Genomic DNA, 57,671 nt, shown 5'->3' on the forward strand with positions numbered 1-57,671 from the left:
TTACCACAAATGGATGCTCTTTTTTTATTCACTTGATAGATGAAGAGAAAAATTTGATAAAAATATAGTAACTATGCGACTTTCAGTCGCTAACACGACGAAGTCGTGAATAATTCAGGTATAACACTAAAAAAATGGGTTGGTCCATGGATTGAAGCTTCTTTAAAATTTTAAATCGTTTTCTGTCAGTAGATTGTTTCTGCTGGCAGTTTTTTTATGAAAAAATACTTTTGAAAGATGGGATTAGATACAAAAGAAAAATCCATGTATGCATGGATACATGGCCGTTTCGGGTTGGTTGGTTTCTGGTTCTAGGTTATACTATATAACATAGAGACTGTTAAATTTGGACATGAAAAAGAGAGGTGTTTTTATGGCTTTTGTTACAAATGAGAATCAACAGATGAACTTGACGGATCATGTTTTTTCCCTTACTGAAAGGGAAAAGAAATACTTGGAACGGTCGTGGGCGAAGATATTTTCAGAAAAGGTTTTTCCTGCAATTCCGGAAGATCGTTTTTCAGTACTTTATAGTAGTAATAAAGCTTCAAGACCTAATACGCCAGTGAATATTATGATTGGAGCCTTGATTTTAAGAGAAGTGATGGAACTTAATGACAGTGAGATTATGCAGAATCTTATGTTTGATATTCGGTATCAATATGCACTTCATACGACCAGTTTTGAGGAACAGCCATTAAGTGAGAAAACCTTAAGCCGTTTTCGGTCAAGATGCCTTTCTTATGAAACGGAGACAGGAGAAAATCTTATTTATGATTGTATTTCAGATCTTTCAGAAGAAATTTCGGAGTTTATAGAAGAAGCTTTTGGAATGCCTAAAATGGATAGCAGAATGATGGCACAAAATATTCGGAATCTTTCTTTCATGGAGTTGTTTTATTTTGCGGTGGTAAATCTTGTGAAGGAGATGGTACAGCGTGGTGTAGATTTTCCAGAAGATTTGCAACATTATGTGGAAAAAGAGGATCATCATAGGTTTATGAATGTACATGATGAAGACATTACGGAGAGATTGAACAGGGTTAAGGAAGATGCAGAAATTTTGATGGAATCGTGCGATGGGGCTTTTGATGATACAAGTGAATATCAGTTAATGATTCGTTTATTAAAAGAGTCCTATTCTTTTTAGAAATCTTACATAAATTGATATAATTTTTGCCATTTTAAAAAATAATATATTGGAATGATCAATGTTCGAAAGAAATGAAGGAGGTTCTCTTATGGGAAATACAGTAAAAAGCAAGGCGTTGATAAGAATAGAGTCTTTGCTGGATGCTAGCAGTTTTGTGGAAATTGGTGCTGCCGTGACTGCAAGAAATACTGATTTTCATCTTTCACAGATAGATACGCCTTCGGATGGAGTTATTACAGGATATGGTTTAATGGATGGATATCTTGTATATGTATACAGTCAGGATGTGTCGGTGTTAGGTGGCAGTATTGGTGAGATGCATGCAAAGAAAATAGTGAATCTGTATGATATGGCAATAAAGATGGGGGCCCCAGTGATTGGACTTTTGGATTGTGCTGGAATTCGTCTTCAGGAGGCAACGGATGCATTGCATGCATTTGGGAAAATCTATCAGAGGCAGGCTAAGGCTTCTGGGGTTGTTCCGCAAATTACAGCAATTTTTGGTACTTGTGGTGGAGGACTTGCTGTAGTACCAGCATTAACAGATTTTGCTTTTATGGAAAAACAAGCAAAACTTTTTGTGAATGCTCCAAATGCCCTTTGTGGCAATAGAAAAGAGCAGTGTGATACTGCGGATGTGCAATTTCAGAGTGAAGAAACAGGAATGATAGACATGATTGGGGAAGAAGGAGAAATTTTTTCTGGAATTCGACAGCTTCTTTCTATGCTTCCATCAAATTATGAAGATGAAGGAAAAGAAATTCCATGTAAAGATGATTTAAATCGTATCTGTCAAGTTTCTGGAAATATGAGCCAGCTTTTAACACAGATTGCAGATAGGAATTTTTTTATGGAATTGAAGGCCATGTATGGGACTGATATGATCATCGGATTTTTAAGGCTTAATGGAAATACAGTGGGATGTATAGCGAATGGTCAACAAAGAATCTCTTCTCATGGTGCTGAGAAAACAGCGCGGTTTATAAGATTTTGTGATGCATTTGAGATACCAATTTTGACATTGACGGATACAGAAGGATTTGTGGCAGAAAAAGAAGAGGAAAAAGAAATTGCGAAAGCAGCTGCATCTATGACGCGTGCTTTTGCAGAGGCAACCGTTGCAAAGGTAAGTGTGATTACAGGAAAGGCATTTGGAAGTGCTTATGTGGCAATGAATAGCAAGTCTCTTGGAGCCGATATGGTTTATGCATGGCCACAGGCAGAGATTGGAATGATGCAGGCAGATATGGCTGCCAAGATTATGTATCCAGGAGAAAGTGCAGAGGTTTTAAAAGAAAAGGCACAGGAATATGAAGAACTTCAGTCTAGTGTGGATAGTGCAGCCCGTAGAGGATATGTTGATACGATCATCCAGCCAGAAGATACGAGGAAATATGTTATTGGTGCTTTTGAAATGCTCTATACAAAGAAAGAAAATGGACCGGCCAAAAAACATAGTGCATTTTAGGAAGAGGTGGACATATGAAAAATAGAAGAAAATACATTATGTTTCTTATGTTGACGGGGATATTGAGTTTATTGACGGGATGTGAATCAAACAGTAATCTTGGAAAAGAAATATCAGCAGCTGTTGGGAATACGGCAATGGGAGTTGCCATCGTATTTTTTATATTGATTTTTTTAAGCTTTTTCATTTCGCTGTTTCGCTTTATTCCTATGATACAAGAAAAACTTCAGAGAAAACAAAAAGAAACACAAGGGGAAAAAGAGGGAGTTATAGAGAAAACATCTGTTTTTGAAGAAGAGAATATGGTGGATGACTTAGAACTGGTTGCCGTGATTACAGCAGCCATCGCAGCGGCAGAAGGAACTAGACCGGATCAATATATTGTGCGTTCAATTCGAAAAGTACGTCGAAGAAAATAAAAAAATCAGGAGGATTCTTAAGATGAAAAGTTATACGATTACAGTGAATGGAAATGTATATCATGTTACGGTAGAAGAAACAACAGCAGATGCAGGATCAGCACAGCAAGTTTCTGCACCTGTACCACAGCCAACAATAGCACAGACGTCACCAGAAGCAATTCCCCAACCATCAGGGAGTGCAGGAAAGATTGAAGTGAAAGCTTCTGTTCCTGGAAAAGTCATTGGAGTTGAGGTAACGGTAGGACAATCTGTAAAAGCCGGAGATAACGTGTTGATCCTCGAATCTATGAAAATGGAAATTCCGGTTGTGGCGCCAGAAGATGGAACAATTGTAAGTATTCTTGCTTCAGAAGGAGACAATGTAGAAAATGGAGTTGTTCTGGCAACGATGAATTAGAAGAGGAGGAGATTTGATGTCGAATGTATTTCATACTTTATCTAATCTGATCCATTCAACCGCATTTTTCAGTCTGACATGGGGAAATTATATTATGATCGTGGTTGCTTTAATCTTTTTATATTTGGCAATTCGTCATGGATTTGAACCACTTTTGTTAGTACCAATTGCTTTTGGTATGCTTCTTGTTAATATTTATCCTGATATTATGGCGGACCCAGGAAGTACATCGAATGGAGTCGGAGGATTATTGCATTATTTTTATATTCTTGATGAGTGGAGTATCTTGCCATCTTTGATTTTTATGGGAGTTGGGGCGATGACGGATTTTGGTCCATTAATCGCAAATCCAAAAAGCTTTCTTCTTGGAGCTGCAGCGCAGCTTGGTATTTACAGTGCCTATTTTTTGGCGATTCTTATGGGATTTAACGGGGCGGCAGCAGCAGCTATTTCAATTATTGGCGGAGCCGATGGACCAACCTCCATTTTTTTAGCAGGAAAACTTGGGCAGACCAACCTGATGGGACCGATTGCGGTAGCAGCATATTCTTATATGTCACTTGTGCCGATCATTCAACCGCCGATTATGAAACTTCTAACGACAGAAGAAGAGAGAAAAATTAAGATGGAACAGCTTCGTCCAGTTTCCAAATTAGAAAAAATTTTATTTCCAATTGTTATTACAATCGTTGTCTGTATGATTCTTCCAACAACAGCGCCCCTTGTTGGAATGTTGATGCTTGGAAATTTATTTCGCGAATCAGGTGTGGTAGGAAAGCTAACAGAAACGGCATCCAATGCCTTAATGTATATTGTGGTTATTTTGCTTGGAACATCCGTTGGAGCATCTACAAGCGCAGAAAACTTTTTAAATATTGCAACATTGAAAATTGTTCTTCTTGGTTTGATTGCATTTGCGGTTGGAACAGCTGGAGGAATTCTGTTTGGGAAATTCATGTGTAAGTTATCAGGCGGAAAGATTAATCCATTGATTGGCTCTGCCGGTGTGTCTGCCGTTCCGATGGCGGCCAGAGTATCTCAGAAAGTTGGAGCCCAAGCGGATCCTACGAATTTTTTGTTAATGCATGCAATGGGACCGAATGTGGCAGGTGTCATCGGAACGGCAATAGCCGCAGGTACTTTTATGGCAATCTTCGGAGTATAAGGGGGAAAATCAAATGAAAAGACCAATAAAAATTACAGAAACGATTTTAAGAGATGCACATCAGTCCCTGATTGCAACAAGAATGACGACGGAACAGATGCTGCCAATTATTGATAAAATGGATAAAGTAGGATATTATTCTGTAGAATGTTGGGGAGGAGCCACCTTTGATGCATCTCTTCGTTTTTTGAAAGAAGATCCATGGGAGAGACTTCGTAAATTTAGGGATGGTTTTAAACGTACAAAACTTCAAATGTTATTCCGTGGTCAAAATATTCTTGGATATCGTCCATATGCGGATGATGTTGTAGAATACTTTGTACAAAAATCGATTGCAAATGGAATTGATATTATTCGTATTTTTGATTGTATGAACGATCTTCGCAATTTACAAACTGCAGTTGATGCGGCGAATAAAGAAAGAGGACATGCTCAGGTAGCCATGGCTTATACACTTGGAGATGCTTATACATTAGAGTATTGGACTGATCTAGCAAAACGAATTGAAGATATGGGAGCTAATTCGATTTGTATTAAAGATATGGCAGGCTTATTATTGCCATATAAAGCAGAAGAGCTTGTAAAAACATTAAAAGAAAATGTAAAAATTCCAATTCAACTGCATACACATTATACTTCAGGAGTTGCTTCTATGACCTATCTGAAAGCGGTGGAAGCAGGAGTGGACGTGATAGACACGGCGATTTCTCCATTTGCGATGGGGACATCTCAGCCAGCAACGGAAGTTATGGTGGAAACATTCAAAGGAACACCATATGATACAGGATTTGATCAAAAACTTTTAGCAGAAATTGCAGATTATTTCCGTCCAATCAGAGACGAGGCTCTTGACTCTGGATTGCTGAATCCAAAAAATCTTGGAGTTAATATTAAAACATTGCTTTATCAAGTACCAGGAGGAATGTTATCGAACTTGACATCACAGTTAGAAGGACAACATGCTGCAGATCGCTATTATGATGTTTTGGAAGAAGTACCAAGAGTAAGAAAAGATCTCGGGGAATGCCCTCTTGTAACGCCATCGTCACAGATTGTTGGAACACAGGCTGTATTTAATGTATTGACGGGAGAACGTTATAAGATGGTAACAAAGGAGACAAGAGAAATTCTGGAAGGAAAATATGGAAAAACAGCAAAACCATTTAATCCGGAAGTACAGAAAAAATGTATTGGAGATGCAAAACCTATTACTTGTCGTTATGCAGATTTAATTGAAGATGAGATGCCAAAGTTTGAAAAGGAAGTGGCACCTTATAAACAGCAGGATGAAGATGTATTATCTTATGCATTATTTCCACAGGTAGCAGAACAATATTTTAAATATAGAGATGCGCAGCAGACAAAAATAGATGCAGAAGAAGGAGACAGCAAAAATGGAGCATATCCGGTTTAAGGGATAGAGTGGTAATCCTCTTGAAAAATTCTAGATTTTACAGTAATATTATTCTTAGTATAACTGTGGGTATCTGCAGTTTATGGAAGATAGAAAAGGAGAAGTTTTTGCAATGGCAAAAGAAAAAAAATTAGTTGAAGCGATCACTGCAATGGAAGATGATTTTGCGCAGTGGTATACCGATGTTGTAAAAAAAGCAGAATTAGCTGATTATTCCAGCGTTAGAGGATGTATGATCCTTCGTCCAAATGGATATGCAATCTGGGAAAATATTCAGAAGGTTCTGGATGCGAAATTTAAGGAAACAGGTGTGGAAAATGTAGCAATGCCTATGTTTATTCCAGAAAGCCTTTTAAAGAAAGAAGAAGATCATGTAGAAGGGTTTGCACCAGAAGTTGCATGGGTAACACATGGTGGAGATAAAGAATTACAAGAACGTCTTTGCGTAAGACCAACTTCTGAGACTTTATTCTGTGATTTTTATTCAAGAATCATTCAGTCACACAGAGATTTACCAAAATTATATAATCAGTGGGTTTCTGTTGTAAGATGGGAAAAGACAACACGTCCATTTTTAAGAACATCTGAGTTTTTCTGGCAGGAAGGTCATACAGCACATGCAACAGCAGAGGAAGCAGAGGCACGTACAGTACAGATGTTAAATATGTACGCAGATTTTTGTGAACAGTATTTAGCAATTCCTGTCGTAAAAGGACAGAAGACAGAGAAAGAAAAATTTGCAGGTGCTCATTCTACTTATACAATTGAAGCACTGATGCATGATGGAAAAGCTCTTCAGTCTGGTACTAGCCATAACTTTGGCGATGGATTTGCAAAAGCTTTTGATATTCAATATACAGATAAAGATAATAAACTTCAATATGTACATCAGACATCTTGGGGAATGTCTACAAGAATTATTGGGGCAATCATCATGGTTCACGGAGATGATTCTGGTTTGGTACTTCCTCCAAAAATCGCACCAATTCAGACAATGATCGTGCCAATCATGCAAAAGAAAGCCGGAGTGCTTGAAAAGGCAGAAGAAATTAGAAGCAAACTTGCAGGTTCTTATAAAGTTAAAGTAGATGACTCCGATAAGAGTCCTGGATGGAAATTTAGTGAACAAGAAGTTCGTGGAATTCCTACAAGAATTGAAATTGGACCAAAAGATATTGAAAAGAACCAGGCAGTGATTGTTCGTCGTGATACAAGAGAAAAGATCATTGTTTCTCTTGATGAGATTGAAACAAAACTTGGTGAAGTATTAGAACAGATGCAGAGTGATATGTTTGAGAGAGCAAAGAAACATCTGGAAGAACATACAGTAGAAGCAAGAACATGGGATGAATTCAAAGAACATATTGAAAAACAGGATGGATTCGTGAAAGCAATGTGGTGCGGCGAAACAGAATGTGAAGAGGCAATTAAAGAAGAAACAACGGCTACAACAAGATGTATGCCATTTGAACAAGAACATTTAAGTGATGTATGTGTTCATTGTGGGAAACCAGCCAAAAAACTGGTTTATTTTGGAAAAGCATACTAAACATATGGAAATCCGGCACTTTCATTTATTTGGGAGTGCCGGATTTCAATGAGCAAAGAGGGAAATAGAATGGTACAAATCAAAATGCCTGATGAGGCAAGGGAAATTATTCAAACATTGGAGCAGTCCGGTTATGAAGCTTATATTGTTGGAGGCTGTGTCCGAGATTCAATTCTCGGAAGAGAGCCAATGGACTGGGATATTACGACGTCCGCATCTCCGGAGCAGATCAAGGAACTTTTTTCCTATACCATTGATACCGGGATTGAACATGGAACGGTTACTGTCATGAAAAATCATTGTCCATTTGAAGTTACAACATATCGGGTGGACGGAAAATACGAAGATCATCGGAGACCAAATGAGGTGCATTTTACCAAATCGTTAAAAGAAGATCTTTTGCGTAGAGATTTTACAATCAATGCTATGGCTTATAATGACAGAGAAGGGATCGTAGATATTTACAATGGAATGGACGACTTAAAAAAGAAACGAATCCGATGTGTGGGTGTTGCTTCTCAGCGTTTTGATGAAGATGCTTTGCGTATTTTACGTGCTTTAAGATTTCAAGCACAACTTGGTTTTGAAATTGAGGAGGAAACCAAAAAAGCCATTCAGAAACAGGCAAAGTTTTTACGTGACATTAGTGCGGAACGAATTCAGGTAGAACTGGATAAACTTTTGCGTTCTGCCCATCCAGAAGTGATGGAAAATGCTTATAAATTAGGTGTGACAAAGATCATCCTTCCAGAGTTTGACCGAATGATGGAGACACCACAGAACAATCCTCATCATAAATATAGCGTTGGTATGCATACAATTATGGCATTAAAAAATATAGAGCCAGATCATATTTTACGTTGGACTATGCTTTTACATGATGTTGGAAAACCAGATGCAAAAACATCAGAAAATGGTAGGGATCATTTTAAGAAACATCCTGTCATCGGTGAGAAAATTGCAAGGAAAATAATTCGGAGATTGAAATTTGATAACCAGACATTGAAACAGGTGACAAAACTTATTTTATGGCATGATAGACGATTTGCATCTCCGGAGGAAGTAAATAAAAAAACAACTCGTCATTGGGTTAGTGAGCTTGGGCCAGAATTATTTGAAAAACTGATGAAGGTTCAGAAGGCGGATATTTCTGCGCAAAGTGATTATCAGCTAGAAAGAAAAAAAGAAGTTTTATCGAAGACGAATGCATATTTTCAAGAGATTCTTCGAGAAAAAGATTGTCTTTGTGTAAAGGATCTTTGTGTTGGCGGAAAAGATTTGATGGAAATTGGTGTTCCGCAGGGAAAAGAACTTGGAGAATTACTGTCCTGGCTTCTTGAAAAAGTACTAGATGATCCTTCTTTAAATGAAAAAGACATTTTATTAAGACTTGTAAGGGAAAAGAGGGAACAGGAAGAATGTTTATAATTCTTTTCATTGGTATTATTTTGTATATTCGAATGATGAATCCTGGGGAGAATAGGAAACATCCGATTCTTGATGTTCGCTATTTTGCGCATCGTGGATTTCATACGAATAAAATTCCGGAAAATTCTATGTCGGCGTTTCGCAAGGCAAAAGAGCTTGGCTATGGAATTGAACTGGATGTTCAGATGACAAAAGATCATGTCGTTGTCGTACATCATGATTATGATTTAAAAAGAACATGTGGGGTTTCAAAAAATATCAGAGACCTAACCTATAAAGAGTTGTTGAAGTATCGACTAAAAGGAACAAATGAGCACATTCCACGTTTGATTGAGGTTTTAAGAGAAATCGATGGAAAAGTACCTTTGCTCATTGAGTTAAAAATGGAAACATTTCATACAAGACTTTGTAAAAAGACAGCATGGATGTTGGATAAGTATAAGGGACCTTATTGTATCGAAAGTTTTCATCCTTATGCACTTTACTGGTTTAAAAAACATCGTCCGGAAGTAATCCGAGGACAGCTAAGTGAAAAGTTTTTTAAAGAAAATGAATGGAAATATCTTGTACCGTATTTTATTGTGCAAAATTTATTAACTAATTTTATAACAAAACCAGACTTCATAGCTTATAATTATAAATATAAAAATTGTTTGCCATTGAAGATTTGCCGTAAACTTTATCATATTCCAATTTATGGTTGGACTTTTCGCGAAAAAGAGAAGTATGAGGCAGAGAAAGCGTGGTTTCATGGATTTATTTTTGAAAAATTTATGTTATAATGAAGTCTATAGTCTGCAGAGTTTTTTGCAGATATTGTTTTAACCGAAAGAAAATGTATCCATTAAGGAGATAGTAATGAAGAAAAATGTAGTTGTTATTTTTGGAGGAGATTCCTCTGAACATGATATTTCATGTCTTTCTGTACAAACTGTAGTGAAAAACATGGATAAAGAAAAATATAATGTAACCCTTGTCGGAATTACAAAAGATGGAAAATGGCTGTTGGTTGACAGTGTAAAAGATATAGAAGATGGTAGCTGGAGAGAAGGAGAGGTCAGTGCTTTTATTTCTCCAGATACAACCATGCGTGCCCTTGTATTGCTTGCAGAGGGTACATATAAACTTCAGAAAGTTGATGTAATCTTCCCAGTTCTTCATGGAATGAACGGAGAAGATGGAACAATTCAAGGATTATTTGAAATGTCTAAGATTCCATATGTAGGATGCGGAGTGCTTGCATCTGCAGTGTCAATGGATAAGGTTTATACCAAGATTATTGTAGATCATCTTGGTGTGGATCAGGCAAAATTTGTTCATGTTAAAGAATCTGATTTTGAAGATGATGATTTGACAGAAGCTATGGATCGTGTGGAGAAAGCACTTCCATATCCAGTGTTTGTAAAGCCATCTTGTGCGGGATCTTCCAAAGGTGTTTCAAAAGCTGAAAATAGAAAAGAATTGGAAGCAGCTCTTTATGAAGCAATCAAACATGACAGAAATATTCTTGTAGAAGAAATGATCGTTGGACGTGAAGTAGAGTGCGCAGTTTTAGGAGATCGTAAGGAAGTAAAAGCAACATGTGTTGGGGAAATTCTTGCAGCAGCAGATTTCTATGATTTTGATGCAAAATATAATAATGCAGAATCAAGAACTGTGATTGATCCTGATATGCCGGAAGAATCTAAGGAAAAGATTAGAAAAGATGCAGTTGAAATCTTTAAGGCTGTCGATGGTTTTGGATGTTCACGTGTAGATTTCTTCTTAGAAGAATCAGGAAGAGTTGTGTTTAATGAAATTAATACACTTCCTGGATTTACAGCAATTAGTATGTATCCAATGCTTTGGAAAGCATGCGGAGTGGAAACACCACAGCTGATTGATACATTGATTGATCAGGCAATGACAAGATACCGTTAAGGAGGAGCGTTCAATGAATGCACCAGTTGGAGTTTTTGATTCCGGTGTTGGCGGATTGACTGTTGCAAGAGAGATCATGCGTCAGCTTCCGGAAGAGAGTATGATATATTTTGGAGATACAGCGCGAGTTCCTTACGGTACAAAATCGAAGGAAACTATTTTGCGTTACTCCAGACAGATTGTAAATTTTCTTTTGAGTAAGGGAGTGAAAGCAATCGTTATTGCATGCAATACGGCCAGTGCGCTGGCATTGGCAGAACTTCAGAAGGATTATATTATACCAATCATCGGTATGGTACAGCCTGGGGCTGTTGCTGCTATGCATGCGACAAAAAATAAAAATATTGGAATTATTGGAACAAATGCAACAATTAAAAGTGGTCAGTATGGAATGTATTTAAGAAAACTGGATCCTTCTGTGACAGTGGTTACAAAGGCGTGCCCTTTGTTTGTACCGTTAGTAGAAGAAGGATTGATTGAGGATCGTATCACAGAAGATATGGTTTCAAGATATCTTGGAGAATTTCGTCAGTATGATATCGATTCCCTTATTCTTGGATGTACGCATTATCCATTATTGATTAATCCGATTCAGCGTTTTATGGGGGATCAGGTGACATTAGTGAATCCTGCGTTTGAAGTAGCAAAATCATTAAAACAGTTGTTAAAGGAACAGGAAATTTCAGCTGATCAAGATCATATTGCGAAATATGAGTATTATGTAAGTGATATGGCCGATCAGTTTCTTACATTTGCAGACCGTGTACTCCCATGTAAAGTAGACCGTGTGCAGCTGGTCGATATTGAACAGTATTAGGGGTAAAAAATATGACGAAAGATGTATTAATAAATATTTCTGGCCTTCAGATGGATATTAATAAAGATGAGCCTGTAGAACTTATGACAACAGGGGCTTATTATCTGAAAAATGGGAAACATTATATTTTATATGATGAGATGGCAGATGATCATGAAATCACAAAAAATATTTTAAAAATCGGCCCTAAAACAGTAGAAGTTACAAAAAAGGGCGGAAATGGATCACATATGGTATTTGAAAAGGGAAAAGAAAATCTTACATACTATGATACTCCTTTTGGAAGTATGCTTTTAGGAGTAAATACCAGTGATATTCAGTGGAAAGAGCAGGAAGATCAGATGAATCTTCAAGTGGATTACGATCTGAGTATTAATGCAGATCATGTATCAAAATGTAAGATTGATATCAGTATTCGATCCAATGGATAAAGATAAAAAACCAGGCTTTTTTCAAGTCTGGTTTTATTTTGCGGGAGGATATTATGAAAACACATGGGAAACAATGGGGAAATGATTTATTTATTTCAATCGCATTATTGCTTCTTGCAACAATTATTGCTCATATTTTTTTCTATCAGTCAGAGCATAGCAGTGGGAATGTACCAATTATTTATGTTCTGGCAACATTTCTGATTTCCAGATATACAAAAGGTTACTGGTGGGGAGTTGTTTCTTCTTTTCTTAGTGTATTATTAATTAACTGGAGGTTTACTTATCCATATTTCCGGGTCAATTTTTTAATTGATGGATATCCAATGACTTTTATTGGGATCCTTGTGATAGCCATTATCACTAATATGACAACGAGTAGTTTAAATGCTGAAAAAGAAGAGGCTGTAAAGAGAGAAAAAGAGTTGGAAAAGCTGAACGAGTATAACCAACAGATTAATGAATTAACGATTGAAAAAGAAAAGGAAAAAATGAGATCGAATCTTTTGCGTGCGATTTCACATGATTTAAGGACCCCATTAACTGGCATGATTGGGGCTAGTGCGACTTACTTGGAGGCAAAAGATTATCTAGATGAAAAAGCAAAAGACCAGCTTATCCTTGGGATTCAAGAAGATGCTCATTGGTTGTTGAATATGGTTGAGAATCTTTTAAGTGTCACGAGAATTCAAAATGATGGAAGTGGGGAAGAAGCACATGTAAAGAAAACACCGGAACCATTAGAGGAAGTAGTGGCAGAGGCTATGCAGAGGTTTCATAAACGATATCCAGAAAGTGTAGTGAATGTTAAAATACCAGATGAATTTGTGATGGTTCCAATGGATCCTACTTTAATTGAGCAGGTGATTATGAATCTTTTAGAAAATGCCTGGGTTCATTCCGGAGAAAAAGCACCGGTTGATTTTTATATTCGACAAGAAGAGAAAAATGTAGTATTTTATGTAAGGGACTATGGAAAGGGCATCGAATCGGAACGGATGGATCATTTGTTTGATGGATGTGCCGGTTCCAAGGATCATGAAAGTCGTAAAGGGATGGGAATCGGATTAAGTATTTGCAAAACAATCGTGCTTGCTCATAAAGGTGAGATTCATGCAAAAAATCATGAGGATGGAGCAGAATTTTCTTTTAGTCTGCCAATAGAAAACGATTTGGAGGAGAAAAAGGTATGTCAGAATTAAAGCTAACAGCTCTGATTATAGAAGATGAAGAAAATATCGGAAATTTTATGTCTGCTATTTTAAAAGCAAATGGGTATAAAGTTATTTTATGTGCGACAGGTGAACAGGGAATTCAGTGTGCAGAATCCTATTGTCCGGACATTATCCTATTGGATCTTGGTCTTCCGGATATTGATGGGATGGAAGTGCTAAAAGAAATACGAAGATGGGCAGTTACACCAATTATTATTATTTCAGCAAGAAATCTTGAGGCAGAAAAAGTAAGTGCACTGGATGCAGGAGCAGATGATTATATTACAAAACCATTCGGAAATGAAGAACTTTTGGCGAGAATTAGGACAGCGTTAAGACATCGCAGGCAGCCATTGCAGGCAGATACCGGAACACCAGTTTATTGTGCAAAAGGATTAAAAATAGATTTTGATAAGCGACGTGTTTTTATCGGTGAGAAAGAAATTCGACTGACACAGATTGAATATAAACTGGTTTCTCTTTTAGCGGAAAATGCGGGAAGAGTTATTACTTATGAGGCAATCATTCGGGATATATGGGGGCCTCATGCAGATACGAATAATCAGATTTTGCGTGTAAATATGGCGAATATCAGAAGAAAAATAGAAAAAAACCCAGCAACACCACAGTATATTTTTACAGAAGTAGGGGTTGGGTATCGGATGCTTGAAAATGAATTTTCAAATTAAATATATATATTAGTTAATAGTATGCCTGTTAAGAATGTGCTAAAAAAAGTACATAAGTCGTTAAAAAAATGTAAAAAAAGATATTGACAAAAGGAAATAAAACAAATATAATCCCCAATATAACAAAGGCGTTATAGAAAGAAATTTCTGTAACGTCTTTTTTTTATTTCATCGAGAATTTTCCGCGCGGTTTCCCAATGAAGAAAAGAAAAACTGATAAGGGAGGAAATGACTATGACGAAAGAAATTTTACAGGCAGTTAATGGACAGATATTCGGAGTCTGGTTTTTAATAGGAGCCGCTTTGGTATTCTGGATGCAGGCAGGTTTTGCAATGGTGGAGGCAGGTTTCACAAGAGCAAAAAATGCTGGAAATATTATTATGAAAAACTTAATGGATTTTTGTATTGGTACTTGTGTATTTATCCTGATCGGTTTTAGTCTTCTTCTAGGAGAAGATATGATCGGTCTCATCGGAAAACCAGGGTTTGATATTTTTACATCCTATGCCAATTTTGACTGGTCCAATTTTGTATTTAATCTTGTATTCTGTGCGACAACAGCGACAATCGTGTCAGGAGCAATGGCAGAAAGAACAAAATTTTTATCATATTGTATTTATTCAGCAGTAATTTCAGCTTTGATTTATCCAATTGAAGCTCACTGGATCTGGGGTGGCGGTTGGCTGTCACAGATGGGATTTCATGATTTTGCAGGATCTTGTGCGATCCATATGGTTGGAGGTCTTTCTGCACTAATTGGAGCAAAATTCCTTGGACCACGTATTGGAAAGTTTACAAAAGATAAAGATGGAAACATTATAAGGGTCAATGCTTTCCCTGGACATAATATTCCATTAGGAGCACTTGGAGTATTTATTCTCTGGCTTGGTTGGTATGGATTCAACGGTGCAGCAGCAACATCCGTAGAACAGTTAGGATCCATCTTTGTAACAACAACAATTTCACCAGCAATTGCAACGGTTGGATGTATGGTATTTACATGGATCAAATATGGAAAACCAGATGTATCCATGTCACTAAATGCATCGCTTGCAGGACTTGTTGCAATTACAGCACCTTGTGATGTGACAGATGCAGCAGGAGCAATTGTGATTGGAGCAGTTTCCGGTCTTCTTGTATGTTTTGGCGTATGGCTTTTGGATTATAAATTAAGAATTGATGATCCAGTTGGTGCTGTAGCTGTTCATTTTATGAATGGTGTATGGGGAACACTTGCAACAGGATTATTCGCAACGACAAGTGCACCAGGAAGTGAATTAAAAGGTCTCTTTTATGGTGGCGGATTTAAATTACTTGGAACTCAGATCATTGGTATCGTTTCTGTATGTGCATGGACAGCTGTTACAATCAGCATTGCATTTTTACTAATTAAGGCAACCATTGGTCTTCGTGTAACAGAAGAAGAAGAAATCGTAGGTCTGGATGGACCAGAACATGGTTTAACTTCTGCTTATGCAGGATTTAGTATGATGGATATTTCTAATACCATGATTATGGAAGAAAATGAAAATAGTGACCTTGGACAGGAAGATTATGAAGCAGCTTCCGATGTTCAGAAAAAAGCAGCTGTTCAAGTTCATAAAGCACCAGATCTTGCAACAGGAATGCACAAGGTTGTTATCATTGCAAGATTGACACGATATGATAAGTTAAAAAGAGCAATGAATGAAGTTGGTATTAGTGGAATGACAGTGACACAGGTTATGGGATGTGGTATTCAGAAAGGTGCTGGAGAACGTTATCGTGGAGCTGAGATCGATGCAACATTACTTCCAAAGATGAAGGTTGAAGTGATTGTTGGAAATATCCCGGTTGATACAATTATTGAAGCAGCGAAAAAAGCACTTTACACTGGACATATTGGAGATGGAAAGATTTTCGTTTACAATGTAGATAAGGTTGTTAAGATCCGTACCGGAGAAGAAGATTTTGCAGCATTGGCAGATGTAGAATAAAGACTTTAAATAATTAAAAAAAAACTGTGTTCTGTTAAAAAAACAAGGAAAATTTTAAAAAAAACTTGCAAATAAAAAAATCTTTTGTTAATATGAACGTGACAAAGGAGTCAAAGCATACAAAAAAACTATGCTTTGACTCCTTTTTTTTTCTCTCGAGAGAATGAAAAGAAGATTTCATTCAGAAAAAATTAAAAATGAAGATGGAGGAAAAAGTTATGAACACAGGAGATACAGGATTTATTTTGCTGTGCGCAGCATTTGTATTTTTTATGACCCCGGGACTTGCATTTTTCTATGGGGGTATGGTGCGAAGAAAAAATGTTGGAAACACAATGATGCAGTGTGTATTTATCATGGGAGTATCCATTGTGATGTGGATTTTATTTGGCTATGCACTGGCATTTGGTGGTAACCATGCAGGAATTATCGGTGGTATGAAATGGTTTGGATTCCAAGGTGTTGGAATGAAGCCGGGACCTTATGCAGTGACCATTCCAAATCTTGCTTTTGCAGCGTTTCAGATGATGTTTGCAATGATCACACCAGCGTTAATTACTGGATCAGTAGCTGGAAGAATGAGATTTAAGGCACTTGTATTATTTGTTATTTTATGGTCTGTGATTGTTTATTATCCTCTGGCTCATATGGTATGGGGAGAAGGCGGATTTCTTGCCAAAATTGGATCTGTAGACTTTGCAGGTGGAAATGTTGTTCATATTTCCTCTGGAGTTAGTGGTCTTGTTCTTGCCATTTTACTAGGAAAGAGACGTGGATATGATCAGGGAGTTTATCATGTACATAATACACCATTTGTATTTCTTGGAGCAGCATTGTTATGGTTTGGATGGTATGGATTTAATGCAGGAAGTGCTCTTGCAGCAAACGGACTTGCAGCTCATGCGTTTATGACAACTTCTGTCTCAGCAGCCTCAGCACTTGTATCATGGATGTTGATTGAAGTGTTTACAGAAGGAAAAACAACCTTAGTTGGAGCTTCTACTGGATTAGTGATTGGTCTTGTTGCTATTACACCTGGCGCAGGATTTGTACCAGTATGGGCATCTATCATTATTGGACTTTTAGTTAGCCCAATCTGCTATTTTGGTGTAAAATTAATCAAAGGAAAATTAAAGATTGATGATGCATTGGATGCATTTGGATGTCATGGAATTGGTGGTATCTGGGGTGGAATTGCAACAGGTATTTTTGGATTAAGTTCTATCAATGGTGTCGCAAAATGGAACGGACTTGCATTTGGGGAAACAAGATTGTTTGTGGCACAGATTGTTGGAATTGTAGTATCTATTGTAATTGCAGTTGTTGGTACTTTGATCTGTCAGGCAATTGTCCGCATCTTTACTCCATTAAGAGTAGAAGAAAGAGAAGAACAGGTTGGATTGGACCGATCAGAACATGGTGAAAATGCATATCCATCCTTTAACGGTCTGGATTAAGGAAGAAAGGCAGAGGTGAAAGATATGATTATTAAAATAAATGCCATTGTACGTGAGGAAAAATTTGAAGATGTAAAAGAAGCTTTAAATAAAATTGGAGTCAATGGAATTACGGTATCTCAGGTCATGGGATGTGGTGCACAAAAAGGATTAACAGAAGTTGTTCGTGGAACAAAAGTTGATCTTATGATGAGACCAAAAATTAAATTTGAAATTGTGGTATCTTCGGAAGAATGGGAAGAGAAAACAATTCGTGCAATTCAAAAAGCAGCGTTTACTGGAGAAGTTGGAGACGGAAAGATTTTTAGCTATGAAGTAAGAAATGTTGTTAGAATTCGTACAAAAGAATCTGGTGTCGATGCATTACAGGATTAGTTTTCAAACACACATATAATAGAAGAAACAGGATCAGTTATGTTGAAAATGGGGCATAGTTGATCTTGTTTCTTTTTTTGGAATTATAAGTTTCTGTAAAATCATGGGCATGTGGTATTAATTTGTGATATAATACTTATTATTTTTAAAGGATAGTATGTTTGAAAAAGAGACAAACAGGAAGTGAATTAAATGGATAAAATAACATTAATTTCAAATCATATGGATGTGGACACCTATCTGGGTCTTCGAAAGGCTGTGAATTTTAAACCACTTTCGAGAGCTCAGGCACAAAAGGCGTTAGATCACAGCCTTTATATTGTGTGTGCAAAAATGGATGATCATGTGGTAGGAATGGGAAGACTTGTAGGTGATGGTTCTGTCATCTGTTATATTCAAGATCTGATGATTCATCCAGATTATCAACATCATGGAATCGGAGGCATGGTAATTGAAGAGTTAATTGGTTATACAGAAAGTCTTTGTGAACCTGGAACCGAAATCATGTTGGATCTTATGTGTGCCGTTGGCAGGGAACCTTTTTACTTAAAGCACGATTTTATATCTAGGCCGACACCGCGTTTAGGTCCAGGAATGATTCGATATATTCGAAAATAGGGAGGAGAAATCAATGGAAGAGAAAAGGTATGATCCTTATACAGGATATGAAATAACCGAAGAAGAAAAGAAAGAGCAAGAACAAAAAGGACAAGATTTTTCTAATCAAAAATCATCAGGAAATTCCAATGGAATTGCTTTGGCAGCGATGATTCTTGGAATTATATCGATTGTTATGATGATTACATGTTGCTGTACGCCGTTTGCTATTATTGTCGGAATCGCGGCCATTGTTTGTTTTGCAGTATCGCCCAAAAACATGGATGGTAAAAAAGAAAAAAGAGCAACTGCTGGGTTTGTTTGTGGAATTATTGGAATAGTTGGAAGTGTGATTCTGATTCTTGTTTTTGTTTTTCAAGTTTTATTAAGTGAAGATTTTCAGCGAACCTTTGATAAGGAATTTCAGAGTAATTATGAGCAATATATGGAAAATGAAGATGACAGTTTTTAAATTGATTTTTCGTATGCCATGTTATTTTAAAGAAGTAACGCATTTCTATTGTCCAGCTTGTGGAGGAACAAGGTCCGTCAAGGCGTTGCTTCATTTTCAGATTCAACGAGCATTTCTATGTAATCCGACGGTCATTTATGGTGTTGTGATTGTGATATGGTGCTTGATTTGGATGTTGGCAAAAAAGATATTTCATAAAGAAATTCGAATTTTGAAACCAGGGTTATGGATGCTGGTCCTTGGAATTTTTTTATTTTTTGGAATCGATATCATTCGAAATATCATGGTATATCAGGTTGGATATGATTATCTTGGAGATCTTTTAAAATATCAAAATTAATATAAAGTTTTAAAGAGTAAGTATGAAGAAAATGGCATACTTACTTTTTGTTTGGGAAAAAGAGTTCTCGCAAGTCGTATAAAAAGAGATTGGATGTTAAAAATAGAAGCAGATCATGACTATCTAAGAATTTAGAAAGGGAGAACACTCAATGCTTGCAACAAAAGTATAAATAGAGTATAATAAATCCGATGTGAAAAAGTTAACGAGTTATATGGAGGACAAACTATGTTAGTATCAGCAAAAGAAATGTTAAATAAGGCAAAAGCCGGACATTATGCAGTTGGACAGTTTAACATTAACAACTTAGAATGGACAAAATCTATCTTATTAGCAGCAGAAGAAACAAGATCTCCTGTTATCCTTGGAGTTTCTGAAGGTGCAGGAAAATATATGACAGGATATAAAACTGTTGTAGGAATGGTAAACGGAATGTTAGAAGAATTAAACATCTCTGTACCAGTAGCTCTTCACTTAGATCATGGTTCTTATGAAGGATGCTACAAATGTATCGAAGCTGGATTCTCTTCTATTATGTTTGATGGATCTCATTATCCAATCGAAGAAAACGTTGAAAAAACAAAAGAACTTGTAAAAGTTGCAAAAGGAAAAGGAATGTCTATCGAAGCTGAAGTTGGTTCTATCGGTGGAGAAGAAGATGGAGTTATCGGTAGAGGTGAATGTGCAGATCCTAAAGAATGTAAAGCAGTTGCAGATCTTGGAGTAACAATGCTTGCAGCAGGAATCGGTAACATTCATGGAAAATATCCAGCAAACTGGGAAGGATTAAGCTTTGAAACATTAGATGCTATCCAGCAGTTAACAGGAGATATGCCATTAGTATTACACGGTGGTACAGGAATCCCTGATGATATGATCAAAAAAGCAATCACTCTTGGAGTAGCTAAGATCAATGTTAATACAGAATGCCAGCTTGCATTTGCTGACGCAACACGTAAATATATTGAAGCTGGAAAAGACCTGGAAGGAAAAGGATTTGATCCTCGTAAATTATTAGCACCAGGTGCAGAAGCTATCAAAGAATTAGTAATCGAAAAGATCAAATTATTCGGATCTGACGGAAAAGCTGACGAATAAGAAAAATAATGGTATGTTATATATACCAAAATTTGAAAGTCACAGCCGTAAAGGCTGTGGCTTTTTTATTTTATAGGAAATTTATCGCTGAATCCTGTTTTACAGGATTCTTTTTAATAATACAAGAAAGCTTTGCTTAAAGAAGAATAATAAAGAAAATTTCTCAGAATGTCTGGTATACCTTGACATTTTTTTTTGATTCAACTATAGTATTCCTAGATAGGAACACGAGGTGACGGAATGAATAATGTAGAAAGTCTGATGGAATTCGGTCTGACGAGGCATGAAGCTAATCTTTACATCTTGCTGGTGCTAGAAGGTAACTTGAATGGATATGAAGCTGCCAAGAGAAGCGGGATTTCCAGATCGAATGCATATAATGCTCTAGCCGGACTGGTTGATAAAGGAGCTGCTTATATGCAGGAAGAAGATACGATCCGGTATACGCCGGTTCCTGTGGAAGAATTTTGTAGTAACAAGATTCGTCATATGGAGAAAAAAAAGAAAGAATTACTGACGCAGCTTCCTTCAAAGAGAAAGAATAAAGGGGGATACCTGACGATTCGTGGTGAGGAGCATATTTGTGATAAGATTATTCAAATGCTTGTCAGTGCAAAAGAACGGGCATATGTATCCATTTATAATGAACGTCTGGAATTTTTTCGAGAGTATATGGAAGAGATGATTCAGAATGGAAAAAAAGTTGTAATCATCACAAATGAACCTTTTGATCTGCCAGGAGCTATTATTTATCTGACAGATTGTCAAGAAGGACAGATTCGTCTGATTACAGATTCGAAAGACGTATTAACTGGTGAGATTACCAATCGATATGAAGCAACCTGTCTGTATTCAAGCAATCAGAATCTGGTGGAAGTGTTTAAAGAAGCTTTGGCAAATGAGATCAAGCTATTACAAATAAAGAAAGGAACGAAGTAAAATGGCAAAAGTACCATTCGTAACAAAGGAACAATTAGACGAAATCGTAAAGAAGTATCCAACACCTTTTCATTTATATGATGAAAAAGGAATCCGTGAGACAGCAAGAGGACTTTATAAAGCATTTTCATGGAACAAAGGATTTAAAGAATTTTTTGCTGTAAAAGCAACTCCAAACCCAACCATCTTAAAAATTTTAAGAGAAGAAGGATGTGGAACAGACTGTTCTTCTTTAACAGAACTTATGATGTCTGATCGTTGTGGATTTGATGGAAGTGAAATCATGTTCTCTTCTAATGATACACCTGCAGAAGAATTTATCCTTGCAAAACAGTTAGGTGCAACAATTAATCTTGATGATATTACACATATCGAATTTTTAAAAGAATGCGCTGGAATTCCAGAAAAAATTTCTTGCCGTTTTAATCCAGGTGGAGTTTTTGCTCTTGGAACAGATATCATGGATAACCCAGGAGATGCTAAATATGGTATGACAACAGAGCAGATGTTTGATGCTTTTAAACAGTTGAAGGAACTTGGTGTGAAAGAATTCGGAATTCATTCCTTCCTTGCAAGTAATACTGTTAGCAACGAATACTACCCAACACTTGCAAGACAGTTATTTGAATTAGCTGTGAAATTAAAGGAAGAAGTTGGTGTCCATATTGGATTTATTAACTTATCTGGAGGTGTTGGAATCCCCTATCTTCCAGATAAGAAGGGAAATGATATTGCAGTGATTGGAGAAGGTGTTCATAAAGTATTTGATGAAGTGCTTGTTCCAGCAGGAATGGGAGATGTAAAGATTTATACAGAACTTGGACGTTATATGCTGGCTCCAAACGGATTATTGATTACAAAAGCAATTCATGAAAAACATACTCACAAAGAATATATTGGTGTCGATGCATGTGCAGTAAACTTAATGCGTCCTGCAATGTATGGAGCATATCATCATATTACTGTTATGGGAAAAGAAAACGAACCAGCAGATCATACTTATGATATTACAGGATCTCTTTGCGAAAATAATGATAAATTTGCGATTGATCGTAAACTTCCAAAAATTGAGATGGGAGATTTATTAGCAATTCATGATACAGGAGCTCATGGATTCGCAATGGGATATAATTATAATGGAAAATTAAAATCAGCAGAAATTTTATTAAAAGAAGATGGAACAACAGAAATGATTCGTCGTGCAGAAACACCAGATGATTATTTCGCAACAATCAAAGGTTTTAATTTCTAAAAATAAAACAAAAAAGAAAAAGAAAATGTACCTGGACAAAGATGGCCTGTCTAGGTACATTTTTATTGTTCTTAAGACTAGAAATTGTTAAAATAGAATTCTACGATTAAGGAAGATGGAGGATGATAAAAATGTTAGAAATATGCTGCGGAAGTTTTGAAGATGCCATGACTGCTTATGAATGTGGGGTAAGGCGTATCGAGCTGAATAGTGCACTTTCTTTAGGGGGCTTGACACCTTCGCTTGGAAGTCTTATTATGACAAAACAGTATACGGATTTGGAAGTGATGGCAATGATCCGTTCCAGAGGAGCTGGTTTTTGTTATACAGAATATCAATATGAGCAAATGTTGGAAGATATGAAATTAATGCTTGCCTATGGCAGTGATGGAATTGTTTTTGGTTTTCTCAAGGAAGACCGAACCATTGATGAAAAACGATGCAGAGAATTTGTAGAAAATATTCATAATGAAGGCCGTCAGGCAGTTTTTCATAGAGCCTTTGATTGTGCAAAGGATGCAAATCAGGCAATAGAAACATTGATTGATCTTGGAGTAGATCGTGTTTTAACAAGTGGTCAGGCTCCAACAGCAGAAGAAGGAATTGCATTACTTTCTAAATTACAAAAAGAATATGGAAAGCAGATCGAAATCCTTGCAGGGTGTGGAATTCATGCAGAAAATGTGAAAAAAATTATAGAAGAAACAGAAATTCTACAAATTCATAGCTCTTGTGGAGGATGGAGAGAAGATTTTACAACAAAAGGAGAACAGGTTTCTTTTGCAATATCTTCAGGAAAACATGAAAATCAATATGAGACAGTATCTGTGGATAAAATCAAAAATCTCCTAAAAATTTGTGGATAGTTTACAGAAATGGCAGAAAGGAAGCGCTTATGAATTTATTTGACATTATTGGACCTGTCATGGTTGGACCTTCCAGTTCACATACAGCAGGAGCTGTAAGAATTGGACAGGTATCCAGACATTTGCTCGGTGAGGATGTAAAAGAAGCAAAAATCTTGCTTCATGGATCTTTTTTGGCAACAGGAAAAGGACATGGAACAGACAGAGCTCTTGTAGCGGGATTACTTGGAATGGCGCCAGATGATATAAGGATTCCAGATAGTTTTCAGGTTGCACAGGAATCTGGGATGAAATTTGAAATTGGAAAAATTCAGTTAAAAAATGCACATCCTAATAGTGTGAAACTAATTTTGGAAGGAGGTTCTGGAAGAAATCTTGAAATTGTAGCCTGTTCGCTTGGCGGCGGAAGAATTAAAATCTGTACGATTGATGGTTTGGAGGCTAATTTTTCTGGTGAATATACGACCTTGGTTGTACACAATGATGATCAGCCAGGACATGTAGCAGAGGTAACTTCTATGCTTGCGCATAAATCTGTAAATATTGCTACAATGCAGTTATATCGTGATCATCGCGGAGGTAGTGCGGTTATGGTTATTGAATGTGATAAGGAAATACCACAAAAGGGAATTGAATGGTTGGAACATTTAGAAGGAATTCAGAAGGTAACCTATTTGGCAAAAATGCAGGAGGACTAGAGCATGGGATTTGGATCAGTAGCAGAAATTGAAGAAAAAGCGCAAAAAGAACAATGTAAATTATGGGAGGCCATTCTTCACGATGATATGAGAGAACGTCAGGTGGATCGTCTGGAAGCAATTGGAAAAATGAGTAATATGTATATTGCCATGAAGGAAGCAAATGAAAGTTATGATAAAGATCTTCGATCGCGAAGCGGTCTTTCTGGTGGCGATGGAGAAAAAATGATAGAAGAAGTGCAAAAAATGCAAAATCTTACGGGAGAATTTGTTGGTACGGTTATGGCAAATGCTTTGAAAATGGGAGAATCCAATGCTTGTATGAAACGTATTGTTGCAGCTCCGACAGCAGGTGCCTGTGGTGTTCTTCCAGCGGTCTTAATTACTTATGAACAATTTTATCATATTCCAGAGGAAAAAATGCTAGAAGGAATGTATCTTGCAGCAGGAGTTGGACAGGTAATCGCGCAAAGAGCAAGTATCGCCGGAGCTCAGGGAGGATGTCAGGCGGAAATAGGTTCAGCATCTTGTATGGCAGCAGCAGCAATCACTTATATTCGTGGAGGAAGTGCAAAGCAGGTATTTGATGCAGGAGCATTTGCGTTGAAAGCATTACTTGGTCTTGTTTGTGATCCTATTGGGGGATTGGTAGAAGTTCCTTGTATCAAAAGAAATGTTATTGGTTCTGTGAATGCAATTACATCTTCGGATATGGCAATGGCAGGGATTGAAAGTAAGGTTCCGCTCGATGAAGTAATTGATGCAATGGCAGAGGTTGGAGATCTTCTTCCATGTTCATTAAAAGAGACAAGCCAGGCTGGACTTGCCCAAACAGAAACCGGGAAAAAGTATCTTGTAGTACAAAATTAAGGAAAAGTTAAGAAAAGAATCGCTTTTTTTGAGACAAATACTCCCAGAAAGTTGTATAGTTATAGGAGAAAAAATAATAAGGGAGGTTTTCCATGAAGAAATTATGTACCTGCATTGTGCCATGTTTTAATGAGGAAGAAGTTATTCCTATTTATTACGAAGCCATGCAGAAGATCATAAAAGAGGAAGAAGATAAACTTTCATTTGAACTTCTTTTTATTGATGATGGAAGTAGTGATCGAACATTGGATGTACTTAAAGGATTAAGTAAGAATGATCCATGTGTTCATTATATATCTTTTTCTAGAAACTTTGGAAAAGAGGCAGGATTATATGCAGGATTAGAACATGCAAAAGGGGATTATATAGTTACAATGGATGTAGATCTTCAGGATCCTCCGGAAATGATACCGGAAATGATTCGCTGCATTGAGGAAGAAGGGTACGACAGTGTAGCAACAAGGAGGGTCACAAGAAAAGGAGAGCCGATCATCCGTTCCTTTTTTGCGCGTAAATTTTATCATATCATTAATAAGATTTCAGATGCAGACATCGTCGATGGCGCCAGGGATTTTCGAATGATGAAGAGAAATATGGTAGATGCAATTTTATCAATGAAAGAATATAATAGATTTACAAAAGGGATTTTTGGCTGGGTCGGTTTTAAAACAAAATGGCTGGAATTTGAAAATGTAGAGCGTGCAGCGGGAGAGACAAAATGGTCTTTCTGGAAATTGTTCCGTTATGCGATGGAAGGAATCATTGCCTTTTCAACCGTACCATTGACTATTGTTTCGGTTATTGGTGTTTTAGTTTGTATAGCAGCATTTTTATTCTTTATTTTTGTACTTGTGCGAGCAGCAATGTTTGGAGATCCAGTAGCAGGATGGCCGTCATTGATTTGTGTAATAAGTTTCTTAAGTGGAATGCAGCTGCTTGGAATCGGACTCGTAGGTATGTATTTATCAAAAACATATCTTGAAACAAAGAAACGACCTATTTATATTGCGAAGGAGATTCATGAATGATGAGGACAAAAAAAAGTCTGATTTTTGCATATACTGTTATTTTTGCAGTTTTATGTGCGATTGTATTTTATCCTTTTTATAGAAATGGAAGATCTTTTGTATGGTGTGCAGGTGGCCAGGATGGAATCGCCCAACATTTGAATGCTCTTGTTTACTGGGGACAATATATCCGTGAATTTTTTGGAAACATGATTCATGGACATTTTAAATTTCCAATGTGGGACATGAGTATAGGGTATGGCGGTGATATCCTGGCAACTTTAAATTATTATGCAATTGGAGATCCATTGAATCTGCTTTATGTTTTTTCAAATAAGCATAATGCAGAATATTTTTATCAGGTTCTGTATTTCGTCAGGATGTATCTTGTAGGGATCAGCTTTATCGCTTATGGACTCTATATGAAAAAAGATAACAAAGGAATTTTATGTGGAAGTCTTATTTATCTTTTCTGCGGATTTTTCTTTAAAGCTTGTTTGCGTCATCCGTTTTTCCTGAATCCGATGATTTATTTTCCACTCATGTTGATTGGAGTTGAGAAGATTTTCAGGAAAGAGCGTCCATACTTGCTGATGTTTATGGCAACATTAGGGGCAATCAGCAATTTTTATTTCTTTTATATGCTGACATTGTTTACTGTCATTTACGCAGCAATCCGTTATCACAACTATGAAAAAATAAAAAATTTCTTCAAAGTATTTTTTAAATTTGCTGGGTGGTATTTGCTTGGAATCGGGCTTTCGGCTGTCATCTTATTACCAGTTCTGATAGGATTTTCTGGTAATGGAAGAACCAGCAGTGGAATGAATTATTTTACATATTTCTATTATCCGATGACCTATTATAAAGCAGCAGTTCATCAGTTTATTGGTTATGAAGCAATTGAAAGAGCAACTTCGATGAATTATGTTGCACTTTCGTTGTTGGTGGCAGTGGCATTATTTGTGCAGAAGAAAAAGGGTCGTATAGATCTTAAAATTGCATTGATAATAGGAATAGCAGGATTGTTATTGCCACCAATTGCCTATGTTTTTCATGGATTTTCTTATCCGATGAATCGATGGATCTTTGCACTTTCTTTTGTTATGGGTGCAATTGTTATGGAAATGTATCAGGACCTTCTGAAATTATCCATTTGGCAGGAAATCGGTATGGCTGTTCTTTGTGTCATTTACATTGTAACGAGCTACTATATTGTAGAAGAAAGAACAAAAGAACTGAAAGTAATATTGGCTGTACTTGTTGGATCATTTTTGATTCTATTGTTAATGAACCATATAGAGTTTTTCAAAAAAGAACCATTCCATCATGTGGCAATGCTTGGAATTGTTTGTGTGAGTATAGGAATAGCTGGATATTTTAATTTTTCTACAAAAGAATCTGCAGTAATTGGTGATTATTTGGAAAGCGGAAAGGTATGGAATTATTTAGAGAAAGATGGAGCTAAATTATTAACTAGTGCAGATAATCAAGGCTTTTATCGTTCAGAGGCATATGGAGCAAACCAATATAATTGGGGATTATCTTATCACACACCGACAACAACCAACTATTTGAGTGTTACGGATGGCAATGTTTCAAAAGCCTTAAGACAGACGGAGACAATGGGATATTTTTATACTTTTAAATTTCGTAAGCTAGATAAACGAAAAGGTTTTATGAGTTTATATGGAGTAAAATATGTAACATTTCCATTAAAAGAAAAAGTTAGTAAAAAAGACTTCCGTCTTATAAAAAAACAGGGAAACTTTGGACTTTATGAAAATAAAAAAGTTCTTCCATTTGGATATACTTATGATTCTTATGTACGAGAGTCAGAATATGAAAAACTTAATGGAATAGACAGAGAGCAGACGATGCTTTCTTCTGCTATTGTGGAGGATCAGGATAAGATTGGAGTACAAAAAAATGTTCCACAGAAACTGTCAAAGGTGGAAGAGGTTGGATCTGATTATAAAATTACAAAATCTCCAAAGAATCGAGTATGGAAAATAAAAATACCAGCAGTTGCTGCGACAAAGAAACAGAAAGTTTATATAAGATTGGAAGGAATGAGCAGTATAAAAGAAAAGAATCAGGTTCGTCGTCATAAGCTTCCAACAGGAGTGAATGCCAATACATTGAGCGCAAGATTTCATGGAAAATCATTCTTGCTTCCAAACGAACAGCAAGGCGGTACTTATTACTTTGGAAAAAGAACATTCTTGCTTCCAGCAAATGGGAAAAAAGGAACATTGAAAATTGACTTAAAAGCACCAGGATATTATACAATAGATAAAATTTCAGTAATTACGATTGATAAAGCAGAAATAAATAAAGCTATAGAACAGCGCCAGAAAAGTGAACACCTTAAAAATATTTCCTATGATATGGGAAATCATTTTTCAGGAACGATCACAACAAAAGGAAGACGAATCCTATGTATTCCGATTGCCTATAGTAAGGGATGGAAGGCGTATGATCACGGACAAAAAGTGGAAGTGAAAAAGGTTAATGGAATGTTTCTTGGAATAGAGCTTAAAAAAGGGAAGCATACAATTCGACTAGATTATGTAACGCCTGGGTTAAAAGCAGGAGCGGGAATCACAGTAATTAGTTTGTGTATTCTTGTTGTTTTGGCAGGAAAAAGGCGAAAAATTACAAAGGGTAACTGCTGATATCGTCAAGAAAACGATCTAGAGTACAGGTCTTTAAATAATCTTTATAAAGAAGTTCTGCATTTTTAAAAATGTCCAGGACTTCTTTTTCTCTTTTATGAGCGAGTGTTTTGTTGTGGAAAAAAACTTTTTCTACAAGGCCAGTAGCGCTGACAAAGGATTCTTTTCCTTCAATTGCAATAAAGATATCATATAAGGATATTTTTTCTGGTTTTTTTTTCAGAGTAAAACCTCCATTTTTTCCGGAGTTTGATTCGATCAATCCGGCAAGAACAAGCTGTCTTGTGATTTTTTTTAAGTAGGAATCTGATACGCCGAGTCTCTGACTTAAATATTCACTGGTCAGATTATGGTCAGATGAAGCATGACCTGCAATGATCATAACAATGCAAATTCCTTGTTCCAGACTTTTTTTGCTTTTCATAAATATTTCCTCTCCTTTCTTTTTTTCAGATATATCTGGTCTGTGTCGGGTCTATTTTAGAATATTCAAGGATAAAATTCAATAAAAAAATTGGCTTAAAATGTCCCAAAGCAAAAAAAATGACCAATCGTTCAATAAATGGTTGACAAACAGCATGGACACAGACTATAATACGATTGATTTATGGATAATGAATGTCTCTAAATAGAATCAAATCAAAGGGAAGGAAGGAGCGGTAATCATGCTAAAACGCGAATGGCAGAAAATAGCGAAGAATAAGTGGATGCTTCTTATTTTAATTGCCATCATTACAATTCCGGCAATCTATACTTCCGTATTCCTTGGATCTATGTGGGATCCTTACGGGGATGCAGATGAACTGCCGGTAGCAGTTATTAACAAAGATCGCAAAGTGGACTATAATGGTACGACATTGGCGGTCGGTGATGAACTGGTAAAAAATCTAAAGAAAACGAAGGCGTTGGATTTTAGGTTTGTAAGTGAAAAAAAAGCGGAAGATGGATTAAAAAGTGGAAAATATTATATGATCATTTCCATTCCAGAAGATTTCTCTGAAAACGCAACGACGTTAATGGATGAGAATCCGAGAAAGATGAAACTGACTTATAAGACAAATCCAGGTACGAACTATGTCGCATCTAAGATGGATGACAGTGCCATGGCTAAGATTGAAAAATCAGTTTCTGAAAAAGTAACAGAGACTTATGCAAAAACAGTTTTTGCTCAAGTGAAGGTGGCAGGAAAAGGATTTTCTAAGGCAGCAGATGGTGCAGGTAAAATTGAAAAAGGTGCGAAGAAGCTGAAAAAAGGAAATAATACTATCGAAAAGAATTTAAGAAAACTGGCATCCAGCTCACTGACATTCCAAAATGGAGCCAAAACACTTTCTGTAGGACTTAGAACCTATACAAATGGTGTCGCTCAGGTTGACAGTGGAGCTACAAGTTTGCAGTCAGGAACAAAGACATTAAAAAATGGAACCGGATCTGCAAAAAGCGGAGCGAATTCTTTAGCAAGTGGAGCAAAGACTTTGCAGAACGGAACTGGACAGCTGAAAAATGGAGCAGGGCAGTTATCTGCTGGAGCAAAAAAATTACAGAGTGGATCAAAGAGTCTGAAAAATGGTGTCAGCCAGTATACAGCTGGAGTTGATAGCGCTAAGGCAGGAAGTTCTCAGCTGGCAGCAAATAATAGCAAGTTAAATAATGGTGTTGCAAGTTTATCCGAAGGAAGTAAAAAACTTTCCAGTGGAACACAGACATTGACAACTGGAATCGGAGGAGTTTTAACAGCAGCACAACAAACTTCTGATCAGATTGGAAACAGTCTTCCAGCAGAATCAGATATCCAGAAATTAACTTCTGGAATGGAAGAGTTAAATGCTGGTATCCAGAAATTAAATAAAGCACTTGGAAATCAGGAAACACAGGCGGCAGTACAAACAACAAAAACGACAACAACAACTGCTGAGAATGAACAGAGCAAACAGGCAGCTGAGAGTGCTTCCAGTGCAAAACAAAGTGTTCGTGTGATGCAGCAGAAAGTCAGCAATTTGAAAAATTCATCCGCATTGAAAAATCTTTCAGAAGAAGAAAAAGAACAACTTTTATCCGAAATTGGAGAGGTTGAAAATGCCGCATCAAATGTGGAAAGCAATGTCGATGAGACTTATACAAAGTCACAAAAAGCTGTACAGTCAAAAGTGACAACAACAACGACAACAAAGCAGGCAAAGAGCGGTCTTACAGACACCATTCAAAAAATGCTTGAATTAAAACAGAGTGTAGCAAAAATTGCAGCTGCATCCAATCAGGTACTCCCAACAGGAGAAAAGGCAATTAATAGTCTCTATGGTGGATTAAAAGAGGTAAAAACAGGACTTGATAAAAAAGGAACGACTCAGAGTGATATGGGTATGATTCAGGCATTAACGGCATTAAAGAGTGGTGCTACAGAAGTACAGACAGGGATGGCCTCTATGGAATCCGGTATTAATGACAGTAAAAATGGTCTAAGTATTGGAATTGCAAATTATACAAATGGAGTAAAACAGCTGGATAATGGTCTTACAAAATTAAGTAAGAATTCAAAAGTATTAAACAGCGGTGCTTCTCAGTTAAACAGCGGTATCAATCAGGTAAGTGTGAAACTTCCAGAATTTATGACAGGTATCAACAAGTTGTATGCAGGAAGTGGAACTCTTGCTTCTGGAGCAAATCAGCTGGCTTCTGGAATCGGAAAATTAGATTCTGGAGCAGGTCAGTTATATGATGGAACAAAAACATTAAAAGCAGGTACCGGTAAACTGGTAGCCAATAATTCTACATTAAATAATGGTGTTACTCAGTTAGCTTCCGGAGCAGGTCAGATTTCGAATGGATCAACCAAACTTGCGAATGGATCAACAACACTTGGAAATGGACTTGGAACATTAACAGATGGAAGTAAGACTCTGAAAGATTCTCTCCAAAAAGGAGCAGATCAGGTCAATGATATTAAGACAACAAATAAAACAAATAAGATGTTTGCAGCCCCTGTAAAAACAAATAATGTAGAATATTCACATGTTCAGAATAATGGTCATGCGATGGCACCATATATGATGTCTGTAGGATTATTTGTAGCATGTATGGCATTCACATTAATGTATCCTTTAATGGAAAGAAACGAAGAAGTCAAGACAGGACTTCAGTGGTGGTTAAGCAAAGTTACTGTGATGGCAGCGATTTCCATTGCACAGGCAGTCATTATGGTTGGTGTATTAATGGTTGTCAATGGTTTGGAACCAAACTATGTAGGAAAAACCTTTGGAATGGCGATACTTGCCTCAATGGCCTTTATGTCATTAATCGCCTTCTTTGAAATGATGATCAATCGTGTTGGAAGTTATGTACTTCTTGTATTTATGGTCATTCAGTTAGGTGCAGCTGGAGGAACTTATCCATTGAATATGGCTCCACATTTCTATACAGTTCTTCATAAGTATATGCCGTTTAGCTATACGGTACACGCATTCCGTCATACACTTTCAATGGACGGAAAGATTGGCGGAGATGTTGCAGTCTTTGTAGGCATCCTTGTAGTATCTACATTGGCAACGATCTTACTGTATCGCTTCAGAATGAAAAAACAGGTCGGAGGAACCTTAGAAGTCGACGGACCAGCAGTACAACATTAAAATAAGAGAATCGTACTTTTAAAGTCAGCAGATTTGTAATATCTGCTGGCTTTTTTATTTTATAGGAAATTTCATAAAAAAGCCTTCCATGGAGGATCGCATTGCGGCGGAGAGTTCTATTTTACAGGATTCTTTTTTTATTCTAAAATAATTTATTACACATATTGATGAAAATATGAGCTATTTAAAAAAATAAAAAATGAAAATGCTATACTGTGAATAGACTATATATGGAAATGGAGGACAAATTATGAGAACAAGATGGAAAATGACTTGTTTAGCAACAGCAATGGTGTTTGGTGTGGCTTTTGGAATGCCAAATGGCTCAAAAGAGGTTATGACTAAGACAGTTTCAGCAGCGGAGGCAATGCAAGAAACATCGGAAAATCCAGTCACTTCATCTACGTGGAAGCAGGATGAAAAGGGATGGCAATATTTTGATGAGTCCGGAGAAGCATTGAGCAATGGTGAAAAAACGGTTGATGGAAAAACCTATTATTTTGATGAAAATGGATATTTAGCAACAGGATTTCATTATGTTGGTAAAGATGTTTGTTATTTTGATGAAAGTGGAGAAACACCAAAGGATGGTTTAGGGGTTAAAAATACATCATCTGGATGGAAGACTTTGAAAGGAAATGTATATTATTTTGAAAAAGGGAATATAGTTTCTGGATGGAAAACAATCGGGAAAAAGAAATTTTATTTTAATCGTTCTGAAGAACTTTCAAAAAGAGGAAGCCTTTTGACTGGATTCCAGAACATTGGGAAAAATACTTACTATTTTAAAGGAAGTGGAGCTTACGGAACAAAAGGAATGATGCTTACTGGATGGCAGACTTTGAATCAAAAACGGTATTATTTTTATTCTAATGGAGCTATGGCAAAAAGTACTTATATTCAAGGATACCAGGTGACATCTTCCGGTGCATTATCAAACAAAGCATTTGCGCTTCAGAAAAAAGTAAAAAGTGTTGTTGCGGCACAGACTAAAAAATGCAAGACAAAATCTGAAAAATTAAAAGCATGTTATATGTATGTAGTAAAGAGCTTTTCTTATAAGAGAAGTTATTCTTTTAAGAAAACAGATGATTGGGAAATGAATTATGCTTATACGATGCTGACAAAGAAAAAAGGAAATTGTTATAATTATGCATCAACTTTTTCTTTCCTTGCGAGAGAACTTGGATATAATTCCAAAACAATTACAGGAATGATCACAGCAGCAAGAGGTGGATTTACTCCACATAGCTGGGTAGAAATTAAGATGGGTAAGACGACTTATTTATTTGATACAGAAATGCAGCATGCAAAAGGTTATGATCTTTATAAAAAAACATATAAAAGTGTAAGTAAAAGACTGACATATAAGAAGTAGAGGAAATCATATGGTTTTTAGTTCATTAACGTTTATTAGTGTATTTTTGCCAGTTGTATTTCTACTTTATACATTTTTACCAGGGAAAAAATTAAAAAACAGTCTTCTTTTAATTGCTAGCTTATTATTTTATGCGTATGGAGAACCTGTTTATATCTTCTTAATGATTGGCAGTATTTTGTTAAATTATAGCCTTGGGATTTTGTGTGGAACAAAACAGTCAAAAGTTTCTGTTGTTCTTGCAGTGATCGTGAATCTTGGAATTCTTGGGGTTTTTAAATATGTAGGATTTATTGTGCAAAGTATCAATCAGATTTTTGGATCGGGATTTCATGTTCCACAAATCCGTCTTCCGATTGGAATTTCCTTTTTTACCTTTCAAGCATTATCTTATGTGATCGATGTATATAGGGGGCAAGTGCAGCCGCAGAAAAATTTTGGAAAATTAATGTTGTATATTTCATTTTTTCCACAGTTGATTGCAGGGCCAATTGTTAAATACCATGATATTGAGCAGCAATTAGATCAAAGAAAACAAAATCCGCAAGAAGTGGCACTTGGAATTCGCAGATTTGCAACAGGGCTTGGAAAAAAAGTCCTCATTGCCAACACGATGGCAACTGCGGCAGATGCAATTTTTTCGATGCAATCTGGAGAGATCAATTTTATGACAGCATGGCTTGGGGCTATTGCGTATCTGATGCAGATTTATTTTGATTTCAGTGGATACAGTGACATGGCGATTGGTCTTGGACATATGTTTGGATTTTGCTTCAAGGAAAATTTCAATTATCCATATGCTTCTGTAAGTATTCGTGATTTTTGGAGAAGATGGCATATTTCTTTATCAACCTGGTTTAAGGAATATCTGTATATCCCATTGGGAGGAAATCGAAAAGGAAAGGCCCGCACTTGTACCAATAAGATAATTGTATTTTTCTTTACTGGTTTATGGCATGGAGCTAACTGGACCTTTGTGATATGGGGATTATATCATGGATTCTTTCTACTTTTAGAAGAATACCTTCCAAAAATAAAAGTACCGAAAATTTTTAAGCATATTTATGCAATTGTGGTCGTATGTATTGGATTTGTAATTTTTCGTGCCGATCATATTGGACAGGCAGTTATGATGATTGGAAAAATGTTTACGGCAGGTAATTATAATCAACAAACAATGGCTCTTTTTTGGAGTCAAATGACACCATTATTTATTGTTGCATTGATCTTTGCAGCAATTTGTGCATTGCCGTTGAGACCATGGATTCAAGCGTTTTGTTGCAAACATGGGAAATGGGTTTATGGATATCAGGTTCTTGCGTTTGTCGGAAGTATTTTACTTCTTATTTTATCGATGTTAAATCTGGCAGGCGGAACCTACAATCCATTTATCTATTTTAGATTTTAGATTATGGGAAAGGAAGAAAAAATGAAAAAAAATCATTGGAATCTGATCTATATTACAATGGTATTATTCCTTTGTCTGCTTCCTTTTTTGTTCATTGGTGTTGCGGGAAAAGAACAGAGTGGAGAAAGTAAACGGATGACGCGAATGCCTAAAATATATGAAAAAGGAACATGGAAAAAAGACTATTTTAAAAACATGGGAAGCTGGTTTGAAGAAAATTTTGCATTTCGTCAGGAAATGGTTTCGGCAAATGCCAGAATTTTATCGGATATATTTGGAGTATCTGCAACAGAAAAAGTAGTTACAGGAACAGATGGTTGGCTATATTATTCATCTACATTAAATGACTATAAAGGGGAAAAAGTTTTATCTGATCGCGGCATTTTTAATATTGCAAGAACAGTTGCATTGATGCAAAAACGAGTAGAACAGGATGGAAAACATTTTGTCTTTACAGTACCGCCCAATAAAAATACACTGTATGACAAAAACATGCCATATTATGAGAAAAAAACAGGAACATCATCAAATCTTAAAAAATTGACAAAAGAATTAAAATCTCAGAAAGTAAACTATGTGGACCTTTATAAACTTTTTCATTCACAAAAAGAGGTGTTGTATTTAAAGAGAGATTCTCATTGGAATAATAAGGGGGCTGTTCTTGCATATAATGCCATCATGGATGCGGCAAAATGGCCACATAACCGGTATAAAAATGTAAAAGTGAAGGTTCGGAAAGATAATATTGGAGATCTGGCAAGAATGTTATATCCAAAGATGGTTAAACCGGAAAAAAATCAGTATTATCCACAAATTTTTCCTTATCATTACATAGGAAAGGGACAGGATGTTGAGGATTCAGATATCTCAACGATTAGTGAAAATGGAAGCGGTTCTCTTTTAATGTATCGAGATTCCTTCGGAAATACATTGCTTCCATTTATGGCAGGTGAATTTAGTAAGGCAAAATTCTCAAAACTTGTGCCATATTATCTGGATCAGGAAATAGAAGAATGTGATCCGGATGTTGTTGTAGTGGAAAAGGTGGAACGTCATTTAAATACCATGGGAATGCAGCCTCCAATGATGGAGTCTTTAAAAGTAAAAATGGGGAACCATGTGATCAAAAAACAAAGTTTTACAACCTTTCGGGAAGGAAAAATTGGCAATATGTATATGGCGATGGGACAACTGGACACCAGATATACTAGAAAAGATACCAGAATTTATTTAAAAATTACCGGAAAGAATAAAAAATCAAAGACCTATGAAGCCTTTCCGGTTTCTATGCAAAATAAGAAAAAATCTACGGATTATGGATATCAGCTGTATTTAAATGAAGAATCAGTGCCGTCAGGAAGTGTAAAGACAGAAATCCTATTGAAAAATGGAAAACAACTGTTAGCAGTAAAAACAGATCAAAGTGTATGGAAGAAATAAAGGAAGTGTGATCAGAAGTGAAAAAGAAATTTCTATGTCAGGTGATCGTGTTGTGCTTGGCCGTTTTAACTGGTTGTTCATGGCAAAGTGCCAACCAAACAAAAAAAGGAATTTTTTCTGGAAAAAAAGAGGCGGAATTTCGCACGATCGGAATTAAGGGAAAGAATGTGCGCTCCATTTATGTTTTAAATAGTACAGAAAATGAAATTAGGGGGATTCATTTTCGAGAAAGCGGGAAAAAATCTTGGGGGAAAAATCTTTTGACAAAAGGCGATAAAATTGCAAAAGATGAAAAGGTTCAAATATTTCCAGGAAAGGATAAGTCCTGGAAATATGTAGATGTTAAAATTAATTATAAAAAAAATAAAAATCAAGTTTTATCGAAGATTTTGATAGAAAAAGTAAAAAGTATCCGTATTTTTAAAACAAAAAAATATGCATATATAGAATATATGGATGCAAAGAAAAAAGATCTAGCAAGTACAAAAGAATTGGAAGAAAAAAGATGGGAAAAGGCGGAAAAAGAAAGAAAAGCAGAAGAAGCACGACGGGCAGAAGAAGCTAGAAGGTTACAAGAGGCAAGACAAGTCCAGGTGAGAAATGTGGAGAAATCACAGCCACAAAGTACGCAAAGTATACAAAGGACATACAGCACAACTGCTCGCCAAAGAACTTCCGTTTCTTATTCATCTACTTCATCTGCAAGTTCTTATCGACATCAATCTTCATCTCATAGGAGAAGGAATAATACAAATAATAATCAGTCAAAACGACATGAAGAAAACTGTGCGGATTCCGGAAGTGAAGGAACATATATTGATGATGGACATGGCGGATGGAAATGGAAGCCAAACAAATAAAATAATAAAAATACCTCTCGAACGAAATTCGAGAGGTATTTGTTTATTCTTCTACAGTAACTGTTTTCATGATTTGTGGTTCTAATGGTTTGTCAGAAAAATCGGTTGCTGTTTCTGCAATTTTATTTACAACATCCATTCCTTCAATGATTTTTCCAAAGGCTGCATACTGTCCATCTAAATGTGGAGCAGCTTTGTGCATAATGAAGAACTGAGAGCCTGCAGAATCAGGCATCATGGAACGAGCCATGGAAAGAACTCCAGGAGTATGTTTTAAATTATTGATGACACCATTTCCACTGAATTCTCCTTTAATTGTATGACCAGGACCTCCGGTACCGTCACCTTTTGGACAACCACCCTGGATCATAAATCCAGCAATAACACGATGGAAAGTAAGACCATCATAAAATCCATCTTTTACAAGATTTACAAAATTTTCTACTGTGATTGGTGCAATTTCCGGATATAGTTCTGCTTTCATTACATCACCATTTTCCATAGTAATGGTTACAATTGGATTTGCCATAATTCAAATTCCTTTCTATTTATGGATTAGTTTTTTCTGATTTGATTATAATAGAAAGAACATGAAATGTACAGGATAATAAAGAATCTGAATAAAATTTGACAAAAAGGGTGTTTTTTCTACGAAATACGAGTATAATGACAATAGCAAAAAGAGGGGTAATACAAGGTTATTGGGAGGAAAATATGGACTTATATTTGGATTTTGACAATAGTTCCAAACGAAGAAGAAGGAATTCAAGACGACGTAGACGGAGGAATTCAAAGAAACCGTTTATTATGGTAGCGGTTATTGTATTAATTGTTATCGTTGCGGCTGGTGCGTTTTTTGGAGTTCAGTATATTCAGAAAAAAGAGCAGGAAGCAAAGATAAGAAAACAGCAGAAACAGACGGTAACGGTTATGTTTCCAGAAGGATATTCCGTTGATATGATGGCAAAACGATTGGAAGATAAGGGAATTTTTAAAGCGTCTGATTTTATTGCGGCAGTAAAGAATACAGATCAGTATAAAAATTCATGGATTAAGGAGATACCAAATACCAATGGAATGAAGTATCGCCTGGAGGGATTCTTATATCCGGATACTTATAATATTTATAAGAATTCAAAACCATCGGATTTGGTTCAGAAAATGCTGGACAATTATGAAAAGAAATATAATCAATTAAGTCAGGGATACAAAGGCAAACATTCAAGGTTTGAGTTGACTGTTATGGCATCGATTATTGAAAGAGAAGCAAAAGTAGAAAAAGAGCGTCCAGTTATTGCTGGTGTCATTGAAAATCGTTTGAAGAAAAAAATGAAGCTTCAGATGTGTCCAACCGTTCTTTATGTAACAACCAATGGCTTATACAATGCAGAAAAGGTATATTATCGTAATCTGAAAGTAAAATCGCCGTATAATACTTATCAGAATAAGGGATTGCCGGTTGGTGCAATTTGTAATCCTGGAAGTTCTGCATTGAAAGCAGCTATGAATCCACAGAAGACGGATTATCTGTATTATGTTGCCAAGGGAGACAGTGAGGGAACACATATCTTTTCTAAGACTTATAAACAGCATGAAGATGCACGAATTATAAAAGATAAGAAGAAAAAGAAAACTTCTAAGGCTTCCAACAGCAAAAAACAGAACAAAACTAAAGATTCAAAGGCAAGCAGTACAAAGAAGAACGCAACGACAACTGCAAAGAAAGCAGGGACTAAAAAAAGCAAATCAACGGCAAGTACTGTAAAAACAAGCCAAAAGGCCAAAAAAACTGAAAAAAAGAAGAATTCCAAGAGCACAAAGACAAAAAAAGAGGAAAAAAATAAGAAAACAAAAAATTAAAGTTTTCTCACATTGTTATTTTTCTGACGTACTAAAAAAAATACCTAAAAAATGTGAAAAATCCCTTTAAAAAGTTGTGCAAATATTGTAAAATAAAGCTGTATACAGAGAGTATACAGCTTTGTTTATGTTTTAAGCAACTTATAAAGTTGTTATGATATTTCCTGTCTTCATGTTCCATATGAAAACAGGAATCAACAAATGTGTGATAAGCGTCATACAAGATTTTTTAGGAGGAAGAGAAACATGGCAAGAAAAATGAAAACCATGGATGGTAACACAGCCGCTGCTCACGTATCATATGCGTTTACAGAAACAGCCGCAATTTATCCAATTACACCATCCTCACCAATGGCAGAAGCAACAGATCAGTGGGCAACACAGGGAAAGAAAAATATTTTCGGACATCCTGTAAAATTAGTTGAAATGCAGTCTGAAGGTGGAGCAGCCGGAACAGTTCACGGTGCTTTAGCAGCTGGTGCATTAACAACTACTTACACAGCATCTCAGGGACTGTTATTAATGATCCCTAACATGTATAAAATTGCCGGTGAACAGATGCCTTGCGTATTCGATGTATCTGCTCGTGCAGTTGCATCTCACGCACTGAACATTTTCGGTGATCATTCTGATGTTTACGCTTGTCGTCAGACAGGTTTCGCAATGCTTTGCAGCTCTAGTGTTCAGGAAGTAATGGACTTAGGAGCAGTTGCTCATTTAGCAACTATCAAAGGAAGAGTTCCAGTATTACATTTCTTTGATGGATTCAGAACTTCTCATGAAATTCAGAAAATTGAAATGTGGGATTATGATGATCTTGCAGATATGGTTGATTATGATGCAATCAAGAAATTCAGAGAAGAAGCATTAAATCCAGAACATCCAGTTCTTCGTGGTTCAGCTCAGAACCCTGATATCTTCTTCCAGGCAAGAGAAGCAAGTAACTCAACTTACAACGCATTCCCAGCAATCGTTGAAGATTATATGAATCAGGTTAACGCTAAGATCGGAACAAATTATCAGTTATTCAACTACTATGGAGCTGAAGATGCTGAAAGCGTTATCATTGCTATGGGATCTGTTTGCGAAACAATCGATGAAACAATCGATTACTTAATGAAACAGGGAGAAAAAGTTGGTGTTGTTAAAGTTCGTCTTTACAGACCATTCGTTGCTGAAAAATTAGTTGAAGCAATCCCTGATACAGCAAAAGTTATCAACGTATTAGACAGATCTAAAGAGCCTGGAGCAAGAGAACCATTATACCTTGATGTTGTTAACGCATTAAGAGGAACAAAATTCGAAAGCTGCACAATCAACGGTGGACGTTATGGATTAGGTTCTAAAGATACTACACCAGCTGATATCATTGCAACATTCAAAAACGTTGACAAAAACGAATTCACATTATCTATCGTGGATGACGTTACAAACTTATCTCTTGAAAGAGGAGAAGCACCTGTTACAGCTCCAGATAGCATCGTAGCTTGTAAGTTCTGGGGACTTGGAGCAGACGGTACTGTTGGTGCTAACAAGAACTCTATCAAGATCATTGGTGACCATACAGATAAATATGCTCAGGCATACTTCGATTATGACTCTAAGAAATCCGGTGGTGTTACAATGTCCCACTTACGTTTCGGAGATGACCCAATCCAGTCTACATACCTGATCAATAAAGCAGACTTTGTAGCTTGCCACTGTGCACCATACTTAACAAAATACAATATGGTTCAGGACTTAAAAGACGGTGGAACATTCCTGTTAAACTGCAGCTGGACTCCAGAAGAAGTTGGAGAACATCTTCCAGGACAGGTAAAAGCTTACTTAGCTAAACATAACATTAAATTCTATATCATTGATGGTATCAAGATTGGTAAAGAAATCGGACTTGGTGGACGTATCAATACAGTCCTTCAGTCAGCATTCTTCAAATTATCAGGAATCATCCCTGAAGAAGATGCAATCAAATATATGAAAGATGCAGCAACAGCTTCTTACAGCAAGAAGGGTGATGCTATCGTTAAGATGAACCATGATGCTATCGACGCTGGTGCAAAAGCTATCGTTGAAGTACCAGTTCCAGCTGAATGGGCTAACGCTGAAACAGAAAGCTTATTCGTTGAAGCTAAAGGTGATAACAAACCACTTGTTGATTACATCAACAACGTACAGAACTATGTAAATGGACAGGAAGGTAACGCACTGAAAGTTAGCGATTTAGTACCTTATGTTGATGGACATATGCCTTTAGGTGCATCTGCATTTGAAAAACGTGGAGTTGCAGTAGACGTTCCTTCATGGAATCCAGATAACTGTATCCAGTGTAACTTCTGTGCATATGTATGTCCTCATGCAACAATCCGTCCAGTAGCTATGACTGAAGAAGAAGCAAAAGCAGCTCCAGCAGCTACAAAGACAGCTGACATGACAGGAATGCCAGGATATAAATTCGCTATGACAGTTACAGTTCTTGACTGTTTAGGATGCGGATCTTGTGTAAATATCTGCCCAGGTAAGAAGGGTGAAAAAGCTCTGACAATGCAGAACTTAGATACACAGAGAGATCAGCAGGAAGTTTATGACTATGGTCAGAAATTACCTAAGAAAGAAGATGTATTAGCTAAGTTTAAAGCTGATTCCGTTAAAGGAAGCCAGTTCAGACAGCCAATGCTTGAGTTCTCAGGAGCTTGTGCTGGTTGTGGTGAAACACCTTATGCTAAATTAATCACTCAGTTATTTGGTGAAAGAATGTACATTGCAAACGCAACTGGATGTTCTTCTATCTGGGGTGGATCTGCACCTGCAACACCATATACAACAAACTCTAGAGGACAGGGACCTGCATGGGCTAACTCACTGTTCGAAGACAACGCTGAGTTTGGTTTAGGTATGTTCACAGGACAGAATACATTAAGAGAACAGACAAAAGAAAAAGTTGTTGCATTAGCTGATTCTACAGATAACGCAGATGTAAAAGCAGCAGCAGCTGAATACTTAGACACATATACAGACGGAAGCAAGAACGGTGCAGCTACAGATAAATTAGTTGCAGCATTAGAAGCTTGTGGATGTGACGAAGCTAAAGAAATCCTTGAGAAGAAAGAATACTTATCTAAGAAATCTCAGTGGATCTTCGGTGGTGACGGATGGGCATACGACATCGGATTCGGTGGTGTTGACCATGTATTAGCATCTGGAGAAGATGTAAACGTATTCGTATTCGATACAGAAGTTTACTCTAACACAGGTGGACAGGCATCTAAATCTACAAACCTTGGTGCAATCGCTCAGTTCCAGGCAGCTGGTAAAGGAACTAAGAAGAAAGACCTTGCAGCAATCGCTATGAGCTATGGATATGTATATGTAGCACAGATCGCTATGGGTGCTGATTACAACCAGACTGTTAAAGCAATCGCTGAAGCAGAAGCTTATCCAGGACCATCATTAGTTATCGGATATGCTCCATGTATCAACCATGGTATCAAGGGTGGAATGAAGATCGCTCAGACAGAAGAAAAGAAAGCCGTTACATCTGGATATTGGAATCTGTTCAGATTCAACCCAGAATTAGCAGCTGAAGGAAAGAATCCATTCCACTTAGATTCTAAAGCTCCTACAACAGAATACGAAGACTTCATCATGGGAGAAGTTCGTTACAACGCTCTGTCTCGTCAGAATCCTGAAAGAGCTCAGAAACTGTTCGCAGAAGCTAAAGCAAATGCAGAAGCTAAGTACAACAGATTAAAAGAAATGTCTGATAGAAAATAATCTAGTCACTTAAAATAAGTGTAAAGATTCAATCAGAATATAAGTGCCGCCGTATCTATTATTATATAGATACGGCGGCATCTTTTTTATTTTATAAGAAATTTTAACGAAATCCCCTATGAAATAAAAAAGTCCTCCAGGCGGGATCTACGGCGGTAGAGGGAAATTTGTTGCTGAAGCGGCCCGCTACAGGCGGAGAATCCTGTTTTAAAAGATCCTTTTTTTGAATATAGCAGAGAACACTCGCAGTTTATCATGAGGTGTTATCTGCTATATTTATTGCTGGATAAAACGAAAGTTAAAATAATAAAGAAAACACCTGCAGTTATAAATAAACTGCATCATAAAATTTAAGAAGGAAGAAAGAGGACAATTTTATTTTGGCAAAAGGAACAAATTGGAGCTTGTATTTTAAAACATGGCGATAAAAATGTAAAAAGATGCCACCACATCAATGGTTGGTTTCATCATTGATGTGACGGCTCTAGATAATCATGTGGGATTTGAAAAGTGGCACCACGTTTTGAGATGCTATGAACAATGACGAAATGTTTTGTCGGTCATAATTCTTGCAAAGATAAGTCCGAGTGGCAGTGCCATAATGATTAACATAGCTTCTGTAAACCAGTAAGCTCCAGTGCTGATGGATGTAATTCCAATATTATAGATGGCTCTATATAAGTATAATCCTGGAACCATGATGACAATTGACGGTACAGTTAAGGAAATCCTTGGATATCCAACGGAGTTTTTTGTCAGGGAAGCAAGAAGTCCAGCTAGCAGTGCTCCGCAGAAAGCTGCAGCTGCAGGGGGAAACATGGCTAAATCAACAAGTTCTAATCGAGTGGTATTTGCGATGGCTCCAATCACACCAGCAGTTGCTGCAAGTCGATAAGGACTGTTAAACATAATAGAGAAGCCAAAAACCCCAAAAAAGCTTGCAATCAAACGGAATAATATTTGTTGACTGACATTTAATCCAAGCGGGAGAAAGTCCATTGGTTTTAAATGAAGCACTAATGCAAGGATCCATGCTGCCAGTGTAGCGACGGCAATAATGATAATTGCATAGGTTAGACGTTCTAGACCAGATCTCATATCTAGTTTTGCAAGGTCGATTCCACTTGTAATAAATGGAAATCCTGGAATGATAAATAGCATTGAGCAAATATATCCTGCCTGATGATGAGTCGATACAGAAAAGCAATGTTCTAAACCAGTCAAAGCAAGAGTATATACGATACAAGCAAAGGCAACACTAACAGCTGTACAAAGGAATAGAGTAAGATGATGTTTATTCATTTTCGCTCTTAGACAATTTCCAGCACCTGCACCAAAGAAAGTACATAACATTTCGATTGGTCCCCCTCCAAGGAGAAATGTAAAAGCGCTGCAGGCAATCGCAGCTGCAATACCAAGTGCCGCCGGTGAGTAGAATCCATGAATTTCATGGATATGATCTAGTTGAGAATGTAATTCATCACCAGACATTTTTGTACAATTTTCAGCAAAGTGATTTACAAAGCGTTCCATACGAAATAGTTTAGATGTATTAACACTGGTATTAAAAAGGCAGAGCGATTGCGTATAGCATTCACCGCCATCAATACAGGTATATTCAATAGAAAGAAGTCCGATGTCTGCTGTGCAGGTAATGCCAAGTTCACGAGCAAGAGTGTTCATGGAACTTCGAACTCTCCAGGCTCCAGTTCCACAAGACAAAAGCATAATACCAGTACGACCGATGACAGATGCCTTTTCACTTAAAGAAGCCTCGGTGATTGGATGTCCGATACTTTTTTTTGTATAATCGTGCCATGGTATTTCCATATGGTTATGAAGTTCTTGTTCAGGTAGACTCATTGTAATTACACCTCTTTATTCATAATAATTTCAATCATTTTTTGATCAGCGACACTGACAGGTTTCGATGTATCAGTAATAAGACAAATTTCCCTTTGATCCATAGGTTCTTCTACTGGAATTTTTATAATCTCATTCCGAAGGATTGAATCTTTTGCCATTTCTTCTGGACAAAATCCAAGACCAAGATCATGCTGTACAAGAGAAAGCACTTGATTCGTTGTTGCAGCCTCCATATCTGGTGAGAAGATTAGATGGTTATCATAAAAATATTTTTCATAGAAATTTCTTGTTGCTGTATGATTCATCAAGGAAATGAAAGGAAAATCCTGAAGATCACGTAGTCTTTTAGGGGAAGAGGCTATTTCTTGAAAAGAAGGTCCTCCGATTAAAATTTCGTGAAAAGAGCAAAGAACCTGTTTTTGTAAAGGCTTGTTGCAGGAAACAGGACCTGTGATAACAGCAAAGTTAACAAGACCTTTTTGTAAAGCTTCCATTGCCTGATAGGTGGAATGATTAGAAATTTTTAGCTTAATATGTGGATAAGTTTTATGAAACTTTTCAAGCTTTGGAAGTAGCCATAAATGAAGTGCTGTTTCACTAACTCCGATCGAAACAGTGCCTGATTTTAAATTTTTCTTTTCATTTAATTCTTCATTTCCGGAAGCAATATGTTTGATAGCGATTGCTACATGTTCCATGAGCTGTTCACCTTCGGGTGTCAGTTGGATACCGCGATGGGAGCGAATAAAAAGTTTACAACCAAGTTCGTTTTCCATAATATTCATACATCGTGTAATATTTGGCTGGTTGTTATTGAGAGCTTTTGCCGCTCTGGAAAAACTTTTATATTTAGCTACATAATAAAAAATACGATAATAATCAAAAGGCATTTGTGTTTATCTCCCTATATAAAATTAATATATGCAATATATGATTTATATATTTTACATATCTTTACTCCTAAAGTATAATACAGTTGATAAAAAAGTCAAGAAAAGAAAGGAAATGGTCAGAATGGGTACAATTTTTCCAAGAGAAGAGAAGGCAGAGCAGATTTTTCAGAAAATATTGGAAAACCCGTATGCCTGCGAGCGTTTACAGGATTTATTTTTTGAAGCACTTTCGAATACAGGAGATGGAAATCTGACAGAAAAAGGATTTGCATCTGTATTGTTTCAGGCGTATCAGAATAGAGATATGTCGGCTTTTTTAATGGCAATTTGTGAAAATAGTATGTTTGATTTACTTAGGAATTCCTTCCTGATACCAATTCGGTTTCATGACAAAAGCGTAACGAATCCAGTGAGATTAACAGATCAACAGGGGGAACGATTACGGTCATGTCAAATTGAAGTAACTTCAAAGCAATATAAAATGTTTCGACAGATATTTGATCATGCGGATACAATACCAGATTATCAAATTTGTTTGGCTTATGGTTTCCGTGAGAAACATTGTTATAGTGGAAAGCAAGAAGGTGAAATTCAGACAATCAAAATTGGGGAACATGTCGGAGTTCTTTTGCTGTTCGGTATTCCAGAAACAGTAAAAGAAAAAATGAATGATAATGAAGTTTACAGTATTGTATGGGATTTCATGATGAAACTGGAAGAAATTCTTCCAAGGGCATTTATGTACTATGGAACAATGGATGAAAATAAGATGGAGCATCAGACGAGCCAGATTGGAATTTTTCTCCCGTTCCGACACTTTGAACATCAATTAGAGAAGAACGTAGAACAAGCCAATGGTATCGGTCTTGGCTGCAGAGAAAAAATTTTATCAATGATGAATTGATACGAAACATGAAAAGAAACATTGCACAAAGAATGTGTAGTGTTTCTTTTTTTTATTATTTGCAAGATCTGCTTGACAATTAGGAAAAAACATACTATTATCTTATTGTATTAATCAAGTAATACAATAATACAAAATAAGGAAGGGAAGGAATATGAAATGGTATATAGATGGGGAACGGCCAATTTGGATTCAGCTTAAAGAACAGTTGACCAAACAGATTGTTTCCGGGAATTACCAATGTGGAGATCGACTGCCAAGTGTTCGGGAACTAGCATCAGAGGCCGGGGTAAATCCAAATACAATGCAGAGAGCCTTGGCATCTTTGGATCAAGATGGATTGACAATGACAAGTCGTACGGCTGGAAGAAGCGTAACAGACGATGAGGAGAGGATTGAACAGTGCAGACAGGAAGTTGCACATAGAATTGTAAAACAATATGTAAAAGATATTAGCGAACTTGGGTATACGAAAGAGGAGGCCATCGAGCTGATAAGGAAAGGGAATGAGAGATGAAGGATTTGATACAATGCATAAATTTGGGAAAGAGTTATGGAAGTAAAGAGGCACTTTGTGGAGTGAATCTTGAAATTGGAACCGGAAGAATTATAGGGCTTCTTGGTCCCAATGGTTCTGGTAAGACAACGTTGATTAAATTAATCAATGGACTTTTAACACCGACAGGCGGAGAAGTACTTGTCGATGGTAAAAGACCAGGAATTGATAGCAAAAAGATGATTAGTTATTTACCGGATAAAATGTATTTTGCAGATTGGATGAAGGTCTCTGATTTGTTGGATTTCTTTACAGATTTTTATGAAGATTTTGATCGCACACAGGCAGAAAAAATGTTTGATACTCTTGGTATCCATGAATCAAGTAAAATCACAAAACTTTCTAAAGGAACAAAGGAAAAAGTACAATTGGTTCTTGTAATGAGTCGGAAGGCAAAGCTTTATTTACTGGATGAACCGATTGCAGGTGTAGATCCAGCAGCCAGAGATTTTATTTTGGACACGATTTTAAATAGTTACAATGAGGAAGGGACGGTTCTTATTTCTACACATCTGATAGCAGATATTGAAAAAATTATGGACGAAGTTATCTTTATAAAGGAAGGGCGTATTTTAAAACATGCGTCTGCCGATGATCTAAGAGAAGAAAGCGGAAAGTCTATTGATGCATTGTTCCGTGAGATGTTTCATTCAGATGTTTACAAGGGGAGGAAAGCATAATGTTTGGAAAACTGATGAAGTATGATATAAAAGCACTTGGAAAGATTATCTTTCCTCTATGGGGTGCGCTGCTGATTCTTGGATTTATTTTTAGTCTTGGAATAAGATTTGACTTGACAGTTGCAAGTTCAATTGCAGTTTTTTCATTAATTGCGATCATTGGGGTTATCGCTGCTATTTTTACAATAGGGATTATTATTGTCATCCAAAGATTTTGGAAGGGGCTTTTAAAACAGGAAGGATATTTAATGTTTACTTTGCCAGTTTCTGTCAGAAGCTTGATTTTATCAAAACTTTTTAGCGCACTGCTTATTAGCTTTGGAACAGTCGTTGTAATTGTGCTGCTTGGTATTGAAGTTATGATAATATCTCCAGCGAATGTATTCATTTTTGATTATATAAAGCAGATTCACATTGAAATGCTTCAAGTAAAATATGCAGCTTTTAGTATTGGATATGCGGTTATATTAATACTTTTGGCAATGATAGCGAATATTTATCATCTTTATGCGGCAATGACGCTTGGACAATTAAGTAATAAAAATAGATTTTTGTTTGCTTTTGCTTCCTATATTATATTGGCGATTATTTTTTCAGTCGTTGATTATCTGATGTTAAACATAATTCCTGATTTATCAAATTTAGCAGGAGGAACAGGAAGTTCTATTTTTAAATATATTCTCGAAATTATAGCCTTTCATATTGTTACAGAGACGGTGTTGACAAGAAGACTGAATCTTGAATAGTAATAAAAGGAATCCAGGGAAATAATTTACAAATTTCTCTGGATTTTTGTATTAGAACAAAAACAAAATCGTGTTATAGGAAAAAAATCGCTTCAAATAAACGAATATTTTACATAGATTTAACATTACAAAGGTAAAAAATCATGTAAAATAAAGTTGTTGTAAATTCTAGATAAAGAATAAGTTAAATACAGAAGGAGAAAAGAGAAGTGAGTAGTACAAATATTTTAGGATTATTGGGAGGTCTTGCTTTATTCCTGTATGGTATGCAGATGATGAGTGCCGGTCTGGAATCAGTTGCAGGAAATAAAATGAAAAGCATTCTTGAAAAACTGACCTCAAATCGTTTCCTTGGAATTATTGTAGGTGCGATTATCACAGCAGTAATCCAGTCATCATCGGCAACAACGGTTATGGTTGTTGGTTTTGTAAATTCAGGAATGATGACATTAAATCAGGCGGTATGGATTATTATGGGTGCCAACATTGGTACCACAATTACAGGACAGTTGATTGCACTGGATGTTGGAGCAATTGCACCATTGATTGCATTTATTGGTGTTGCCCTTGTTATGTTTGCAAAAAATCAGAGGGTACAGTACATTGGAGAAATTGTTGCAGGACTTGGTATTTTGTTTGTTGGAATGAATATGATGAGCAGTTCCATGATTCCACTTCGTGATTATCCACCATTTGTTAATTTGATGACAAGATTCTCAAATCCACTGATTGGAATTATTGCAGGTATGATATTCACAGCAGTTATTCAGTCATCTTCTGCATCTGTTGGTATTTTACAGGCATTGGCATTAAGTGGGGTTATCAGTTTTCATGATGCAGCCTTTGTATTATTTGGACAGAATATCGGAACATGTATTACAGCAATTCTTGCATCCATTGGAACAGAGAGAAGTGCAAAACGTACAACCATCATTCATTTAAGCTTTAATATTATTGGAACCATTTTATTTACAGTTGTATGTTTAATTTTCCCATTGACTGATGTTGTAGCAAAATTTAGCGGAACAAGCATTACAAGACAGATTGCAAATATGCATACATTATTTAATATTACAACTTCCGTCTTATTGATTCCGTTTGGAAATTATTTAGCCAAATTTGCAACGTTTGTTCTTCCTGAAAAGGCAAGTGAAAAAGAACATCATCAGCATTTGAAATATATTAAATCCGTAGATACAAGTGTGGATGCTAACTTTGGTACATCTGCAATCAACATGGAAAATCTTCATAATGAAATCGAGAGAATGTTGAATATGGCTAAGGTAAATGTGGAAGCCAGTTTCCAGGCTTTTCTTGCGGGAAAGAGTACCACACTTGCAGATGTTGAAAAACGAGAAGATTACATTGATTATTTAAATAAGGAAATATCTAGAGCTGCTGCAAAAATGATGGTACATGAGACAAACGAAAAGGCATCGAAGAATATTCGTTCTTATCTTGATATGACGACCAATATTGAACGAATTGGAGATCACGCAGTAAATATTTGTGATTATACAAAGCGAATTGAGGAAAATCACATTGAATTTTCAGAAGTATCTAGAAAAGAAATGCAACAGATGCGGCAGATTTGTGAAAAGATGTTTGAGGTAGTGAATAAAAAGCCAGAAGAAGATACACAGAAATGGTTAGATGATGTTCATAATTCTGAAAACTATATTGACAAGAAGACAGAAGAATTTTATCAGAATCATTTGGATCGAATTCAAAGAGGAGAATGTAATGATGAAGCTTGTATCATTTTCTCTGAAATGTTAACAGATTTTGAACGAATTGGTGATCATACATGGAATGTAGCTCAGCAGATGGCAAAAATCATTGAGCGAGGAAAATAAGGATAAAATATAAAACGTAGGATGTTTTTCATCCTGCGTTTTTTGTTTTTTGGCCTGGGATATATTTGAATACAGAGTGCTTTCAGCACTGGACGAGTTTTGCCTGATAAGGTATAATATAAAAAGTGTTTTGGGTTCTTGGAAGGAGAAAAAAAGAATGGATTATATTTTATCCCCGTCGATTTTATCGGCGGATTTTGCGAAACTTGGTGATGATGTGAAGCAAGCCGCGGATGCTGGTGCAGAATGGATCCATATTGATGTTATGGATGGCTCTTTTGTGCCGAATATTTCCTTTGGATTTCCAGTAATTAAGGCAATTCGTGGTGTGACAGACAAGGTGTTTGATGTACATTTAATGGTGGATGAACCAGGAAAATTTATTGAAGAGTTTGCTCAGTGTGGTGCGGATCTGATTACAATTCATGCAGAAGCAACAAAACATTTACATCGTGCAATTCAGCAGGTCAAGGCTGCTGGATGTAAAGTTGGAGTATCTTTAAATCCGGCAACGCCATTAGATGTCTTGGACTATATAATAGAAGAAATCGATTTAGTTTTGGTCATGACCGTAAATCCTGGATTTGGCGGACAGGCTTATATCGATGCAATGGATGAAAAAATCCGTAATTTACGTAAAATGATCACAGATCGTGGATTGGATGTTGATATTGAAGTAGATGGCGGCGTAAAAGAAAATAATATTGCACATATTAAAGAATGTGGAGCCAATATTTTCGTTGCAGGATCTGCAGTATTTAATGGAGATATCCAAACAAATGTAAAAAATCTTTTAAAAGCAATGGAGGAATAAACAATGAGTGAATGCAGTCATGATTGTAGCAGCTGCAGTGCAAACTGCGGAAGCAGAACACAGGATCCGGCTGATTTTTTGGAACCGTTATATAAGGAAAGTAGTGTAAAAAAGGTTATTGGAATTGTCAGTGGTAAGGGAGGCGTAGGAAAATCTATGACGACTTCTCTTCTTGCAACCGCTGCAATGAGAAAAGGACTTCATACAGGAATTTTGGACGCCGATGTAACAGGTCCATCGATTCCGCAGGCCTTTGGTCTTCATGAACGTCTATTAGGAAATGCAGAGGGAATTATTCTGCCTGCAATGACTAATTTTGGAATTGATGTGGTATCTTTAAATCTGATGCTCGAAGATGAGACAGAGCCAGTCATTTGGAGAGGACCAATCGTAGCTGATGTTGTAAAACAGTTTTGGGGCAAAACTTTATGGAAAGATATTGATGTTATGTTTGTAGATATGCCTCCTGGAACGGGAGAAGTACCATTAACTGTATTTCAGTCCATTCCATTGGATGGAATTATTGTTGTTGCAACCCCTCAGGAACTGGTTGGAATGATCGTAGAGAAAGCTGTGAATATGGCCAATATGATGAATGTGCCAGTGCTTGGTCTGATTGAGAATATGAGTTATATTAAATGTCCAGATTGTGGAAAAGAAATTAAAGTGTTTGGTGATAGTCATATTGAAGAAATTTCTGAAAAATATAAGGTTCCGGTATTAGGAAAGTTACCAATTGATCCAAAATTAACAGAAGCATGTGATGCAGGTTTGATTGAAAATGTGGAAAATCTTTATTTAGATGGAGTTATCGATATTTTAGCTTAAAACACAAAAAAATAGCGAAAAACGGCAAAAAAAATGAAAAATCCGGTCAAAAACCGGAAAAAAAGAAGAAAAAGAACGGAAATTTTATGATTTTCGTTCTTTTTTTGATGAAATTTAAAAAAATGTTGTAAAGAATTTGTAACAACTAACTGGAAAATATTGGGTAAAAATTGTTTTTTTTTGCGTACAAAGGTTGACAAATGAGGCGTTACGGGTTAAACTCGTAACATAAGTCACAGAAATGTTACAAAAATGTTTCGAAAATTAAGAAGTATGAAATAAACTAGAAAGAGGTTAAAATATGTTAAAATCAATGAAGAAGAAAGTGATGGTAGTAGCAATGATGTTCGTTATGGCATCTGGATTCTTATTCACAGGATCGACTTCAGCAAAAGCAAAATCAAGTAGTGTGAAATACTTAGGAAAATATAAATTAACAGCATATTGCGGATGCAAAAGCTGCAGCGGAAAATGGGGAACTCGTACAGCATCTGGAAGACAGGCAAAACAGGGAAGAACAATTGCTGTTGATAGAAGAGATATCAAATTAGGAAGTAAGATTAGAATTCAGGGAAAAACTTACGTGGCAGAAGATGTCGGAGGTGGAGTAAAAGGAAAACATATTGATGTATTCTTTAGCTCTCATAGCCAGACAATGAAATTTGGTAAGAAGACAGGCGTTAAAGTCTATAAAGTAAATTAGAAATCCTAGATACAAAAAAGATCCTACGGAAAATCCGTAGGATCTTTTTTTCTTTAAAAATCTTCTGGGTAAATTCCCTGATCTTTCAGAGTCTGTAGAGCATCCATAACATTCTGTTTATCTTCAGAATATGTAACACCATACCATTGGTCTTTGGATACAAGAACATCCATAGAAGCTTTGCCCTGATGTAAAAGGTTGCTTGCTAAACTTGGAATAAAATATTCACCTTTCATTGGATTTTCAATCAGTGCTTTATCGAGAAAAGCAGGAAATCCTTTTTCAAGTTCATCCATGATCATTGGCTGGAATCCAAAGAAATTCATAGATACAAGTTTATCAAATGGAAGGGAAGTCCATGTGGCGCCATCATCTTCTGTATATTCTGCATGATCTTCACGTTTTTCGATATGCGTACGTTCTGTGATAGATAAGAGCTGATGGTTTTCATCAACCTCACAGATACCTCTGGAAACATACCCATTGTCTGTAACTGTATTTCCAAGATGATATCCCACCATAGCAAAAGCAGCTTTCCCGTTTTTATTTTCATGATTCATCAGAAAATCAGCCATAATCTTATAACCGTTTACGCCGTAATAATCATCTGCATTAATTACAGCAAAAGGTTCATTGATGAAAGGCTTTGCACATAGAACAGCATGAGCTGTTCCCCAAGGTTTAATACGACCTTCTGGTAATTTGTATCCTTCTGGAAGAGAATCCACTTCTTGATAGGCATAGCATACTTCCATATCATCTGGAACACGTGCACCAACAGTTTCTTTAAAATCCTTTTCGATTGCTTTCTTTATAACAAAAACAACTTTTCCAAAACCTGCGCGTTTTGCGTCATAGATAGAAAAGTCAATAATTGCATGTCCTTGAGGATCCATAGGATCCATCTGTTTTAAACCACCGTAACGGCTTCCCATACCGGCAGCAAGAATTACCAAAGTTGGTTTCTTCATAAATAATATCCCTCCTAATTATTAAACTAAAACAAGTATATCGCATCTGAAAAAGGAAAGAAAGAGATTTCACTTTTAGAATGAGAATTTTCGGTTCCTTATATCCGGGTGGTTTGCGAAAATGATATAATAAAATAAAAAAGAACAGGGAGGGAAAGGTTGAAAAAGAATAGTAGAGGATATCCATTCCATTAAGGACATCACAAAAAGACCATCATATGGTGGTCATTTAAAATTGAATATGTAGCAAAGTTAAGGTTTATTCAGCAGCTGACTTGATTTTATAACCTTGAAACTGTGCCATTAAGATTGCCTGTTCAATTGTAATCTCACGATTGACAGGGAGAACCTTTCCGTGATTTGTAGTGTACTGAATATCCCTATGGAAACGATTATAAAAAGAAAGCTGCAACAAGCCAACGTTTTTTCATGACGTTTTGTGCCTTGAGCAGCGCGAAAGGAATGGATATAAAAATGAGAAAAAAAATAATCAGCGTTGTGCTTTGCACCGTGATGACGGCAGCACTTGCATTGACTGGCTGTGGAAAGAGCAGCGACAGTTCATCAACTTCTTCAGGAAGCAAAGATGGCAAATACAAAGATGAAATTACGATCGATGTATTTGATGCCATGGCAAACTATCAGGGAATCCAGTCTGGATGGTTTGCAAAAGTTGTAAAAGATAAATTTAACATGAAGTTAAATATCATCGCACCAAACGTTGCGGGTGGTGGAGATACTTTATTCCAGACACGTTCTACAGCAGGAAACCTTGGTGACCTTGTTATTATTGGAACAGAAAATGGAAAATTAAAAGACATAGTCAAAGCTGGACTTTTGGCAGATATGACAGATCTGTTAAAAGGTAAAGACGTAATGAAAAACTATAAAACAGCGATTACAAATACAAATAAGCTGACAGGACAGAAAGGAATTTATGCACTGCCAAGTGAAATTTCTAATCAGTCACCAAACGTATCAGCAGATGGTATTGAACGGCTTGTTGCAAACTATGTAAGATGGGATGCTTACAAAAAAGCAGGATATCCAACCATCAACACACTGGATGATATGATTCCTGTTCTTAAGAAAATGCAGCAAAATACACCAAAGAGTGATTCAGGTAAGAAAACTTATGCAATCTCATTATTCAAAGATTGGGATGGTGAGACTATGATGGCAGCTTCTAACTATGCTTCTTTATATGGATATAAAAACACAGGTTTTGTATTTTCAAAAGCAGATGGAAGCGAAAATCAGGATGCAATCGACAGCAACGGAATTTATGTAAAATCACTGAAATTCTTATTTAAGGCTAATCAGGCAGGACTGATTGATCCTGAATCAACAACTCAGAACTATGATATGTTATCTGACAAATATAGAGACGGACAGATTTTAACATCTCTCTGGTCTTATCAGGGATCTTCTCTCTACAATACAACAGATAACAAAAAAGCAGGCAAAGGATTTATGCCAGCAAAAATTAAAGATAGTTCACCATATACATCTGGATGTTACTCAGAAGGTAACTCAAAAACAATCATCGCAATCGGAAGTAAAGCAAAAGATCCTCAGAGACTGGCTGACTTCATCGACTGGATGTACTCACCAGAAGGTATGGAATGTGTAGGACAGGCAAATGGTGCAGCAGGACCAGAAGGACTGACATGGGAAAAGAAAAACGGAAAAGCCGTTTACACAGCATTTGGTGATAAAGCACTTCCAAGTAATAGCGTTAAAGTATCAAGCAAATGGGGTGGCGGATCATGGAAAGATGGAATCTGTACTCTAAACTTCAAACCATTATGCTTAACAGATACAGATCCTAACACAGGAGAACCTTACATGGCTACTATGTGGGATTACGCATTAAAGAAAAACAATACAACACTTGATAAAGATTGGCAAAGCAAATCAGGCGGAGCAAAAACAACGATTGAATACTTAAAGAAAAACAATCAGTTATCCGTTGGAACAGGAACATCTTATGTACAGCCAGAAGAAAGCTCTGATATTTCTACTCTGAGAAATCAGTGTAAATCAACAATCGTAGACAGCTCATGGAAGATGATTTTTGCGAAGAACGAAGCAGAATTCAACAGCATCTTAAAGAACATGCAGAAGACAGTAAAAGGTCTTGGATATGAAAAAGTTCTGAAAGTTGATATGAAGAATGCAAAAGATAAAGCAGCATCTGTAAAACAGGTAGTAAAAGACTACAACGCAAAACAAAATAAATAAGAGCCAGAGAAAAGAAAGCGGAATCGGTGAGAGCTGGTTTCGCTTCTTTTCAACTTAAGGAAGAATAACAGGAGGATATAACATGGCTTACGGAAAGAACATTCGAAATATTTTGTATGGTGGAGATTATAATCCGGAACAGTGGCCGGAAGAAGTATGGCAGGAAGATATGAGAATGATGAAAAAGGCTCATGTCAATATTGTTACACTCAATGTCTTCAGCTGGGCAACGTTGCAACCATCCGAAGACACTTATGATTTTTCAAAACTGGATAAGATTATGGACTATGCAAGAGAAAATGGTCTGAAAGTCTGCCTGGCTACATCGACAGGAGCGCATCCTGCATGGATGGCACATCGTCACCCAGATATTTTAAGAACAGAATTTAATGGAACAAAAAGAAAATTTGGGGGAAGACATAATTCTTGTCCAAACAGCACAACCTATCGCTATTATGCACAGAAATTAGCATCCAAACTTGCCAAACGTTATAAAGACTATGATAATATTGTAGCATGACATATTTCAAATGAATTTGGCGGAGAATGTTACTGTGAAAATTGCGAAAGAGCGTTCCGAGAATTACAGGAACTAGGAGAAGAATTAGAAGTATTAGGAGATGCATTCTTAGAAGGAAGAACTCCATCAAAAGTGGCAGTTGTCGTTGATTGGGACAACTGGTGGGCATTGGAGAACTCAGCAGGACCAAGCATTTATATGAAATATCTTGATGCCTTGAGAGATTTTTATGGAGCAGCTTTCCATCAGAATGTTCCAGTAGATTTAATCAGTGTAGAAGATGATCTTGATCCTTATCAGGTTGTTATTGCACCATTGCTTTATATGACCAAAGGAACTTAGGATGAAAAAATCCGAGCATTTGTACAAAATGGAGGAACATTTATCACAAGTTATTTTAGTGGAATTGTTGATGAATATGATCTTGTTATCCTTGGAGGATATCCAGGACGATTAAGAGATATTCTTGGAATTTGGGTAGAAGAAAACGATGCACTTCCAGAAGGAGAAAGCAATTCTTTCTATTACAAAGGAGAAAAATATCCAGCAGAAATTCTTTGCGATCTGATGCACCTGGAAGGAGCAAATGAGATAAGTACTTATGAAGAAGATTTCTATCAGGGAACACCAGTTATCACAAAAAATGCATTTGGTAAAGGAAACGCATATTATGTTGGAACAAGATCAAATCATGAATTTTATGATATCTTTTTAAAAGACGTCTTTGAAGAAGCGGGAATCAAACCGGTTATGAAAACACCAGAAGGAGTCGAAGCATCTGTAAGAAGAAATCAAAAAGGAGAAGTTCTATTCCTTTTAAATCACAGTGGAGAAGAAAAGAAGGTTCTTTTGGAAGAAGATTATTTAGACCTTCTTGGCAAAGATAGACTCCATAAAGGAGATTTCGTTACCCTTACGAAAAATGATGTAAAACTTTTATGAAAAAATATTGCTGAAAAATAAGAGTGAAATAAGAAAATAGTGTTATAAATTAGTGGCTAAACTCGCATAAAAGACTATGGGGTTTAGCCACTTTTTTTTTAATTTACAATATTTT

At 36.5% G+C, this 57,671-nt stretch carries 52 protein-coding genes and 1 pseudogene (1 of these 53 running past the window's edge); 47 read left to right on the forward strand and 6 right to left on the reverse strand.

Translation table 11 applies throughout. From position 1 onward, the window contains the following. The first annotated feature begins 373 nt into the window (after window positions 1–373). The 28 genes from KQI71_RS12380 (at window position 374) to KQI71_RS03805 (ending at window position 28,693) form a co-directional block, all read left to right on the forward strand. A complete protein-coding gene (locus KQI71_RS12380) occupies window positions 374–1,150 on the forward strand; it encodes a transposase (protein WP_253287916.1) in 777 nt (258 codons plus the stop codon). A gap of 91 nt (window positions 1,151–1,241) precedes the next feature. Beyond that, complete coding sequence (locus KQI71_RS03675) at window positions 1,242–2,621, forward strand: acyl-CoA carboxylase subunit beta (protein ID WP_216434200.1); 1,380 nt, start codon at window positions 1,242–1,244, stop codon at window positions 2,619–2,621. Between the two features lie 14 nt (window positions 2,622–2,635). Then, complete coding sequence (locus KQI71_RS03680) at window positions 2,636–3,040, forward strand: OadG family transporter subunit (RefSeq protein ID WP_216434202.1); 405 nt, start codon at window positions 2,636–2,638, stop codon at window positions 3,038–3,040. 22 nt (window positions 3,041–3,062) lie between these two features. Then, on the forward strand, window positions 3,063–3,440 hold the full coding sequence (locus KQI71_RS03685; RefSeq protein ID WP_216434205.1) for a biotin/lipoyl-containing protein: 378 nt from the start codon (window positions 3,063–3,065) through the stop codon (window positions 3,438–3,440). 16 nt (window positions 3,441–3,456) lie between these two features. Beyond that, complete coding sequence (locus KQI71_RS03690; RefSeq protein ID WP_216434206.1) at window positions 3,457–4,605, forward strand: sodium ion-translocating decarboxylase subunit beta; 1,149 nt, start codon at window positions 3,457–3,459, stop codon at window positions 4,603–4,605. Window positions 4,606–4,618: 13 nt separating this feature from the next. Then, entirely contained in the window at window positions 4,619–6,019 is a 1,401-nt protein-coding gene (locus KQI71_RS03695; protein ID WP_216434208.1) for an oxaloacetate decarboxylase subunit alpha, read from the forward strand. A 112-nt stretch (window positions 6,020–6,131) separates the two neighbouring features. Then, the gene (proS, locus tag KQI71_RS03700; RefSeq protein ID WP_216434210.1) at window positions 6,132–7,568 is read left to right on the forward strand and encodes a proline--tRNA ligase; all 1,437 of its coding nucleotides are present in this window, start codon (window positions 6,132–6,134) and stop codon (window positions 7,566–7,568) included. 69 nt (window positions 7,569–7,637) lie between these two features. Beyond that, a complete protein-coding gene (locus KQI71_RS03705) occupies window positions 7,638–8,996 on the forward strand; it encodes a CCA tRNA nucleotidyltransferase (RefSeq protein WP_216434212.1) in 1,359 nt (452 codons plus the stop codon). Next, window positions 8,987–9,778, forward strand: a complete 792-nt coding sequence (locus tag KQI71_RS03710; RefSeq protein WP_216434215.1) for a glycerophosphodiester phosphodiesterase family protein — start codon at window positions 8,987–8,989, stop codon at window positions 9,776–9,778. Before KQI71_RS03705 ends, KQI71_RS03710 begins: the two co-directional genes overlap by 10 nt. A gap of 76 nt (window positions 9,779–9,854) precedes the next feature. Continuing rightward, window positions 9,855–10,916, forward strand: a complete 1,062-nt coding sequence (locus tag KQI71_RS03715) for a D-alanine--D-alanine ligase family protein (protein ID WP_216434217.1) — start codon at window positions 9,855–9,857, stop codon at window positions 10,914–10,916. A gap of 13 nt (window positions 10,917–10,929) precedes the next feature. Next, a complete protein-coding gene (gene murI / locus KQI71_RS03720; protein ID WP_216434219.1) occupies window positions 10,930–11,733 on the forward strand; it encodes a glutamate racemase in 804 nt (267 codons plus the stop codon). 11 nt (window positions 11,734–11,744) lie between these two features. Further along, the gene (locus KQI71_RS03725) at window positions 11,745–12,164 is read left to right on the forward strand and encodes a DUF1934 domain-containing protein (protein ID WP_216434221.1); all 420 of its coding nucleotides are present in this window, start codon (window positions 11,745–11,747) and stop codon (window positions 12,162–12,164) included. 53 nt (window positions 12,165–12,217) lie between these two features. Continuing rightward, window positions 12,218–13,366 (forward strand): sensor histidine kinase, encoded by a 1,149-nt coding sequence (locus KQI71_RS03730; RefSeq protein WP_216434223.1) that lies wholly within the window; start codon window positions 12,218–12,220, stop codon window positions 13,364–13,366. Beyond that, entirely contained in the window at window positions 13,354–14,067 is a 714-nt protein-coding gene (locus tag KQI71_RS03735; RefSeq protein ID WP_216434225.1) for a response regulator, read from the forward strand. Before KQI71_RS03730 ends, KQI71_RS03735 begins: the two co-directional genes overlap by 13 nt. A 234-nt stretch (window positions 14,068–14,301) precedes the next feature. Next, on the forward strand, window positions 14,302–16,044 hold the full coding sequence (locus KQI71_RS03740; protein ID WP_216434227.1) for an ammonium transporter: 1,743 nt from the start codon (window positions 14,302–14,304) through the stop codon (window positions 16,042–16,044). Between the two features lie 218 nt (window positions 16,045–16,262). Then, the gene (locus KQI71_RS03745) at window positions 16,263–17,501 is read left to right on the forward strand and encodes an ammonium transporter (protein WP_216434229.1); all 1,239 of its coding nucleotides are present in this window, start codon (window positions 16,263–16,265) and stop codon (window positions 17,499–17,501) included. 24 nt (window positions 17,502–17,525) lie between these two features. After that, on the forward strand, window positions 17,526–17,876 hold the full coding sequence (locus KQI71_RS03750) for a P-II family nitrogen regulator (RefSeq protein ID WP_216434510.1): 351 nt from the start codon (window positions 17,526–17,528) through the stop codon (window positions 17,874–17,876). Window positions 17,877–18,068: 192 nt separating this feature from the next. Beyond that, complete coding sequence (locus KQI71_RS03755) at window positions 18,069–18,494, forward strand: GNAT family N-acetyltransferase (RefSeq protein WP_216434231.1); 426 nt, start codon at window positions 18,069–18,071, stop codon at window positions 18,492–18,494. Between the two features lie 13 nt (window positions 18,495–18,507). Then, window positions 18,508–18,945, forward strand: coding sequence for a DUF4190 domain-containing protein (locus KQI71_RS03760; RefSeq protein ID WP_216434234.1), 438 nt, complete (start codon window positions 18,508–18,510; stop codon window positions 18,943–18,945). Beyond that, window positions 18,932–19,285, forward strand: a complete 354-nt coding sequence (locus tag KQI71_RS03765; protein ID WP_253287917.1) for a DUF2752 domain-containing protein — start codon at window positions 18,932–18,934, stop codon at window positions 19,283–19,285. Before KQI71_RS03760 ends, KQI71_RS03765 begins: the two co-directional genes overlap by 14 nt. 228 nt (window positions 19,286–19,513) lie before the next feature. Next, entirely contained in the window at window positions 19,514–20,383 is an 870-nt protein-coding gene (fba, locus tag KQI71_RS03770; RefSeq protein ID WP_216434238.1) for a class II fructose-1,6-bisphosphate aldolase, read from the forward strand. 240 nt (window positions 20,384–20,623) lie between these two features. After that, window positions 20,624–21,322 carry a TrmB family transcriptional regulator gene (locus tag KQI71_RS03775; RefSeq protein ID WP_216434240.1) on the forward strand — a complete coding sequence of 233 codons (699 nt, stop codon included), beginning with the start codon at window positions 20,624–20,626 and terminating at the stop codon, window positions 21,320–21,322. Between the two features lies 1 nt (window position 21,323). Next, window positions 21,324–22,574: a diaminopimelate decarboxylase gene (locus KQI71_RS03780; protein WP_216434242.1), complete on the forward strand. Its 1,251-nt coding sequence runs from the start codon at window positions 21,324–21,326 to the stop codon at window positions 22,572–22,574. 131 nt (window positions 22,575–22,705) lie between these two features. Then, window positions 22,706–23,440, forward strand: a complete 735-nt coding sequence (locus tag KQI71_RS03785; protein WP_216434512.1) for a copper homeostasis protein CutC — start codon at window positions 22,706–22,708, stop codon at window positions 23,438–23,440. 29 nt (window positions 23,441–23,469) lie between these two features. After that, window positions 23,470–24,138, forward strand: coding sequence for an L-serine ammonia-lyase, iron-sulfur-dependent subunit beta (sdaAB, locus tag KQI71_RS03790; RefSeq protein ID WP_216434244.1), 669 nt, complete (start codon window positions 23,470–23,472; stop codon window positions 24,136–24,138). Between the two features lie 3 nt (window positions 24,139–24,141). Next, a complete protein-coding gene (gene sdaAA / locus KQI71_RS03795; protein ID WP_216434246.1) occupies window positions 24,142–25,008 on the forward strand; it encodes an L-serine ammonia-lyase, iron-sulfur-dependent, subunit alpha in 867 nt (288 codons plus the stop codon). Window positions 25,009–25,100: 92 nt separating this feature from the next. Continuing rightward, window positions 25,101–26,036: a glycosyltransferase family 2 protein gene (locus KQI71_RS03800; RefSeq protein WP_216434249.1), complete on the forward strand. Its 936-nt coding sequence runs from the start codon at window positions 25,101–25,103 to the stop codon at window positions 26,034–26,036. After that, window positions 26,033–28,693 (forward strand): YfhO family protein, encoded by a 2,661-nt coding sequence (locus tag KQI71_RS03805; RefSeq protein WP_216434251.1) that lies wholly within the window; start codon window positions 26,033–26,035, stop codon window positions 28,691–28,693. Before KQI71_RS03800 ends, KQI71_RS03805 begins: the two co-directional genes overlap by 4 nt. On the opposite strand, the gene KQI71_RS03810 is transcribed toward KQI71_RS03805, so the two are convergent. Further along, a complete protein-coding gene (locus tag KQI71_RS03810) occupies window positions 28,674–29,117 on the reverse strand; it encodes an Rrf2 family transcriptional regulator (protein WP_216434252.1) in 444 nt (147 codons plus the stop codon). The genes KQI71_RS03805 and KQI71_RS03810 overlap by 20 nt on opposite strands. Before the next feature lie 241 nt (window positions 29,118–29,358). Between KQI71_RS03810 and KQI71_RS03815 the strand changes: the two genes are divergently transcribed. From KQI71_RS03815 to KQI71_RS03835, 5 genes are all read left to right on the forward strand, one after another. After that, entirely contained in the window at window positions 29,359–32,316 is a 2,958-nt protein-coding gene (locus KQI71_RS03815; protein ID WP_216434254.1) for a YhgE/Pip domain-containing protein, read from the forward strand. A 250-nt stretch (window positions 32,317–32,566) separates the two neighbouring features. Further along, window positions 32,567–33,694, forward strand: a complete 1,128-nt coding sequence (locus KQI71_RS03820) for a transglutaminase domain-containing protein (protein ID WP_216434256.1) — start codon at window positions 32,567–32,569, stop codon at window positions 33,692–33,694. Between the two features lie 10 nt (window positions 33,695–33,704). Further along, entirely contained in the window at window positions 33,705–35,102 is a 1,398-nt protein-coding gene (locus tag KQI71_RS03825) for an MBOAT family O-acyltransferase (RefSeq protein ID WP_216434259.1), read from the forward strand. A 21-nt stretch (window positions 35,103–35,123) separates the two neighbouring features. Continuing rightward, complete coding sequence (locus tag KQI71_RS03830) at window positions 35,124–36,542, forward strand: alginate O-acetyltransferase AlgX-related protein (RefSeq protein WP_216434261.1); 1,419 nt, start codon at window positions 35,124–35,126, stop codon at window positions 36,540–36,542. A 17-nt stretch (window positions 36,543–36,559) separates the two neighbouring features. Next, entirely contained in the window at window positions 36,560–37,402 is an 843-nt protein-coding gene (locus tag KQI71_RS03835) for a hypothetical protein (protein ID WP_216434263.1), read from the forward strand. A gap of 43 nt (window positions 37,403–37,445) precedes the next feature. Here the strand turns inward: KQI71_RS03835 and KQI71_RS03840 are convergent, their stop codons facing one another. Continuing rightward, window positions 37,446–37,931, reverse strand: coding sequence for a peptidylprolyl isomerase (locus KQI71_RS03840; protein ID WP_216434265.1), 486 nt, complete (start codon window positions 37,929–37,931; stop codon window positions 37,446–37,448). Window positions 37,932–38,116: 185 nt separating this feature from the next. Here KQI71_RS03840 and mltG point away from each other — a divergent pair, with 185 nt between their 5' ends. Together mltG and nifJ are read left to right on the forward strand one after the other, a co-directional pair. After that, window positions 38,117–39,262 (forward strand): endolytic transglycosylase MltG, encoded by a 1,146-nt coding sequence (gene mltG, locus KQI71_RS03845; RefSeq protein WP_216434267.1) that lies wholly within the window; start codon window positions 38,117–38,119, stop codon window positions 39,260–39,262. Window positions 39,263–39,508: 246 nt separating this feature from the next. Then, window positions 39,509–43,033 (forward strand): pyruvate:ferredoxin (flavodoxin) oxidoreductase, encoded by a 3,525-nt coding sequence (gene nifJ, locus KQI71_RS03850; protein WP_216434269.1) that lies wholly within the window; start codon window positions 39,509–39,511, stop codon window positions 43,031–43,033. A gap of 531 nt (window positions 43,034–43,564) precedes the next feature. Here nifJ and KQI71_RS03855 read toward each other — a convergent pair. Together KQI71_RS03855 and KQI71_RS03860 are read right to left on the reverse strand one after the other, a co-directional pair. Beyond that, window positions 43,565–44,896, reverse strand: a complete 1,332-nt coding sequence (locus KQI71_RS03855) for a threonine/serine ThrE exporter family protein (RefSeq protein ID WP_216434272.1) — start codon at window positions 44,894–44,896, stop codon at window positions 43,565–43,567. A gap of 5 nt (window positions 44,897–44,901) precedes the next feature. Further along, window positions 44,902–45,789, reverse strand: a complete 888-nt coding sequence (locus tag KQI71_RS03860; protein ID WP_216434275.1) for a LysR family transcriptional regulator — start codon at window positions 45,787–45,789, stop codon at window positions 44,902–44,904. Between the two features lie 124 nt (window positions 45,790–45,913). Here KQI71_RS03860 and KQI71_RS03865 point away from each other — a divergent pair, with 124 nt between their 5' ends. The 8 genes from KQI71_RS03865 to KQI71_RS03900 all read left to right on the forward strand — a co-directional run bounded on the left by KQI71_RS03865 (window position 45,914) and on the right by KQI71_RS03900 (window position 52,879). Continuing rightward, window positions 45,914–46,696: a DUF4866 domain-containing protein gene (locus tag KQI71_RS03865; RefSeq protein ID WP_253287918.1), complete on the forward strand. Its 783-nt coding sequence runs from the start codon at window positions 45,914–45,916 to the stop codon at window positions 46,694–46,696. Between the two features lie 154 nt (window positions 46,697–46,850). Continuing rightward, window positions 46,851–47,213: a GntR family transcriptional regulator gene (locus tag KQI71_RS03870; protein ID WP_216434278.1), complete on the forward strand. Its 363-nt coding sequence runs from the start codon at window positions 46,851–46,853 to the stop codon at window positions 47,211–47,213. Continuing rightward, the gene (locus KQI71_RS03875) at window positions 47,210–47,932 is read left to right on the forward strand and encodes an ABC transporter ATP-binding protein (RefSeq protein WP_216434280.1); all 723 of its coding nucleotides are present in this window, start codon (window positions 47,210–47,212) and stop codon (window positions 47,930–47,932) included. The genes KQI71_RS03870 and KQI71_RS03875 overlap by 4 nt, the downstream gene beginning before the upstream one ends. After that, window positions 47,932–48,678 carry a hypothetical protein gene (locus KQI71_RS03880; protein WP_216434282.1) on the forward strand — a complete coding sequence of 249 codons (747 nt, stop codon included), beginning with the start codon at window positions 47,932–47,934 and terminating at the stop codon, window positions 48,676–48,678. The genes KQI71_RS03875 and KQI71_RS03880 overlap by 1 nt, the downstream gene beginning before the upstream one ends. A gap of 209 nt (window positions 48,679–48,887) precedes the next feature. Then, window positions 48,888–50,534: a Na/Pi cotransporter family protein gene (locus tag KQI71_RS03885; protein WP_216434284.1), complete on the forward strand. Its 1,647-nt coding sequence runs from the start codon at window positions 48,888–48,890 to the stop codon at window positions 50,532–50,534. Window positions 50,535–50,691: 157 nt separating this feature from the next. Beyond that, complete coding sequence (gene rpe / locus KQI71_RS03890) at window positions 50,692–51,348, forward strand: ribulose-phosphate 3-epimerase (RefSeq protein ID WP_216434285.1); 657 nt, start codon at window positions 50,692–50,694, stop codon at window positions 51,346–51,348. 3 nt (window positions 51,349–51,351) lie between these two features. Beyond that, on the forward strand, window positions 51,352–52,176 hold the full coding sequence (locus tag KQI71_RS03895; protein ID WP_216434288.1) for an Mrp/NBP35 family ATP-binding protein: 825 nt from the start codon (window positions 51,352–51,354) through the stop codon (window positions 52,174–52,176). A 301-nt stretch (window positions 52,177–52,477) separates the two neighbouring features. Next, window positions 52,478–52,879: a 3D domain-containing protein gene (locus KQI71_RS03900; RefSeq protein ID WP_216434290.1), complete on the forward strand. Its 402-nt coding sequence runs from the start codon at window positions 52,478–52,480 to the stop codon at window positions 52,877–52,879. A 53-nt stretch (window positions 52,880–52,932) separates the two neighbouring features. Here the strand turns inward: KQI71_RS03900 and KQI71_RS03905 are convergent, their stop codons facing one another. Next, window positions 52,933–53,850 (reverse strand): nucleotidyltransferase family protein, encoded by a 918-nt coding sequence (locus KQI71_RS03905; protein ID WP_216434292.1) that lies wholly within the window; start codon window positions 53,848–53,850, stop codon window positions 52,933–52,935. A 474-nt stretch (window positions 53,851–54,324) separates the two neighbouring features. On the opposite strand from KQI71_RS03905, the gene KQI71_RS03910 reads away from it, so the two are divergent. From KQI71_RS03910 to KQI71_RS12395, 4 genes and pseudogenes are all read left to right on the forward strand, one after another. Then, on the forward strand, window positions 54,325–56,094 hold the full coding sequence (locus KQI71_RS03910) for an ABC transporter substrate-binding protein (RefSeq protein ID WP_216434294.1): 1,770 nt from the start codon (window positions 54,325–54,327) through the stop codon (window positions 56,092–56,094). A gap of 82 nt (window positions 56,095–56,176) precedes the next feature. Next, on the forward strand, window positions 56,177–56,614 hold the full coding sequence (locus KQI71_RS12385) for a beta-galactosidase (protein WP_253287919.1): 438 nt from the start codon (window positions 56,177–56,179) through the stop codon (window positions 56,612–56,614). A gap of 132 nt (window positions 56,615–56,746) precedes the next feature. Next, window positions 56,747–57,343, forward strand: a pseudogene (locus KQI71_RS12390) (beta-galactosidase trimerization domain-containing protein); the annotation flags it as partial. A gap of 21 nt (window positions 57,344–57,364) precedes the next feature. Continuing rightward, window positions 57,365–57,556 (forward strand): Beta-galactosidase C-terminal domain, encoded by a 192-nt coding sequence (locus tag KQI71_RS12395; protein ID WP_253287928.1) that lies wholly within the window; start codon window positions 57,365–57,367, stop codon window positions 57,554–57,556. Window positions 57,557–57,654: 98 nt separating this feature from the next. Here KQI71_RS12395 and KQI71_RS03920 read toward each other — a convergent pair whose 3' ends face one another. Beyond that, on the reverse strand, window positions 57,655–57,671 hold the final stretch of the coding sequence (locus KQI71_RS03920) for a hypothetical protein (RefSeq protein ID WP_216434296.1). 559 nt of this gene lie beyond the right edge of the window; only the last 17 of its 576 coding nucleotides appear in the window; the start codon falls outside the window, past its right edge; it ends in the stop codon at window positions 57,655–57,657.

The sequence above is a fragment of the Anaerostipes sp. MSJ-23 genome (genome assembly GCF_018918155.1).
Taxonomy (GTDB): domain Bacteria; phylum Bacillota; class Clostridia; order Lachnospirales; family Lachnospiraceae; genus Anaerostipes.

Bases quoted from the DNA above. Each gene is read 5' to 3' on its own strand.
- KQI71_RS12380 (WP_253287916.1), top strand. From the start codon at position 374: ATGGCTTTTGTTACAAATGAGAATCAACAGATGAACTTGACGGATCAT.
- KQI71_RS03675 (WP_216434200.1), top strand. From the start codon at position 1,242: ATGGGAAATACAGTAAAAAGCAAGGCGTTGATAAGAATAGAGTCTTTG.
- KQI71_RS03680 (WP_216434202.1), top strand. From the start codon at position 2,636: ATGAAAAATAGAAGAAAATACATTATGTTTCTTATGTTGACGGGGATA.
- KQI71_RS03685 (WP_216434205.1), top strand. From the start codon at position 3,063: ATGAAAAGTTATACGATTACAGTGAATGGAAATGTATATCATGTTACG.
- KQI71_RS03690 (WP_216434206.1), top strand. From the start codon at position 3,457: ATGTCGAATGTATTTCATACTTTATCTAATCTGATCCATTCAACCGCA.
- KQI71_RS03695 (WP_216434208.1), top strand. From the start codon at position 4,619: ATGAAAAGACCAATAAAAATTACAGAAACGATTTTAAGAGATGCACAT.
- proS (WP_216434210.1), top strand. From the start codon at position 6,132: ATGGCAAAAGAAAAAAAATTAGTTGAAGCGATCACTGCAATGGAAGAT.
- KQI71_RS03705 (WP_216434212.1), top strand. From the start codon at position 7,638: ATGGTACAAATCAAAATGCCTGATGAGGCAAGGGAAATTATTCAAACA.
- KQI71_RS03710 (WP_216434215.1), top strand. From the start codon at position 8,987: ATGTTTATAATTCTTTTCATTGGTATTATTTTGTATATTCGAATGATG.
- KQI71_RS03715 (WP_216434217.1), top strand. From the start codon at position 9,855: ATGAAGAAAAATGTAGTTGTTATTTTTGGAGGAGATTCCTCTGAACAT.
- murI (WP_216434219.1), top strand. From the start codon at position 10,930: ATGAATGCACCAGTTGGAGTTTTTGATTCCGGTGTTGGCGGATTGACT.
- KQI71_RS03725 (WP_216434221.1), top strand. From the start codon at position 11,745: ATGACGAAAGATGTATTAATAAATATTTCTGGCCTTCAGATGGATATT.
- KQI71_RS03730 (WP_216434223.1), top strand. From the start codon at position 12,218: ATGAAAACACATGGGAAACAATGGGGAAATGATTTATTTATTTCAATC.
- KQI71_RS03735 (WP_216434225.1), top strand. From the start codon at position 13,354: ATGTCAGAATTAAAGCTAACAGCTCTGATTATAGAAGATGAAGAAAAT.
- KQI71_RS03740 (WP_216434227.1), top strand. From the start codon at position 14,302: ATGACGAAAGAAATTTTACAGGCAGTTAATGGACAGATATTCGGAGTC.
- KQI71_RS03745 (WP_216434229.1), top strand. From the start codon at position 16,263: ATGAACACAGGAGATACAGGATTTATTTTGCTGTGCGCAGCATTTGTA.
- KQI71_RS03750 (WP_216434510.1), top strand. From the start codon at position 17,526: ATGATTATTAAAATAAATGCCATTGTACGTGAGGAAAAATTTGAAGAT.
- KQI71_RS03755 (WP_216434231.1), top strand. From the start codon at position 18,069: ATGGATAAAATAACATTAATTTCAAATCATATGGATGTGGACACCTAT.
- KQI71_RS03760 (WP_216434234.1), top strand. From the start codon at position 18,508: ATGGAAGAGAAAAGGTATGATCCTTATACAGGATATGAAATAACCGAA.
- KQI71_RS03765 (WP_253287917.1), top strand. From the start codon at position 18,932: ATGACAGTTTTTAAATTGATTTTTCGTATGCCATGTTATTTTAAAGAA.
- fba (WP_216434238.1), top strand. From the start codon at position 19,514: ATGTTAGTATCAGCAAAAGAAATGTTAAATAAGGCAAAAGCCGGACAT.
- KQI71_RS03775 (WP_216434240.1), top strand. From the start codon at position 20,624: ATGAATAATGTAGAAAGTCTGATGGAATTCGGTCTGACGAGGCATGAA.
- KQI71_RS03780 (WP_216434242.1), top strand. From the start codon at position 21,324: ATGGCAAAAGTACCATTCGTAACAAAGGAACAATTAGACGAAATCGTA.
- KQI71_RS03785 (WP_216434512.1), top strand. From the start codon at position 22,706: ATGTTAGAAATATGCTGCGGAAGTTTTGAAGATGCCATGACTGCTTAT.
- sdaAB (WP_216434244.1), top strand. From the start codon at position 23,470: ATGAATTTATTTGACATTATTGGACCTGTCATGGTTGGACCTTCCAGT.
- sdaAA (WP_216434246.1), top strand. From the start codon at position 24,142: ATGGGATTTGGATCAGTAGCAGAAATTGAAGAAAAAGCGCAAAAAGAA.
- KQI71_RS03800 (WP_216434249.1), top strand. From the start codon at position 25,101: ATGAAGAAATTATGTACCTGCATTGTGCCATGTTTTAATGAGGAAGAA.
- KQI71_RS03805 (WP_216434251.1), top strand. From the start codon at position 26,033: ATGATGAGGACAAAAAAAAGTCTGATTTTTGCATATACTGTTATTTTT.
- KQI71_RS03810 (WP_216434252.1), bottom strand. From the start codon at position 29,117: ATGAAAAGCAAAAAAAGTCTGGAACAAGGAATTTGCATTGTTATGATC.
- KQI71_RS03815 (WP_216434254.1), top strand. From the start codon at position 29,359: ATGCTAAAACGCGAATGGCAGAAAATAGCGAAGAATAAGTGGATGCTT.
- KQI71_RS03820 (WP_216434256.1), top strand. From the start codon at position 32,567: ATGAGAACAAGATGGAAAATGACTTGTTTAGCAACAGCAATGGTGTTT.
- KQI71_RS03825 (WP_216434259.1), top strand. From the start codon at position 33,705: ATGGTTTTTAGTTCATTAACGTTTATTAGTGTATTTTTGCCAGTTGTA.
- KQI71_RS03830 (WP_216434261.1), top strand. From the start codon at position 35,124: ATGAAAAAAAATCATTGGAATCTGATCTATATTACAATGGTATTATTC.
- KQI71_RS03840 (WP_216434265.1), bottom strand. From the start codon at position 37,931: ATGGCAAATCCAATTGTAACCATTACTATGGAAAATGGTGATGTAATG.
- mltG (WP_216434267.1), top strand. From the start codon at position 38,117: ATGGACTTATATTTGGATTTTGACAATAGTTCCAAACGAAGAAGAAGG.
- nifJ (WP_216434269.1), top strand. From the start codon at position 39,509: ATGGCAAGAAAAATGAAAACCATGGATGGTAACACAGCCGCTGCTCAC.
- KQI71_RS03855 (WP_216434272.1), bottom strand. From the start codon at position 44,896: ATGAGTCTACCTGAACAAGAACTTCATAACCATATGGAAATACCATGG.
- KQI71_RS03860 (WP_216434275.1), bottom strand. From the start codon at position 45,789: ATGCCTTTTGATTATTATCGTATTTTTTATTATGTAGCTAAATATAAA.
- KQI71_RS03865 (WP_253287918.1), top strand. From the start codon at position 45,914: ATGGGTACAATTTTTCCAAGAGAAGAGAAGGCAGAGCAGATTTTTCAG.
- KQI71_RS03870 (WP_216434278.1), top strand. From the start codon at position 46,851: ATGAAATGGTATATAGATGGGGAACGGCCAATTTGGATTCAGCTTAAA.
- KQI71_RS03875 (WP_216434280.1), top strand. From the start codon at position 47,210: ATGAAGGATTTGATACAATGCATAAATTTGGGAAAGAGTTATGGAAGT.
- KQI71_RS03880 (WP_216434282.1), top strand. From the start codon at position 47,932: ATGTTTGGAAAACTGATGAAGTATGATATAAAAGCACTTGGAAAGATT.
- rpe (WP_216434285.1), top strand. From the start codon at position 50,692: ATGGATTATATTTTATCCCCGTCGATTTTATCGGCGGATTTTGCGAAA.
- KQI71_RS03895 (WP_216434288.1), top strand. From the start codon at position 51,352: ATGAGTGAATGCAGTCATGATTGTAGCAGCTGCAGTGCAAACTGCGGA.
- KQI71_RS03900 (WP_216434290.1), top strand. From the start codon at position 52,478: ATGTTAAAATCAATGAAGAAGAAAGTGATGGTAGTAGCAATGATGTTC.
- KQI71_RS03905 (WP_216434292.1), bottom strand. From the start codon at position 53,850: ATGAAGAAACCAACTTTGGTAATTCTTGCTGCCGGTATGGGAAGCCGT.
- KQI71_RS03910 (WP_216434294.1), top strand. From the start codon at position 54,325: ATGAGAAAAAAAATAATCAGCGTTGTGCTTTGCACCGTGATGACGGCA.
- KQI71_RS12385 (WP_253287919.1), top strand. From the start codon at position 56,177: ATGGCTTACGGAAAGAACATTCGAAATATTTTGTATGGTGGAGATTAT.
- KQI71_RS12395 (WP_253287928.1), top strand. From the start codon at position 57,365: ATGAAAACACCAGAAGGAGTCGAAGCATCTGTAAGAAGAAATCAAAAA.